The sequence below is a fragment of the Brevundimonas sp. genome (genome assembly GCF_046293315.1).
Lineage (GTDB): Bacteria > Pseudomonadota > Alphaproteobacteria > Caulobacterales > Caulobacteraceae > Brevundimonas.
Genome location: NZ_JBKBPF010000011.1, coordinates 55,152 through 105,156, shown reverse-complemented (window position 1 = coordinate 105,156; position 50,005 = coordinate 55,152). Strand labels below are relative to the sequence as shown.

General features: G+C 68.6%; 55 protein-coding genes, 1 tRNA gene and 1 pseudogene (1 of these 57 running past the window's edge). 30 read left to right on the top strand and 27 right to left on the bottom strand.

Annotated features, from left to right (window positions below; translation table 11 throughout):
- On the top strand, nt 1–627 hold a 627-nt coding region (locus ACK4SE_RS11270), incomplete at its 5' end, for a His/Gly/Thr/Pro-type tRNA ligase C-terminal domain-containing protein (protein WP_409692567.1).
- An 89-nt stretch (nt 628–716) separates the two neighbouring features.
- On the opposite strand, the gene ACK4SE_RS11265 is transcribed toward ACK4SE_RS11270, so the two are convergent.
- From ACK4SE_RS11265 to ACK4SE_RS11255, 3 genes are all read right to left on the bottom strand, one after another.
- On the bottom strand, nt 717–1,046 hold the full coding sequence (locus tag ACK4SE_RS11265; RefSeq protein ID WP_409692565.1) for a hypothetical protein: 330 nt from the start codon (nt 1,044–1,046) through the stop codon (nt 717–719).
- Between the two features lie 180 nt (nt 1,047–1,226).
- Nucleotides 1,227–2,141 (bottom strand): hydroxymethylglutaryl-CoA lyase, encoded by a 915-nt coding sequence (locus ACK4SE_RS11260; protein ID WP_409692562.1) that lies wholly within the window; start codon nt 2,139–2,141, stop codon nt 1,227–1,229.
- Entirely contained in the window at nt 2,138–4,033 is a 1,896-nt protein-coding gene (locus tag ACK4SE_RS11255; RefSeq protein WP_409692559.1) for an ArnT family glycosyltransferase, read from the bottom strand. The genes ACK4SE_RS11260 and ACK4SE_RS11255 overlap by 4 nt, the downstream gene beginning before the upstream one ends.
- Before the next feature lie 151 nt (nt 4,034–4,184).
- Between ACK4SE_RS11255 and ACK4SE_RS11250 the strand changes: the two genes are divergently transcribed.
- Nucleotides 4,185–4,616 (top strand): hypothetical protein, encoded by a 432-nt coding sequence (locus tag ACK4SE_RS11250; RefSeq protein ID WP_409692556.1) that lies wholly within the window; start codon nt 4,185–4,187, stop codon nt 4,614–4,616.
- A 143-nt stretch (nt 4,617–4,759) separates the two neighbouring features.
- Here ACK4SE_RS11250 and ACK4SE_RS11245 read toward each other — a convergent pair whose 3' ends face one another.
- From ACK4SE_RS11245 to trhA, 3 genes are all read right to left on the bottom strand, one after another.
- The gene (locus ACK4SE_RS11245; RefSeq protein WP_409692553.1) at nt 4,760–5,119 is read right to left on the bottom strand and encodes a hypothetical protein; all 360 of its coding nucleotides are present in this window, start codon (nt 5,117–5,119) and stop codon (nt 4,760–4,762) included.
- The gene (phaR, locus tag ACK4SE_RS11240) at nt 5,116–5,781 is read right to left on the bottom strand and encodes a polyhydroxyalkanoate synthesis repressor PhaR (RefSeq protein ID WP_409692549.1); all 666 of its coding nucleotides are present in this window, start codon (nt 5,779–5,781) and stop codon (nt 5,116–5,118) included. Before phaR ends, ACK4SE_RS11245 begins: the two co-directional genes overlap by 4 nt.
- A gap of 76 nt (nt 5,782–5,857) precedes the next feature.
- Complete coding sequence (gene trhA / locus ACK4SE_RS11235) at nt 5,858–6,556, bottom strand: PAQR family membrane homeostasis protein TrhA (protein ID WP_409692547.1); 699 nt, start codon at nt 6,554–6,556, stop codon at nt 5,858–5,860.
- Between the two features lie 155 nt (nt 6,557–6,711).
- On the opposite strand from trhA, the gene ACK4SE_RS11230 reads away from it, so the two are divergent.
- A complete protein-coding gene (locus ACK4SE_RS11230) occupies nt 6,712–7,887 on the top strand; it encodes an acetyl-CoA C-acetyltransferase (RefSeq protein WP_409692544.1) in 1,176 nt (391 codons plus the stop codon).
- Between the two features lie 3 nt (nt 7,888–7,890).
- Here the strand turns inward: ACK4SE_RS11230 and ACK4SE_RS11225 are convergent, their stop codons facing one another.
- Together ACK4SE_RS11225 and ACK4SE_RS11220 are read right to left on the bottom strand one after the other, a co-directional pair.
- A complete protein-coding gene (locus tag ACK4SE_RS11225) occupies nt 7,891–8,079 on the bottom strand; it encodes a hypothetical protein (RefSeq protein WP_409692542.1) in 189 nt (62 codons plus the stop codon).
- A gap of 131 nt (nt 8,080–8,210) precedes the next feature.
- Nucleotides 8,211–8,882 (bottom strand): OmpA family protein, encoded by a 672-nt coding sequence (locus ACK4SE_RS11220; protein WP_409692540.1) that lies wholly within the window; start codon nt 8,880–8,882, stop codon nt 8,211–8,213.
- Nucleotides 8,883–9,042: 160 nt separating this feature from the next.
- On the opposite strand from ACK4SE_RS11220, the gene ACK4SE_RS11215 reads away from it, so the two are divergent.
- Nucleotides 9,043–9,981, top strand: a complete 939-nt coding sequence (locus tag ACK4SE_RS11215) for an isopenicillin N synthase family dioxygenase (protein WP_409692538.1) — start codon at nt 9,043–9,045, stop codon at nt 9,979–9,981.
- Here ACK4SE_RS11215 and ACK4SE_RS11210 read toward each other — a convergent pair.
- Both ACK4SE_RS11210 and ACK4SE_RS11205 read right to left on the bottom strand, forming a co-directional pair.
- Nucleotides 9,978–10,736 (bottom strand): DUF502 domain-containing protein, encoded by a 759-nt coding sequence (locus tag ACK4SE_RS11210; RefSeq protein ID WP_409692536.1) that lies wholly within the window; start codon nt 10,734–10,736, stop codon nt 9,978–9,980. The two genes, ACK4SE_RS11215 and ACK4SE_RS11210, sit on opposite strands and share 4 nt — an antisense overlap.
- On the bottom strand, nt 10,736–10,966 hold the full coding sequence (locus ACK4SE_RS11205) for a DUF1674 domain-containing protein (protein WP_409692533.1): 231 nt from the start codon (nt 10,964–10,966) through the stop codon (nt 10,736–10,738). The genes ACK4SE_RS11210 and ACK4SE_RS11205 overlap by 1 nt, the downstream gene beginning before the upstream one ends.
- Nucleotides 10,967–11,058: 92 nt before the next feature.
- On the opposite strand from ACK4SE_RS11205, the gene htpX reads away from it, so the two are divergent.
- Nucleotides 11,059–11,991, top strand: a complete 933-nt coding sequence (gene htpX / locus ACK4SE_RS11200) for a zinc metalloprotease HtpX (RefSeq protein ID WP_409692531.1) — start codon at nt 11,059–11,061, stop codon at nt 11,989–11,991.
- A gap of 908 nt (nt 11,992–12,899) precedes the next feature.
- Here htpX and ACK4SE_RS11195 read toward each other — a convergent pair.
- Nucleotides 12,900–13,772 carry an isoaspartyl peptidase/L-asparaginase family protein gene (locus ACK4SE_RS11195; RefSeq protein WP_409692528.1) on the bottom strand — a complete coding sequence of 291 codons (873 nt, stop codon included), beginning with the start codon at nt 13,770–13,772 and terminating at the stop codon, nt 12,900–12,902.
- 106 nt (nt 13,773–13,878) lie between these two features.
- Here ACK4SE_RS11195 and ACK4SE_RS11190 point away from each other — a divergent pair, with 106 nt between their 5' ends.
- From ACK4SE_RS11190 to ACK4SE_RS11180, 3 genes are all read left to right on the top strand, one after another.
- Nucleotides 13,879–14,877, top strand: coding sequence for an NADPH:quinone oxidoreductase family protein (locus ACK4SE_RS11190; protein ID WP_409692525.1), 999 nt, complete (start codon nt 13,879–13,881; stop codon nt 14,875–14,877).
- A complete protein-coding gene (locus tag ACK4SE_RS11185; protein ID WP_409692523.1) occupies nt 14,874–15,620 on the top strand; it encodes a 2OG-Fe(II) oxygenase in 747 nt (248 codons plus the stop codon). The genes ACK4SE_RS11190 and ACK4SE_RS11185 overlap by 4 nt, the downstream gene beginning before the upstream one ends.
- 80 nt (nt 15,621–15,700) lie before the next feature.
- The gene (locus tag ACK4SE_RS11180) at nt 15,701–16,330 is read left to right on the top strand and encodes a 2OG-Fe(II) oxygenase (protein ID WP_409692520.1); all 630 of its coding nucleotides are present in this window, start codon (nt 15,701–15,703) and stop codon (nt 16,328–16,330) included.
- Here ACK4SE_RS11180 and ACK4SE_RS11175 read toward each other — a convergent pair.
- Entirely contained in the window at nt 16,327–16,755 is a 429-nt protein-coding gene (locus ACK4SE_RS11175) for a YkvA family protein (protein ID WP_409692517.1), read from the bottom strand. The genes ACK4SE_RS11180 and ACK4SE_RS11175 overlap by 4 nt on opposite strands.
- Nucleotides 16,756–16,809: 54 nt before the next feature.
- Here ACK4SE_RS11175 and ACK4SE_RS11170 point away from each other — a divergent pair, with 54 nt between their 5' ends.
- The 7 genes from ACK4SE_RS11170 (at nt 16,810) to lpdA (ending at nt 26,803) form a co-directional block, all read left to right on the top strand.
- Complete coding sequence (locus tag ACK4SE_RS11170; protein ID WP_409692514.1) at nt 16,810–17,592, top strand: SDR family oxidoreductase; 783 nt, start codon at nt 16,810–16,812, stop codon at nt 17,590–17,592.
- 167 nt (nt 17,593–17,759) lie between these two features.
- A tRNA-Gly gene (locus ACK4SE_RS11165) sits at nt 17,760–17,834 on the top strand.
- A gap of 134 nt (nt 17,835–17,968) precedes the next feature.
- The gene (locus ACK4SE_RS11160; protein ID WP_409692511.1) at nt 17,969–19,864 is read left to right on the top strand and encodes a fibronectin type III domain-containing protein; all 1,896 of its coding nucleotides are present in this window, start codon (nt 17,969–17,971) and stop codon (nt 19,862–19,864) included.
- A gap of 150 nt (nt 19,865–20,014) precedes the next feature.
- Nucleotides 20,015–22,837 carry a TonB-dependent receptor gene (locus tag ACK4SE_RS11155; protein ID WP_409692508.1) on the top strand — a complete coding sequence of 941 codons (2,823 nt, stop codon included), beginning with the start codon at nt 20,015–20,017 and terminating at the stop codon, nt 22,835–22,837.
- A gap of 115 nt (nt 22,838–22,952) precedes the next feature.
- Entirely contained in the window at nt 22,953–24,722 is a 1,770-nt protein-coding gene (locus ACK4SE_RS11150; protein ID WP_409692505.1) for an ATP-binding protein, read from the top strand.
- 71 nt (nt 24,723–24,793) lie between these two features.
- A complete protein-coding gene (locus ACK4SE_RS11145) occupies nt 24,794–25,264 on the top strand; it encodes a hypothetical protein (RefSeq protein ID WP_409692502.1) in 471 nt (156 codons plus the stop codon).
- Between the two features lie 117 nt (nt 25,265–25,381).
- Complete coding sequence (gene lpdA, locus ACK4SE_RS11140; protein WP_409692499.1) at nt 25,382–26,803, top strand: dihydrolipoyl dehydrogenase; 1,422 nt, start codon at nt 25,382–25,384, stop codon at nt 26,801–26,803.
- A 36-nt stretch (nt 26,804–26,839) separates the two neighbouring features.
- Here the strand turns inward: lpdA and ACK4SE_RS11135 are convergent, their stop codons facing one another.
- From ACK4SE_RS11135 to ACK4SE_RS11125, 3 genes are read right to left on the bottom strand one after another with little or no spacing between them, the layout of a single operon-like run.
- Nucleotides 26,840–27,064 (bottom strand): YdcH family protein, encoded by a 225-nt coding sequence (locus tag ACK4SE_RS11135; RefSeq protein ID WP_409692497.1) that lies wholly within the window; start codon nt 27,062–27,064, stop codon nt 26,840–26,842.
- Between the two features lie 36 nt (nt 27,065–27,100).
- Entirely contained in the window at nt 27,101–27,589 is a 489-nt protein-coding gene (locus ACK4SE_RS11130) for a TIGR02444 family protein (protein ID WP_409692494.1), read from the bottom strand.
- Nucleotides 27,586–28,197: a UbiX family flavin prenyltransferase gene (locus ACK4SE_RS11125; protein WP_409692491.1), complete on the bottom strand. Its 612-nt coding sequence runs from the start codon at nt 28,195–28,197 to the stop codon at nt 27,586–27,588. The genes ACK4SE_RS11130 and ACK4SE_RS11125 overlap by 4 nt, the downstream gene beginning before the upstream one ends.
- Before the next feature lie 116 nt (nt 28,198–28,313).
- On the opposite strand from ACK4SE_RS11125, the gene ACK4SE_RS11120 reads away from it, so the two are divergent.
- The gene (locus ACK4SE_RS11120; protein ID WP_409692488.1) at nt 28,314–28,487 is read left to right on the top strand and encodes a YdcH family protein; all 174 of its coding nucleotides are present in this window, start codon (nt 28,314–28,316) and stop codon (nt 28,485–28,487) included.
- Nucleotides 28,488–28,559: 72 nt separating this feature from the next.
- Here ACK4SE_RS11120 and ACK4SE_RS11115 read toward each other — a convergent pair whose 3' ends face one another.
- Together ACK4SE_RS11115 and timA are read right to left on the bottom strand one after the other, a co-directional pair.
- Nucleotides 28,560–29,552, bottom strand: a complete 993-nt coding sequence (locus tag ACK4SE_RS11115) for an MltA domain-containing protein (RefSeq protein WP_409692485.1) — start codon at nt 29,550–29,552, stop codon at nt 28,560–28,562.
- A 146-nt stretch (nt 29,553–29,698) separates the two neighbouring features.
- Nucleotides 29,699–30,301: a TIM44-related membrane protein TimA gene (gene timA / locus ACK4SE_RS11110; RefSeq protein WP_409692577.1), complete on the bottom strand. Its 603-nt coding sequence runs from the start codon at nt 30,299–30,301 to the stop codon at nt 29,699–29,701.
- 220 nt (nt 30,302–30,521) lie between these two features.
- Here timA and secB point away from each other — a divergent pair, with 220 nt between their 5' ends.
- The gene (gene secB / locus ACK4SE_RS11105; RefSeq protein WP_409692482.1) at nt 30,522–31,040 is read left to right on the top strand and encodes a protein-export chaperone SecB; all 519 of its coding nucleotides are present in this window, start codon (nt 30,522–30,524) and stop codon (nt 31,038–31,040) included.
- Between the two features lie 7 nt (nt 31,041–31,047).
- Here the strand turns inward: secB and dnaQ are convergent, their stop codons facing one another.
- Genes dnaQ through ACK4SE_RS11080 form a run of 5 tightly spaced genes read right to left on the bottom strand, consistent with a single transcriptional unit; the run spans nt 31,048 to nt 34,695 of the window.
- Complete coding sequence (dnaQ, locus tag ACK4SE_RS11100) at nt 31,048–31,764, bottom strand: DNA polymerase III subunit epsilon (RefSeq protein ID WP_409692479.1); 717 nt, start codon at nt 31,762–31,764, stop codon at nt 31,048–31,050.
- A 6-nt stretch (nt 31,765–31,770) separates the two neighbouring features.
- The gene (gene coaE / locus ACK4SE_RS11095) at nt 31,771–32,409 is read right to left on the bottom strand and encodes a dephospho-CoA kinase (protein ID WP_409692477.1); all 639 of its coding nucleotides are present in this window, start codon (nt 32,407–32,409) and stop codon (nt 31,771–31,773) included.
- Nucleotides 32,406–33,236, bottom strand: coding sequence for a shikimate dehydrogenase family protein (locus ACK4SE_RS11090; protein ID WP_409692474.1), 831 nt, complete (start codon nt 33,234–33,236; stop codon nt 32,406–32,408). Before ACK4SE_RS11090 ends, coaE begins: the two co-directional genes overlap by 4 nt.
- The gene (locus tag ACK4SE_RS11085) at nt 33,233–33,829 is read right to left on the bottom strand and encodes a Maf family protein (RefSeq protein WP_409692471.1); all 597 of its coding nucleotides are present in this window, start codon (nt 33,827–33,829) and stop codon (nt 33,233–33,235) included. The genes ACK4SE_RS11090 and ACK4SE_RS11085 overlap by 4 nt, the downstream gene beginning before the upstream one ends.
- The gene (locus ACK4SE_RS11080) at nt 33,826–34,695 is read right to left on the bottom strand and encodes a pyruvate, water dikinase regulatory protein (protein ID WP_409692469.1); all 870 of its coding nucleotides are present in this window, start codon (nt 34,693–34,695) and stop codon (nt 33,826–33,828) included. Before ACK4SE_RS11080 ends, ACK4SE_RS11085 begins: the two co-directional genes overlap by 4 nt.
- Before the next feature lie 446 nt (nt 34,696–35,141).
- Between ACK4SE_RS11080 and hemE the strand changes: the two genes are divergently transcribed.
- The 13 genes and pseudogenes from hemE (at nt 35,142) to ACK4SE_RS11015 (ending at nt 46,724) form a co-directional block, all read left to right on the top strand.
- Complete coding sequence (gene hemE, locus ACK4SE_RS11075) at nt 35,142–36,182, top strand: uroporphyrinogen decarboxylase (protein WP_409692466.1); 1,041 nt, start codon at nt 35,142–35,144, stop codon at nt 36,180–36,182.
- The gene (gene hemH, locus ACK4SE_RS11070) at nt 36,179–37,222 is read left to right on the top strand and encodes a ferrochelatase (protein WP_409692463.1); all 1,044 of its coding nucleotides are present in this window, start codon (nt 36,179–36,181) and stop codon (nt 37,220–37,222) included. The genes hemE and hemH overlap by 4 nt, the downstream gene beginning before the upstream one ends.
- Nucleotides 37,219–37,671, top strand: coding sequence for a CopD family protein (locus ACK4SE_RS11065; protein WP_409692460.1), 453 nt, complete (start codon nt 37,219–37,221; stop codon nt 37,669–37,671). The genes hemH and ACK4SE_RS11065 overlap by 4 nt, the downstream gene beginning before the upstream one ends.
- A 202-nt stretch (nt 37,672–37,873) precedes the next feature.
- Nucleotides 37,874–39,262, top strand: a complete 1,389-nt coding sequence (gene rho / locus ACK4SE_RS11060) for a transcription termination factor Rho (RefSeq protein WP_409692457.1) — start codon at nt 37,874–37,876, stop codon at nt 39,260–39,262.
- Nucleotides 39,263–39,344: 82 nt separating this feature from the next.
- Complete coding sequence (locus tag ACK4SE_RS11055) at nt 39,345–39,572, top strand: DUF6489 family protein (protein WP_409692454.1); 228 nt, start codon at nt 39,345–39,347, stop codon at nt 39,570–39,572.
- A gap of 85 nt (nt 39,573–39,657) precedes the next feature.
- A complete protein-coding gene (gene mnmE, locus ACK4SE_RS11050) occupies nt 39,658–40,971 on the top strand; it encodes a tRNA uridine-5-carboxymethylaminomethyl(34) synthesis GTPase MnmE (protein ID WP_409692452.1) in 1,314 nt (437 codons plus the stop codon).
- Between the two features lie 51 nt (nt 40,972–41,022).
- Complete coding sequence (gene mnmG, locus ACK4SE_RS11045; protein WP_409692449.1) at nt 41,023–42,957, top strand: tRNA uridine-5-carboxymethylaminomethyl(34) synthesis enzyme MnmG; 1,935 nt, start codon at nt 41,023–41,025, stop codon at nt 42,955–42,957.
- 50 nt (nt 42,958–43,007) lie between these two features.
- The gene (gene rsmG, locus ACK4SE_RS11040; protein ID WP_409692575.1) at nt 43,008–43,577 is read left to right on the top strand and encodes a 16S rRNA (guanine(527)-N(7))-methyltransferase RsmG; all 570 of its coding nucleotides are present in this window, start codon (nt 43,008–43,010) and stop codon (nt 43,575–43,577) included.
- Nucleotides 43,540–44,033, top strand: a pseudogene (locus ACK4SE_RS11035) (ParA family protein); the annotation flags it as partial. The gene rsmG and the pseudogene ACK4SE_RS11035, both read left to right, overlap by 38 nt.
- 9 nt (nt 44,034–44,042) lie before the next feature.
- Nucleotides 44,043–44,348 carry a ParA family protein gene (locus ACK4SE_RS11030; protein ID WP_409692572.1) on the top strand — a complete coding sequence of 102 codons (306 nt, stop codon included), beginning with the start codon at nt 44,043–44,045 and terminating at the stop codon, nt 44,346–44,348.
- Nucleotides 44,349–44,370: 22 nt separating this feature from the next.
- Nucleotides 44,371–45,240: a ParB/RepB/Spo0J family partition protein gene (locus ACK4SE_RS11025; protein WP_409692446.1), complete on the top strand. Its 870-nt coding sequence runs from the start codon at nt 44,371–44,373 to the stop codon at nt 45,238–45,240.
- A 7-nt stretch (nt 45,241–45,247) separates the two neighbouring features.
- Nucleotides 45,248–45,919, top strand: coding sequence for a class I SAM-dependent methyltransferase (locus ACK4SE_RS11020; protein ID WP_409692443.1), 672 nt, complete (start codon nt 45,248–45,250; stop codon nt 45,917–45,919).
- Between the two features lie 628 nt (nt 45,920–46,547).
- On the top strand, nt 46,548–46,724 hold the full coding sequence (locus ACK4SE_RS11015; protein WP_409692441.1) for a hypothetical protein: 177 nt from the start codon (nt 46,548–46,550) through the stop codon (nt 46,722–46,724).
- Here ACK4SE_RS11015 and holA read toward each other — a convergent pair.
- The 5 genes in view from holA to ACK4SE_RS10990 are tightly spaced (at most 57 nt apart) and all read right to left on the bottom strand, a layout consistent with a single transcriptional unit that may run on beyond the window.
- Nucleotides 46,721–47,773: a DNA polymerase III subunit delta gene (gene holA / locus ACK4SE_RS11010; protein WP_409692439.1), complete on the bottom strand. Its 1,053-nt coding sequence runs from the start codon at nt 47,771–47,773 to the stop codon at nt 46,721–46,723. The two genes, ACK4SE_RS11015 and holA, sit on opposite strands and share 4 nt — an antisense overlap.
- A 50-nt stretch (nt 47,774–47,823) precedes the next feature.
- On the bottom strand, nt 47,824–48,045 hold the full coding sequence (locus ACK4SE_RS11005) for a hypothetical protein (protein ID WP_409692437.1): 222 nt from the start codon (nt 48,043–48,045) through the stop codon (nt 47,824–47,826).
- Nucleotides 48,045–48,620, bottom strand: coding sequence for a peptide deformylase (gene def, locus ACK4SE_RS11000; RefSeq protein ID WP_409692435.1), 576 nt, complete (start codon nt 48,618–48,620; stop codon nt 48,045–48,047). The genes ACK4SE_RS11005 and def overlap by 1 nt, the downstream gene beginning before the upstream one ends.
- 57 nt (nt 48,621–48,677) lie before the next feature.
- Nucleotides 48,678–49,088, bottom strand: a complete 411-nt coding sequence (locus ACK4SE_RS10995; protein WP_409692432.1) for an acyl-CoA thioesterase — start codon at nt 49,086–49,088, stop codon at nt 48,678–48,680.
- Nucleotides 49,089–49,120: 32 nt separating this feature from the next.
- Nucleotides 49,121–50,005, bottom strand: partial view of a DNA recombination protein RmuC gene (locus ACK4SE_RS10990; RefSeq protein ID WP_409692429.1) — the 3' portion only. 348 nt of this gene lie beyond the right edge of the window; only the last 885 of its 1,233 coding nucleotides appear in the window; its start codon lies beyond the right edge, outside the window; the stop codon is at nt 49,121–49,123.

The following is a 50,005-nucleotide window of genomic DNA, read 5'->3' as shown; positions in this document are numbered from 1 at the left end:
GCCCTGATGGCCGAATCCGCCCGCGCGGCCGGCACGGAGCCGGTGGTGACCGAGGGCGACGGCGCCTTCTACGCGCCCAAGCTGGACTTCATCGTCAAGGACGCCATCGGCCGCGAATGGACCTGCGGCACCATCCAGCTGGACTATGTGCTGCCCGAACGGCTGGACGCCTCCTACATCGCCGAGGACGGCCAGAAGCACCGGCCGGTCATGCTGCACCGGGCGATCCTGGGGTCGTTCGAGCGCTTCATCGGCATCATGATCGAGAACTACGCCGGGTCCTTCCCCCTGTGGCTGGCGCCGGTGCAGGCGGTGGTGGCGACCATCACCTCCGACGCCGACGGCTATGCCCATGAGGTGGCCGCGAAGTTCAGGGCCGCCGGCCTGCGGGTCGAGACGGACCTGCGGAACGAGAAGGTCGGCTACAAGGTGCGCGAGCACTCCGTCGGCAAGGTGCCGGTCATCGCCGTGGTGGGCCGCACCGAGGCCGCCGAGGGCAAGGTGGCCCTGCGCCGCCTCGGCTCGCAGGCCCAGGAGATCCTGACGGTGGAGGAGGCCATCCGCGTCCTGGCCGACGAGGCCACCCCGCCGGATTTGAAGCGGGCCGGTCAGGTCGTGGACTCATAAGGGAGCAGGGCGGCGTGCCGAACAGCAGACGTCCCGAACGGCCGCAATGGGTTAAGCGACTGCGCTTCATCAGCGCGCGTCTCGCCGCCTCACAAGAACCCGTTCATCAGTTCAAACGCCCAGATGATCTCCACGACTATGCCATCCTCTTCCACAAGGCACACGGTGCCCGGCGGCCAACCCGAAGCATCGAACTTGTGGAGCGTGCGTGTCGCATCGAAACGTCGGTGAATGCACAAGCCGCCCGCTTCTGATGCGAACAGGCTATAGCCGTTCGATAGCAGCGTTTCATGTGCGTCGTCGTATGGATCGCCAATCGATACTCCGAAGCGGCTGCCCTCGGTGAGGACGGCTCTGAGCGGAATGGCATCCCTGAAGCTCAAAGCGGCAACGCCGATAGCGAGCAGGATGGCGATCACGCCGGTTATCTTGAACGCAGGCCTCATATTCCGCCCCGGAGTCGATCACCAAAGTCTGACGCAAGTCGCCATGCCACACCATCTGGAAGGCGATGTCAGCAACGGGTCGTGAGCACACAATGACTTACTGCTTGTGAGCCGACCCGTGGCATCGGCGATCTTATGTGCACACGCCTGGAATCAGCCCCTCGGGAATGGCCCCGCCCGGCTGAGGCTGGAGGGCGGCGCCTTGCCGAGGCGCTGGGCGACCCAGTGGGCCGTCTGGATCAGGGCGTCCAGATCATAGCCGGTCTCGAACCCGCCCCGGTGCAGCATGTGCACCAGATCCTCGGTGCCGATGTTGCCGGTGGCTCCCGGCGCGAAGGGACAGCCGCCGATGCCGCCCACCGAGGCGTCCAGAATATCCACCCCCGCCTCCACGCCCGCATAGGCGTTGGCGAGGCCGGTGTTGCGCGTATCGTGGAAGTGCAGCCGCAGCTTCGCGTCCGGCGCGGCCTTGCGCGCGGCCTCGACCTTCTTCGTCACGGCCCAGGGATCGCCCGCGCCGATGGTGTCGGCCAGGGCGATCTCGTCCACGCCCAGTTCGCCGATGCGGCCCACCAGATCGGCCACCTGATCCACCGACACCTCGCCGTCGAAGGGACAGCCCCAGACGCAGGAAATGGTCACCGACAGGGACGGCGCGGCGTCGCCCGGGGCGGCGTTGTGGCGACGGGCCACGATGTCGGCCAGCATGGCCGCCTGACCCTTCAGGTCCAGGCCCTGGTTCTTGAGGCCGAAGCCGTCGGTGGCGGCCACCGAGACATTGACCTCGTCCACCCGGGTGGCGATGGCGCGGTCATAGCCCCTGGCGTTCAGCACCAGACCGATGCGGCTGCGTCCGGCCTCGGGGCGCAGGTCGGCCATGACCTCTTCGGCCCCGGCCATCTGGGGCACGTATTTCGGATGGACGAAGCTGACCGCCTCGATGCGCCGCGCCCCGGCCGCCTCCAGCCGCCGCACGAACCCGGCGCGCACGGCGGGCTCCAGCACGGCGGCCTCGTTCTGGAGGCCGTCGCGGGGACCGACCTCGACGATCTGGATGAAGCGGCTCATTGGTCGGGATCGGCCTCAGGCTCTGGCTCGGGCGAGGCCACGGGCGTGTCAGGATCTTCAGCGGGCGTGGCCGTGTCGGTCGCGGGATCAGCGGCCGCCGCATCCGGATCAACCAGCGTCGGATCCTCGGTCAGGGGTTCGGCGTCGAGATCCAGCAGCGTCGGATCCGGATCCGCCTCGGGCCGCGCGGGTCTGCGCGCGGGGGCGGGCCGGGGCGCCGGGCGATAGAGGATCAGCTCGACCCGGTCGCCGTTGGCGTAGTTGACGCCCTCGACCCGCTCCTCGGCGCGGGCTTCGGCCCCCAGACGGTTGAGCGCGGCGCGGAAGTTCGCCTCCTGCCGCGCCTCGACCACCGCGGGACGGCCCGCGGCGATGGCGGCGGCGGCCCCGGCCTCATCGGTGATGCGGGCGGCCGGGCCGAACAGGAACAGCACGCTGGGCTGGTTGTAGCCGGTCACGGCCACCGGCCCGGGCAGGCGTCCTTCCACCGGATGCAGCCCCGTCTCGATCAGGGCGGCCTTCAGGCGCGGCGACACCCACAGGGGCTCCAGATTGCGCATCAGGCCGGCCAGACTGGCGTGGGCCAGGATGCCCAGCGCCAGCGAGATCAGCACCGCCGTCACCCCCATGCGGTGATACAGCAGGAACCCGCCGATGGCGGCGGCCGCGAGGGTCAGGCCGATGGTCGGCGTGGCCCAGGCCTGGGACGCCTCGCCGCCGAACTCCGACAGGGCGAAGAGGGTGGCGGCCAGCACATAGACCCCGCCCAGCACCGCCAGCGCGGTCCCGGCCCAGCGCGAGACCCGGCCCAGCGGGCGGATCAGGGCGGCCGCGGCCAGCCAGGTCACCGCGCCGTACAGCGGCAGGGTCTGGTGCCACATGGGATCGGGCGCCAGTTCGAACAGCAGCCAGGCCGGAACCAGCCAGGCCACGGCGAAGCGCACGCCCGGCTCGGCCCGGCGGGTCAGGCCGGTCACCAGGGCCGCGGGCAGCATCAGGGTGGCGGGGAACAGCAGCAGGGGCGCCAGCAGCAGGTGCCGCCCGGGCAGACCCCAGTCCGCCTCGCCGGAGAGGGTGCGCACGACGATGTTGTCGCTCAGGGCGTGGCGCCACACATCGCCGTCGGTGGAGACGGTGGCGGCGATGGCCCACGGGCCGAGGATGAGCGCCAGCAGGGGCAGGCCGCTCAGCCAGCCCAGACGCCCCATCCAGCCCCAGCGCCGGTCCATCAGACCGAGGGTGACCAGCGCCAGGCCGACGATCAGGGGGGCGGTCAGGCCGCCCACCAGAATCGCCACGCCCAGCGCGCCCCACACGATCAGTTTGAGGGGGCGGGGCAGGCGCGGGGGCGGGCCGCCGCTGGCCGACGCCTCCCCCTCGCCTTCGCGCGCCAGCACATACAAACGCGCCAGCGCCGCCATCATCAGGGTGATCAGTCCGGCCAGCAGGGCGTTGGCCTGGGCGACCCCCGCCATGGTGGACATCAGGAAAGTCCCGCCCAGAAGAGCGCCGGCGAGGAACCCGGCGCGGGTTCCGAACAGCGCCGTCGCGCCCCACGCGCAGGCCCAGGCCGCCAGCATGGCCCCCAGCAGGGACGGCAGCCGATAGGAGCGGATGTCGCGGTCCTGAACGTCGGAGATCAGGGCGGTCGACGCCGCCTGAAGCCAGTGCAGGCCTGCGGCCGGGCGAAGGTGGTCCTGTTCGTCGGCGCGGGCGTCGATCCAGTCGCCCCGGTCAAGCATGCGGGCGCTGACCTGGGCCGTGCGGGCCTCGGTGCGGTCCAGAACGGGCGTCATGATCAGGCCCGGCAGGCCCGCGATCAGGGCGATCAGGGCCGCCAGCGCCGGGCCGCGCCAGCCGAGGATCAGGCGGTCAAGGTCGGGTCGCTGCATCGTCGTTCCTGTATCACGCCCGCACCCGCCGTCTCCACAAATCCTTGCCGCGCGTCCTTGGCGAGGCCGTAGCGAAAGCGATCGAACGGCGGTATTAACCATTGTGAACGGGCGCGTCGCGCCTGATCCAGACCGAACCGAGGGGACGACCATGCTGATCGCCTTGCCGCTGCTGGCCATTCCGGTGCTGCTTTACACCCTGATTGTCATCTTCGGCATGGACGGGGGCTTCACCGCCGCCGGGGCCGACGCCGCGTTGAGAGATTCCCTGTTCACCATCCCCATGACCTCCGGCGCGATCTGGACCGTCGGACCGGGGGACCTGCTGATCCTGTTCTCGCTGGTTCTGCTGTTCTTCGAGCTGCTGAAGTCCACCTCCAGCCAGAAGATCGCGATCATCAATCACGCCCTGTCGATGATCCTGTTCGTGGTCTGCCTGATCGCGTTCCTGCTGCTGCGCGGCTTCGCGACCTCCACCTTCTTCCTGATCACGATCATGGTGCTGCTGGACGTGCTGGCCGGGTTCATCGTCACCATCATCAGCGCGCGCAAGGACTTCGACATCAGCACGGCCACGCGCTGACCGGCTCAGCCGAAGGCCAGGAACACCATGGCCACGGCGAGGACGTCAAAGGCGCGGGCGAAAAGGGCGGTCATGGTCGGCGGTCCCTGAAGGCGGATATCGCCGTTCAGGACTGCAAGGACCGGGCCAGTCGGCGGCGAAGATCAGACGTCGGTGCGGGTGGTCTTGCCGGGCTTCGGCCGACGGTCGCTGACGCCGGAGTATTCGGTCCCCAGATAGCTGCCGCGGGCGGCGTCCAGCACAGGCGGGCCGCCCCTCAATCCCTTCCGGCCTCCGGTCTGGCCGATCATCTGGGCCGCGAAAACCGAGGGCTGGACCGGATTCGGCGGTTTCGGCGCGGGCGCGGGCTCGTCGGCGGGCCCGGGTGGCTGGTCCGAGGGGACGAGGGCGCGGGCCGGGCGCGGCTCGCCCTCGCGCCGCTCGTCGCCCTGTCGGCGGTCGCCGGTGCGGCGCTGGGGGCCGCGCGGTTCGACCGGGCCGACCGGGCGCACGGGGGTGGTCATTTCCTGCCGGGCTCGTCGGAGCGGGCCCCGGCCAGACGGTCCAGCTGGGCGCGCATCTCCTCCATCTGGCGACGCATCTCGTTCAGGGTCGCGTCCCCGGCGGCGGCGGCGGGTTCAGCCTTTTCCGGCTCGACCTTGGGCGCGTAGGCCATGGGGGTGAACATCTTCATGGCCCGCTCGAACATGGCGATGTTCTGCTTCACCTGTTCGTCGAACATACCCACCCCCGGCGCGGCCCCGAAGGCGCGCGAGAACTGGGAGCGGAACTGCTCCTGCTGGCTGACGAAATTGTCCAGCGAGAGTTCCAGATAGCTGGGCAGGACGGACTGCATCTGGCCGCCGTAGAAGCCGATCAGCTGACGCAGGAACTGAACCGGCAGCAGGGCCTCGCCGCGGCTTTCCTCCTCGAAGATGATCTGGGTCAGGACCTGACGGGTCAGATCGTCGCTGGTCTTGGCGTCATAGACCACGAAGTCCGTCCCCTCGCGGACCATGCCGGCCAGATCCTCCAGCGTCACATAGGCGCTGGTCGAGGTGTTGTAGAGCCGCCGGTTGGCGTACTTCTTGATCACCACAGTATCGCCGCCGGCCTTGTCACTTCCGGTCTTGCCGGTCTGGGCCCTGCTGGATTTCTTGCCGACTTCCGGTTGGGTGTCCGCCACGCTGTCACCGTCTGTTGTTTTCAAACAGGCTATTATCCCGCAGCGCAGCGCCGGACGCCAGTGCGTTGCGAAAGGGTCAGCCGGGGGCCAGAACGACGCCAACCAGAATGGCCGCCCAGTGGGTCCCGGCGCCGGCCACCACGAAGCCGTGCCAGATGGCCCGGCGGAACTTCACCCGCTGGTTGATGAACACGAACACCCCGGCGGTGTAGATCAGCCCGCCGGCCACCAGCAGGCCAAGGGCGAGGGGGTGGACGGTCTCGATCATGGGTCTGAGCGCAAACACCGCCAGCCAGCCGAACAGCACATAGACCCCGCTCCAGAAGGCGTCGGAAATACGCGGCGCCAGCATCTTGGCGAACACCCCGGCCAGGGCGATGCCCCACACCAGCAGGGTGAAGCCGATGGACCAGGCGCCTTCGAACCGCAGCACGGTGAAGGGGGTGTAGCTGCCCGCGATCATCAGGAAGATGGCCGCCTCGTCCATGCGCCGCAGCACCGGGCGCGCGGCGCAGGGATGGGTCAGGTTGTAGACCGTCGAGCAGGTCAGCATGGCGATCAGGCACAGGGCGTAGACCGCCGTCGCCATCGCCGTTCCGGCGCCGCCGTAGATCGCAGACAGCACCGCCAGGATGACGCCGCCGACCGCCGCGAGGGCCAGTCCGACGATATGCACCCACTTGTCCGCCAGCCGCTCGGCGCGTGTGCGGTAATGCTCCGCCATGTCCTGCTCGTCGGGCGTGCAGACGTGCGTGGCGAGGCGGCGGAACAACATGACCATGACCTTTTGAAGCAGCGAGCGCGCCTATTGTTCCCACCCAGCATGGCCCCCTTATGGTGACGATCCGCTGAATCCACGGCTTTCAGGTGACGAAACGCCTCTGTTGAGGCAGAACCGCCACACCGAAATTCCTCCCGGAGTGAAATCCCATGTCCGACATCGTCATCGTCTCGGCCGCCCGCACCCCCGTCGGCTCCTTTCTGGGGGCCCTGTCCTCCCTGCCGGCCCACGAGCTGGGCGCCGTGGCCATCAAGGCGGCGCTGGAGCGGGCGGGCGTGAAGCCCGAAGAGGTGGACGAGGTGATCATGGGCCAGGTGCTGCAGGCCGGCGCCGGTCAGGGCCCGGCCCGTCAGGCGGCGGTGGCGGCGGGCGTGCCGGTGGAGTCACCCGCCTGGAGCCTGAACCAGCTGTGCGGCTCGGGCTTGCGCGCGGTGGCGCTGGGCCTGCAGCAGATCACGGCGGGCGACGCCAAGATTGTGGTGGCGGGCGGTCAGGAGAGCATGAGCCAGGCCCCCCACGCCGCCAATCTGCGCAACGGCCAGAAGATGGGCGACCTGTCGTTCACCGACACCATGATCAAGGACGGCCTGTGGGACGCCTTCAACGGCTATCACATGGGCCAGACCGCCGAGAACATCGCCGACAAATGGTCCATCGCCCGCGCCGACCAGGACGCCTTCGCCGTGGCCAGCCAGAACAAGGCCGAGGCCGCCCAGAAGGCCGGCAAATTCGATGACGAGATCGCCCCGGTGACGATCTCCACCCGCAAGGGGGACATCGTGGTCGACAAGGACGAGTACATCCGCCACGGCGCGACCCTCGAGGCCATGGAGAAGCTGCGTCCCGCCTTCGCCAAGGACGGGTCGGTCACCGCCGCCAACGCCTCGGGCCTGAACGACGGCGCCGCTGCGGTGGTGCTGATGACGGCGGATGAAGCGGCCAAGCGCGGCCTGAAGCCGCTGGCGCGCATCGCGTCCTGGGCCACGGCGGGTGTGGATCCGGCCATCATGGGCACGGGCCCGATCCCGGCGTCGAAGAAGGCGCTGGACTACGCCGGCTGGTCGGTGGCCGACCTGGACCTGATTGAATCCAACGAGGCCTTCGCCGCCCAGTCCCTGTGCGTGGTGAAGGAGCTGGGTCTGGATACGGCCAGGGTGAACGTGAACGGCGGCGCCATCGCCATCGGCCACCCCATCGGCGCCTCGGGCGCGCGGGTGCTGACCACCCTGCTGCACGAGATGAAGCGCTCGGGCGCGAACAAGGGTCTGGCCACCCTTTGCATCGGCGGCGGCATGGGCGTCGCCATGTGCGTGGAGGCGGTCTGACCGCTAGCGGTCGATCGAGGCCCGGACCAGGGGAGCAGCGCCCGGTTCTTCCAGCAAGGCGGGCAGCAAGGCGGGCAGAAGAGCGCCGCCTGCGCCGATGACCAGGGCGGCGACGACGACAGCGGAGACGACGGCCACGCCGGTCAGGCGCAGGCCCTCCCGGACATCGTCGTCATCGCTGTGGTGATCCATGCCGCCTCCCGGCTCGCCATGGGCGAACGCTGGAGTCAGAACAGCATGGGCGCGGCCTGCTTCGCAAGCGCAACCAAAGGAAAAGGCGGCGGTTTCCCGCCGCCTTCGCCATTTTTACGCGACTGCGTCGATCAGTTGGCGGTCAGCGGCCGGATCAGGATCTCGACCCGACGGTTCTGGCTGCGGCCGTCCACGGTGTCGTTGGACGCGATCGGATTGCGCGAGCTGGCGCCCGCCACATACAGACGCTCGCGCATCACGCCTTCGCCGATCAGAAACTGCGCCACCGAGGCGGCGCGGCGCTCCGACAGCGGCTGGTTGATCTGGTCGCCGCCGGTGGAGTCCGTGTGGCCGACGATGTCCACCACCGAGCGGTCATACTCGTTCATGACGCGGGCCACGTCGGCCAGCACCGGATAGAACCGCGCGTTGATGTCGGCGCTGTTGGTGGGGAAGGTCACGTCGCCGGGCATGCGCAGGACGAGGTTGTCGCCCTGACGGGCCACGCCGACGCCCGAGCCGGACAGTTCAGCTTCCATGGCGCGCTGCTGGCGGTCCATGTACTGGCCGATGGCCGCGCCGCCCAGGGCGCCCACGCCCGCGCCGATCAGGGCGTTCTTGCGGCCCTCTTCGGAGTTGTTGGTGTTGGTCAGATAGCCCAGCACGGCGCCGCCGAGCGCGCCGGCGATGGCGCCCGTGGCGGTGTTGTTGCGCGGCGCGTCGGTGCGGTACGCATCGGTGGTGGTGCAGGCGGCGGCCACGAGGGCCAGCGCGCTGACGCCGGCGATAATCTTGATGTTCATGGTGGAGATCCTTCCAGGGTTTCTATGACCCAGCCGCTGGAACGCCTGGCGAACGGCCAAGGTTCCGGTGCGGCCGCTTGAAGCGAGGCCATAACGACCTTTTGCCATCCGGATGATGAACGGCGTAAGACGGCCCCCGTTCACCTCCGCGAGGCCTCCCGTGACCGACAGCGCCATCATCCCCGTCTCCATGACCCGCTTCGATGCGGACTTTCAGGGCTTTTCCGACGATCTGGGGGCCTCCTTCGCCCGCTACGGCTTCGCCGTGGTGGCCGACCACGGCCTCGACGAGGCGGTGATCGGCGCGGCGCTGGATGACGCCAGGGCCTTCTTCGCCCTGCCCGACGCGGTCAAGCGCGCCTATCACCAGCCCGGCACGGGCGGCGCGCGCGGCTACACCCCCTTCGGCATCGAGGCGGCCAGGGACGCCGCGGCCGTGGACCTCAAGGAGTTCTGGCACGCCGGCCGCGAGCTGCCCGAGGGCCACCCCTATCGCAAATACATGCGCGACAACGTCTGGCCCGCCGAGGTCCCCGCCTTCCAGGCCCACGTCTATGGCATGTTCCAGGCGCTGGACGCGCTGGGCGGCAAGCTGCTGCGAGCCATCGCGCGCTACCTCGAGCTTCCCGACGATTTCTTCGCCGACAAGGTGGCGCTCGGCAATTCGGTGCTGCGCCTGCTGCACTATCCGCCGGTGCCGGCCGATGCGCCGGGCGTGCGGGCCGGGGCCCATGAGGACATCAATGTCATCACCCTGCTGCTGGGCGCCGAGGAAGCCGGCCTGCAGCTGCTGGACCGGGACGGCCAGTGGCTGTCGATCGCGCCGCCGCCGGGGGCCCTGGTGGTCAATATCGGCGACATGCTGCAGCGCCTGACCAACCACGTGCTGCCGTCCACCACCCACCGGGTGGTCAATCCGGCCCCCGAGCGGCGCGGCTTCTCGCGCTATTCGACCCCGTTCTTCCTGCATTTCGAGCCGGAATACGAAATCCGCACCCTCGACAGCTGCGTCTCGGCTGAAAACCCGGATCGCTACGCCGAAGGCATCACCGCCGAGGACTATCTGCTGCAGCGCCTGCGCGAGATCCGCCTGCTCTAGTTCGGGTTCGGGTCCGGCATGATCGGCGGCGGGGCGTCCGCCGCATCGGGGTGGCCGGTGGTGCGGTATTTCACCGCTTCGGGCGCGATGACCCCGGCCGAGACGATGAACTGGATGGCCTCGTTCAGGGTCCAGTCCAGCCACACCAGCCGATCCACCGGCACGATTTCCACATAGCCCGAGGTCGGGTTCGGCGTGGTGGGCACATAGACCGCCGCCAGCTCCTCGCCGGTGTCCGAGGCGCGGAAGCGCTGGGTGACCAGCCCCACGGTGCGCATCTCCGGCGAGGGAAACTCGATCAGCACCACCTTCTGGGCGCCCTCGGTGGGGGACTGGAAGCTGGAGATCAGCTGGCGCGCCGAGCCATAGACCACGCTGCCCACCGGGATGCGGGTGATGAAGTCCTCCACCATCTGGCCCACGACCCGCCCGATGACCCCCTTGGCCATCAGTCCGATCACGATCAGGGCCCCCAGCGCCACCACGATGTTCAACACCGTGGAGGTCACCGGATGCAGCAGGAAGCCTTCCAGCCCCGGCACGATCAGCAGCAGGGTGGCGGTGAACGGGCCGGTCATCAGCCCGCCCACGAAAGCGGCCACCTGCAGCACCAGCCACAGCACCCACAGGGTCAGCGCCAGCGGCGCCACGGCGATGGCGCCCACCACCAGCGCCTGCGACGCCCGCGCCGCCAGGCTCTTGACCCGCATCCGGGTCAGGCGAAGTTCCTCGTCGGTGAAAGCCCAGCGTTTCATCAGAAGTCCACCGCCAGACCCTTCTTCTCCCAGTCGCCGTAGCGCGTGGGCTCGGCCCCGCGCGGCCCGCCCTGTTCCGGCGGCAGCTCCAGCGGCGGCGCGGCGGCGCGGCGCGCGGCGGCCTCCTCCAGCGCCCGGCGCGCGGCGGGGCTCAGGGGCTTGTCCTGGGCCGCGTCCGGCAGGTCCGGGTTCAGCAGGACGGGGGTGTCATCGGCGGGCTGATCGGTCACGGGCGGGGCTCTTGAGGCGGGGGCGTTCCCGCTCCACATAGTATGCAACAGGGCCCGCGACAAAGCCCGCCCCATCATTCACACGGAAAACCATGAACCACATCAAGACCTTCATGCTGCTGGCCGCCATGACCGCCCTGTTCGTGGGGGTCGGCTGGCTGATCGGCGGGGCCACGGGCATGCTGATCGCCCTGGTCTTCGCGGTGGCGTTGAATTTCGTCAGCTACTGGAACGCCGACAAGATCGTGCTGAAGATGTACCGGGCCCAGCCGGTTGACGAGACCCACCCCGACCCGGTGGTGCGCAACTATGTGGCCGACACAAAGGCCATGGCGGCGAGCGCGGGCCTGCCCCTGCCCAACATCGTCATCATCCCCAATGACCAGCCCAACGCCTTCGCCACCGGCCGCAATCCCGACAACGCGGCGGTGGCGGCCACCACCGGCCTGCTGCGCATGCTGGACCGGGCCGAGATCCGCGGCGTCATGGCCCACGAGCTGGCCCATGTGAAGAACCGCGACACCCTGGTCATGACCGTGACGGCGACCATCGCCGGCGCCATTGCGGCTTTGGCCAATTTCGCCCTGTTCTTCGGCGGGCGCGACCGGCCGGGCGGGATCATCGGGACCATCGCCATCATGCTGCTCGCGCCCATGGCCGCCGCCCTGGTGCAGATGGCCATCAGCCGAACCCGCGAATACGGCGCGGACCGGGTCGGCGCCGAGATCGCGGGCGACCCCCAGTCTCTCGCCAGCGCCCTGGCGAAGATGGAGCGCTATGCCCGGGGCGAGCTGAACGTGGCGGCCGAGCGCAATCCGGCCACCGCCCACATGTTCATCATCAATCCCCTGAACGGAAAGGGCGCGGACAACCTTTTCTCCACCCACCCGGCCACCGCCAACCGCATCAAGGCCCTGAACGCCATGGGCGGCGGATCGCGCCCGGCCTTCTTCGCCGAGCCGGCAGCCCCTCGCGCCGGCGCCTTCGTGCCGGTGACGGGCGAGCGGCGCGGACCGTGGGGGTGAGGGGAGGCGAGCGGACGGTCACAAGGTCAGGCAGCGGGTGGTTTGCAGACGCTTGGCCGATGTCTCTATTGCCGCCTTTCGGGCGGCGGCACAGGGTTAGAGGACAGCACTTCATCGACGATTATCAGGTGGCGACTCATCCCCATATGGCCATAGCTGCCGGGATATGTCGCTCTGCGACCTATAAACTCTATTGCATAGGCTGGATGCCCATCACTGAGGAGTGGCTCAGGTCCGGTAGACTCCAGCCAGATGGCGTCTGGTGAATAGGTCCACACAGCAGGCGCTACTGTCGCGTTGGGCAGAAATGCCGAGCCTTCAAACTCGTTAAGCCAGATGCCGCGCATTCGCTCGGGCGGGTTGAAGCGAAAACATTCCTCGGAGCCGATGAACACATAAACATCACCGTAGGCGTCTGTCCTTTTACGATAACAGGGCTGGTAGAACCAGCCGGCGTAGCCAAGTTGTACGGCTGCCCTGTCCCATGGGTTCTTATACGGAGCCGACGAGCGGTCCGAACAGGCACATAGGCCCAGCAGCAAGAGCAGGGACAAGAGAGCGCGTGTCATGACCGGAAGAGCCTATGTGGAAGGATCGGAACGCGCCACCTAACTTCCGCAAAGGGTCGGGAGCGGCCGTTTCCGACGGACCACAGACATGGATCGCCGCCGCGTGGACCCCGTTAATCTAGCATTTTCCAGCGCCTGGGATGTGACCCTAACTCTCGGCTCACCCCGGCGAAGGCCGGGGTTCAGATCATAAGGCTCCAATGGGTGGACGTTCTGGCCCCCTCAAATCCTGACCGCCCAGCTACGCCATCTGGAGCCCGGCCTTCGCCGGGATGAGCGGGAGTGTGTGACTGCCTCCCGGCTCTTCGCTTCACTACGGCCGGGATGACAGAATGGCCTCTACCCGAACACCTCCACCCCGATCTCCCCGGACACATCCAGCCAGGCGCGCTTCATGCCCTGGCTGGTGAAGGGATCGGCGCGGTTGCCGTGGCGGTCCAGGGCGATCAGGCCTCCGTCGCCGCCCATGGCGCCGATCCGGTCGATGACGGCGCGGGCGGCGGAGGCCAGCGGCTGGTTCGCGGCCACCCGCCAGGCGGTCTGGGCGGCGGCGGCGGTGCGGATGAAATACTCGCCCTGGCCGGTGCAGGACACCGCCGCATGGTCGTCGGCCCAGGTCCCGGCGGCGGGGATGGGGGTGTCGCCGACGCGGCCGGGCATCTTGCCGAACACCCCGGCGGTGGAGGTGGCTGCGGCCAGCCGGCCGTTCACGTCCAGCACCACGCAGCCTACGGTCCCGTGGGCCAGGGCCCCCGGCGGATGGTTGTCGTCGCCCTGTCCGGCGCCGGTAAACCAGCCTTCCGGGTCATCCACCGGCTCCAGTCGCTGATCGCGGGCGAAGTCGGCGGCGCCCTGACCGGCCAGCATGACGTGGGGGGTCCCGGTCATCACCGCACGGGCGGCGCGGATGGGGTTGCGGAAGCCCTGCAGGGCGGCCACGGCCCCGGCCTTCTGGGTGGCGCCGTCCATCAGGCTGGCGTCCAGCTCATAGCGGCCGTCCAGATTGGGCGAGGCGCCGCGCCCGGCCACATACAGCCCGGAGTCCTCCAGCATCACCACGGCCTCAACCGCCACGTCCAGCGCCGGGGCGCCGTCCGCCAGCCGCGCGGCCATGGCCTCGACCACCGCGCGCATGTTGGCGATCTGCGGGTCGTAGTTTTCCGACCGGCGGGCGCCGGCGCCGCCGTGCAGAACCAGGGCTGGACGGGTCATGGGGGCATCTTCCTGAAGCGTTCGCCCTTTTCACGGGCCTTCGCGCTCATTAGCCTTCGAACAAGACGGGCGCCACCGCCCGGTCCCCAGCTTCACGAGGTTCGATTTGCGCGCGGTCCTGTCCCATGCCCCCGGCGGCCCCGAGACCCTGACGGTCGAGGAGGTCAACGACCCCACCCCCGGCAAGGGTCAGGTGGTGATCGAGGTGAAGGCGGTGGGGATCAATTTCCCCGACACCCTGATCATCGAGGACAAATACCAGTTCAGGCCCGAACGCCCCTTCTCTCCCGGCGCCGAGGTGGCCGGGGTGGTCGAGGCGGTGGGCGAGGGCGTCAAAAACGTGCGCAAGGGCGACCGGGTCATCGCCGTGCCCGGCTGGGGCGGTCTGGTGGAGCGCATCGCCGTGCCCGCCAGCCACGGCATCCCCATGCCGAAGGAGATGTCCTTCGAGGAGGGCGCCGCCCTCGTCATGACCTACGGCACCAGCTACTACGCGCTCAAGGACCGGGCCCGGCTGAAAGAGGGGGAAACCCTTCTGGTGCTGGGCGCCGCGGGCGGCGTGGGCGCGGCCGCCGTCGAGCTGGGCAAGGCCATGGGCGCGCGCGTCGTGGCCGCCGCCTCCACCGGCGACAAGGTGGAGTTCGCCCTGGAGCTGGGGGCCGACAACGGCCTGATCTACCCCACCGGCCCCATGGACAAGGCGGCGCAGAAGGAACTCTCCAGCGAGCTCAAGCTCGCCACCGGCCGCGACGGGGCGGACGTGGTGTTCGACGGCGTCGGCGGCGACTACGCCGAGCCGGCCCTGCGCGCCATGGACTGGGACGGGCGCTATCTGGTGGTGGGCTTCCCGGCGGGGATCCCGTCCCTGCCGCTGAACCTGACCCTTTTGAAGTCCGTGTCGATCATCGGCGTGTTCTGGGGCGCCCACGTGGCCCGCGAGCCGGAGATGCACGCCGCCAACATGGCCGACCTGATGCGCCTGTACGCCGAGGGCAAGATCCGGCCCCGCGTCTCGCGCACCTTCCCCCTGCACAAGGCGGGCGAGGCCATCCAGGCCCTGGGCGACCGTCAGGCGCTGGGCAAGATCGTGGTGACCGACGCATGAGCGGTCCCGTCGCCCCCGGTGAGATCACCATAGCGCCCGGCCTTGACCCCCTGCGGCTGCAGCCGATCTTCAGGCGCACCCGCCGGCTTCACATCCCGGACGTCCTGCCCGGCCAGACCGCCGCAGCGATCTGTCAGGCCCTGATCAGGGACACCCCGTGGAAGCGCTCGCTGTTTCTGGGGGACCGAGGCGTGGCGCTGGATTTCGACGAACTGGCCGCCATGCCCGCGGACGCCCGCGCCCGGCTGGATCAGGGACTGGCCCAGCGCGCCCGCGACGGCTTCCAGTACGCCTTCGACAGCTGGTCGGTGTCGGACGAGGTGGAGGCGGGTCGCCGCACAGGGCATCCGGCGGAGTCCTTCTATGATTTCCTGAACGCTCCGGCCTTCCTGCAGTGGGTGCGCGCCGTCACCGGAGACGACCGCCCGCGCTACTGCGACGCCCAATGCACGCGCTTCAACCCCGGCGACTACCTCAACGGCCATACGGACGAGGCCGAGGGCAAGAACCGTCTCTACGCCTATGTCATGAACCTGACGCCGAAGTGGACGGTGGACTGGGGCGGGGTGCTGCTCTTCATTGATCAGGACGGGCACGTGGCCGAGGGCTACACCCCGGCCTTCAACGCCCTCAACATCTTCGAGGTGCCCCAGCCCCACTCGGTCTCCATTGTGGCCCCCTTCGCCGGCACGTCCCGGCTGGCGATTACCGGCTGGATCCGGTCCGCAGGTCCCGACGCGTGACGACGCTGCGTCACCCGTTCGCGCCCCCGCAGGCAGCGCAGCAGCTGTCGGCTGCGGGACGGGTCCGGATCCCTGACGTTTTGACAGACGACAGCGCCCGCGCGCTGCATGCGGCCCTGACCGACGAGGCCCTGGTCTGGCGCCGCAGTCTGGACAATCCCGCCAATGTGGATGTGCCTGTGGCCATCTTCGAGAGCCAGCCCGCCGACGAACAGGCCCGTCTGATCGCCATGGTTCATGAGGGCGCGCGCGACGGCTTCCAGTATGTCTATGACCGCATCCGCATCGGCTACGGGGTCAGCACCGGCGAGGCGATGCCGGAGGCGCTCGCCGCCCTCTACACCCTGTTCAACAACGACCTCTGGCTCGACTTCGCCCGCACCCTCACCGGCGATGACCGCATCGCCCGTGTGGACGCCATGGCCACCCGCTTCGGGCCGGGGCAGTTCCTGAACGGGCACAACGACCAGCATGAGCAGGCCGGGCGGCTCTACGCCTACGTCCTGAACCTGTGCCCCCGCTGGCGCGCGGAATGGGGCGGGCTGCTGCTGTTCAAGGACGACCGGGGCGAGGTCGTCGAGGCCTTCACGCCCGGCTTCAATGTGCTGAACGTGTTCCGCGTACCCCAGACCCATGCGGTGTCCATGGTCACGCCCTTCGCCGGGGCGCCGCGCCTGTCGATCACCGGCTGGTGGCGCAGCCACGCCTAGGGCTGTCTGGCGTCAGCCCTGTCGTTGCGCAGGGCCTCCAGCGTCCGTTCGGCCGACTGGTAGTGGCGACCGCGGATGTGGGAGCCGACCAGAGCGATCATGGCGGCGATCACCGCCGCGTCGTCGGTGAAGCCGATGCCCACGAACACGTCGGGAATGACGTCCACCGGCATGACGAAATAGCCCAGCCCCGCCAGCATCATGGCCTTGGCGCGGAACGGCGTCTCGGGATCGCGCGCCGCGTGCCAGGCCGCCACCGCCTCCCGCGCGAAGGGGATGCGGGTGGCCGTGCGCCGGATCTTGGGCCAGAAGCCGCGCCGCACCCGTTCGGCGTTAACCTTGATGGTGGCGGGGACCAGCGCGCGCGAGGGCTCCAGCGCCTGCTCGGGCGTTTCAATTGAAGACGGTTTGGCGTTTGGCGTCATGGCGTCTAAATCCTCGGCCCAGCTCAGAGTTCAATCAATATAGGGACGAATGCCATGCAACTGGATGGTTCGATCGCGGCGGTGGTGACGGGCGGGGCCTCGGGCCTGGGCGAAGGCACAGCGCGGGCCCTGGCGGCCAGGGGCGTCAAGGTGGCCATCTTCGACCTGAACGAAGAGGCGGGCGAAAAGGTCGCGGCCGAGATCGGCGGGGTTTTCTGCAAGGTCAATGTGACCGACGACGCCTCGGTGGCCGCCGCCTTCGAGAAAGCCCGCGCCGCCCACGGCCAGGAGCGCCTGACCGTCAATTGCGCCGGCATCGCCACCGGCCAGAAGACCGTGTCGCGCAAGAAGGACACCGGCGAGATCCGCGCCCACGACATGGCCCAGTTCGAGAAGACGGTGACGGTCAACCTGTTCGGCACCTTCCGGGTGGCGTCCCAGTCGGCGGCCGGCATGGTCACCCTCGACCCCATGGACGACGGCGAGCGCGGCCTGATCGTCAACACGGCCAGCGTGGCGGCCCAGGACGGCCAGATCGGCCAGGCGGCCTATTCCGCCTCCAAGGGCGGCGTCTACGCCATGACCCTGCCCATGGCCCGCGACCTGATGAACGAGGGCGTGCGGGTCAACACCATCCTGCCGGGCATCATGTGGACGCCCATGATGGCGGGCATGGACCAGAAGGTTCAGGACGCCCTGGCTGCGATGATCCCCTTCCCCAAGCGTCTGGGCACCCCCGCCGACTATGCGGCGCTGGCCCTGCACCTGGCCGAGAACACCTACATCAATGGCGAATGCATCCGTCTGGACGGCGGAATCCGTCTGGCGCCCAGATAAGGGCGCTACCGTTCGCCGCGCGGCGGCTCGCTGCTTGAGCGCAGGGTTGGGCGCTGACGCTCGCGTCACAGACGCTCGCTGCTTGAGCGGGGGAGTCGGATTTTTCCGACGTTTCCCCTTGCGGCCCCCGCCCGCGCTCGGCTATAGGCCCGCCCTCGACTGAGAATGCGGGCGTAGCTCAGGGGTAGAGCATCACCTTGCCAAGGTGAGGGTCGGGCGTTCGAATCGCCTCGCCCGCTCCAGTCGAAACGCAAAGAGCCTCGTCTTCGGACGGGGCTTTTTTGTTTCGGCCTTGCAGGGGCCCGAAGGGAAGCCTGATCCGTTCCCGGCGCATTTCAGCCCTCCCGACACGCCCCTGTCATACACAGGCGTCACCATGCATCATCCCCTCACGATCGCTGCGCCGATGCGCCGCCTTGTCCAGGAACGCCGCATGATGTCGCGCAAGCTTCTTCTCGCCCTCGCCCTGTCGGCGGGTCTGGCCCTGTCGCAAACGCCAGCTCTGGCCTTTCAGCAAGCTGTGGTCGCGGCGCCGGCCTCGCCCCACGCCGCCCTTGAATCCGACGTCTCGAACATCCTGGATCGCATGGTGCGCGACATGGGGCCCGCCGAGCGTCTGGCCCTGACGCCCGACAGCGCCGCAGCCTTCCTCAACGCGGAGGAGCGCGAGCGCCTGTCCACCGGCTTCGCCCGCTTCACCGTCGATCGCCCGGCGCGCCTGTTCGTCGCCTTCGACAGCACCTATGGCGAGACGCCCTTCTGGCTCAGCGATCTGGGGTTCGAACGCCGGGCGGACCTCGACTTCATCGTCGATGTGGAGGATCCCTTCCATGTCTGGGAAAAGGCCGTGCCTGCCGGTGAGGTGAACCTCGGCGTGCCCAGCCTGTCGGGCGAGATGAAGCCCTATATCGTCTTCGCCGCGCCCGCCGGGGGTGAGGGGACGGTTGCAATCACCCCGCTGGTTCCGGGGGTCGATGTGCAGGCCGCCCGCGAGGCCGGCGAGCCCTATGTGGACGACAACGACTACTTCAACGCCCTGCCCGCCGAACTGGACGGCCTGCCCGTGCTGCGCAGCTTTGAGAGCTGGGAGTTCGTCTCGCGCATGGTGGGCTTCTTCCGCGCCACCGACTATCCGTCGTCGAGCGCCCCGGATCATCTGCAGCTGACCTTCCAGGGCGACCCCCGGACCGGCGTGACGGTGCAGTGGCGCACCGACGAGACGGTCGACGCCTCAATCCTGTGGTTCGCGCCGTCGGGTGACGACGCGGCGGGCCGGGTCCTGACGGCCGAGGCCGGCGCCCTGACCAGCCGCCAGATCGTCAACGACCCCGATATCCGCCTGCACCGGGTGCGGCTGGACGACCTGACTCCCGCCACGGACTACGAGTACGCCGTCAGCGCTGATGACGGTCAGACCTGGACCCAGCGCCGCCGCTTCCGCACCGCGGCCGAGGCGGGAGCCGAGCCCTACGCCTTCATCTATCTGGGCGATCCCCAGAACGGCCTGGACGAATGGGGCGACCTGATCCGTCAGTCGGACCGCCATTTTCCCGAGGCCCGCTTCTACATGATCGCCGGCGACCTCATCGACCACGGCACCGAGCGGGACAACTGGGACCAGTTTTTCCACGAAGGATCGACGGTGTTCGACCGTACGCCCGTGGTCCCGGCGCTGGGCAACCACGACAGCCACGGCGGCCACCCGACCCTGTACCTTCAGCAGTTCGCCCTGCCGGACAACGGCGCCGAAACCCTGGACCCGGGCCGCACCTACCATGTGACCTATCAGGACCTGCTGGTGGTGGTGATGGACTCCAACTACGACCTGGTGGAGCCGGAGCTTCAGGTGGAATGGCTGGACCGGGTGCTGGGCGAAAGCGACGCCCGCTGGAAGGTGGTGATCTACCACCATCCGTTCTACGCCTCGCGCCCGGGCCGGGATAACTATCCGTTGCGCGACGCCTGGGGCCCCATCTTCGACCGGCACAATGTGGACATCGCCTTCCAGGGCCATGACCACGCCTACATGCGCACCGTGCCCATGCGCGGCCACGAGCCGGTTGCCGAGGGCGAGCACGGCACGGTCTATCTGGTCGCGGTGTCGGGCACCAAGATGTACGAGCAGGAGCTGCCCGCCTTCGCCGCCTTCGGTACGGTCAACACCCGCACCTATCAGATCATTGAGGTGGATCCCGTCGCCGGAACCCTGGCGTACCGGGCCATCGACAGCGACGGCGGCGTCATCGACAGCTTCGATCTGTCCAAGGACTGAACTTCGGCTTGATCCGGATCGGCCCAGCCATCCGGATCGGGGTCACTGAAGCATTAAATCAACGTCATCAAAGGGTCGTCGTCCCTATGGCAATCGGTCCCGGATAAGCGGTGGCGGTCCTTTCGCCGCATGCATCGGGGGACCATCTTGATGAAATCTGCAATCCGTTTGCTGGGCGGCGTATCGGCGGCCGCACTTCTGGCCGGAGCTGCCCAGGCAGCCGACATCTCGGGCCGGGTCACCGAGGCGACCGGCGATATCGGCCTGGGGGGCGCCGTCGTCCGCGTTCTGGAGACCGGGCAATCAGCAGCCACGCGTCAGGACGGCTCCTTCCGGCTGAGCGGCATGCCCGCGGGCCGCTACACGGTATCGGCATCCTATCTGGGCGCCGACATCCAGACCCTCGAAGTCGTGCTGGTCTCGGACGCCGCCGAAGAGACGGCCAATTTCCGGCTCGGTGACAATGTCACCGTCGTGGACAACGTGCTGGTGGTGGGCCAGCGCGGTCAGCTCAACTCCGCCATCAACCGACAGCGCTCTGCCGACGGCGTCATCACCGTCATTTCCGCCGATGCGATCGGACAGATGCCGGATGAGAACGTGGCCGAGGCGGTGCGTCGCGCCGTCGGGGTCAATGTCATCAACGACCAGGGCGAAGGGCGCTTCATCTCCATTCGGGGCATCGACCCGAACCTGACCACCGGCAGCTTCAACGGCGTGCGTCTTCCGTCTCCCGAGGCCGAGGACCGGCAACTGCCGCTGGACGTGATCGACGCCGACATCCTGTCGGCCATCGTCATCTCCAAGACCCTGACCCCGGACATGGATGGGGATTCCATCGGCGGCAACGTCGAAATCGAGACCCTTTCAGGGCTGGACCAGGCCTCCATGGTTCTGCGGGCGCGTCTCGCCGGCATCCACACTGACCTGGCGAACGAGACCGGCTGGCGCGGCTCCCTGACCTACGCCGACCGCTTCGCCGACGGCCGGCTGGGCGTCGCGGCCTCGGTGTCGCACCAGCATCGTCCGTTCGCGTCCTCGAACATCGAAACCGGCGCGGAGTGGGAGGAGGACGGCGACCTGTTCTACCCCCTTGAGGTAGACTACCGCGACTATCGCCCGACCCGCACCCGCACCACCGCATCGCTGAACCTCGATTTCATGGCTGACGCCAACACCCGGTTGTACGCGCGCGGCCTCTATTCCGCCTTCGCCGATGAAGAACTGCGGATGTCCATGGCCGTGCCGTTCGAGGACGGCGAACTGGTCGGCGGCGATGACGGACGGGTTCTGTTCGCCGCCACCGGCGACGACGAGATCGAGATCGAACGCTCCCTGCGCCAGCGCAAGGAAACTCAGTACATCTATTCCATGGTGCTGGGCGGCGAGACGTTCCGCGGCCCCTGGACCATCGATGGTCAGCTGTCCTGGTCCTACGCCGAGGAGGATCAGCCCGATACGCTCTACACCACCATGGTCGCCGAGTTCGACTCGGGCCTGTTCGGCGTGGACGTCACCGATCCCCTCCGCCCCCGTCTGTTCCTGGGGGATGCCGCCACGGAGGCCGCCTTCAACACTGCGTCGAACTACGAGTTCGACGAATACGAACTGGCCAGCGGCCGTTCCCGCGACACCGAATGGACGGGTTCGGTGAACCTGCGCCGCGACAGCGCTCTGTGGGGCGGCAGCGGCTACACGCGCGGCGGGGTGAAGATTCGTCTGCGCGAAAAGGACTTCTCCGAGGACGTGCTGATCTGGGACGGAATCGACGGCCCGGATTTCACCCTGGATCAGGTCCAGGGCGACGTGGGCTATGACCTCGCGCCGTTCGGCCCGGGCATCGATCCGGCCCGCACCCTCGCCTTCTTCCGTGCGAACCGCGACCGGCTGGAGCTTGAAGAAATCGACTCCGTCATCGATTCCAACGTCGGCGACTACGAGCTGACCGAAGACATCTACGCCGGCTATCTGATGCAGAGCGTGGATGTGGGCACCATGCGCGCGATCTATGGCGTCCGGGTGGAACGCACCGACTTCTCCGCCGCCGGCAACCAGGTGTTCCTGGCCGAGGAAGGCGCGATCGTGGACGGCGTCGAGCTTGACGACGACACGGTGTTCGTCACGCCGTACACCGTCTCGCGCACCTATACGGACGTGCTCCCCAGCGTGAACCTGCGGTTCGACCTCGCCGAGAACCTGATCGGCCGGGCCGGCTACTATGCCTCCATCGTGCGGCCCAACCCCGACCAGACGGCGCCGCGTGTCGAGATCGAGCGCGATGACGAGAACGAAACCGTTGGCGTCGCGGGCAATCCGGATCTGGATCGGGCGCAGGCGCACAATCTGGACTTCGCCTTGGAGTGGTATCCCAACCGCGACTCGGTGTTGTCCGCCGGCATATTCTACAAGAGCATCAGCAACTTCATCGGCGCACAGACCTTGGAGAACGTCTCCTTCAATGGCGTTGACTTCGACGAGCTGGAGACCTTCGTCAATCTCGGCGACGCCACAATCCTCGGCCTGGAGCTGAACTATCAGCAGGCTCTGACCTTCCTGCCCGGACTGCTGTCCGGCCTGATCGTCGGCGCCAACTTCACCTATGTGGACTCCGAGATCGACCTGCCAGACGGCCGGACCATTGCCTTGCCGCGCCAGTCACGAAACGTCGCGAACCTGCTGCTGGGCTACGAGTACGGACCGCTCGATCTGCGCGCAGCCGTCAGCTACCGTGACAGCTACATCGACGGCATTGACGAGGGCGGGCCGGGCGTGGACCGCATCGTGACCGACCACACCCAGTTCGATTTCTCGGCCAAGTACAACTTCTCGCCCAGCGTTCAGGCCTTCGTTGAGTTCAAGAACATCAACAACGAACCCTATGTGGCCACGGTCCGCTCCGGCCGTCGTGTCGGCAACGCCCAGTATGAGACCTATGGCTGGACGGCCCTGTTCGGCTTCCAGTACCGCTACTGATCCCACCCTCCCCCTGAACAGGCCGGCCCTTAACGGGGCCGGCCTTTTTTCTGGTCAAGGAGGGGGGATTGGCGCCGCCCTTGCAAAGGTCGACCGAAACAAGGTTCGGTGACGCATGTTTCTAGAAGGCGAGGTCAACTGGGCTCTGGTGTTCGGCGTGGTGGCGGCGGCCTGCGCCGTCGTGGCCATTGCGGGACTGGTCGCCGCCGCACGCTGGGCCATGGCGTATCGAAATGCGACGACCCAGCTTGATCACGCCCTGATGAGCCACGAGGGCGCGGCCCGACGCCTGCGCGAGGTTCTGGACGCCATTCCGGTCGCCCTTGTCGAAACGGACCTGAGCGGCAAGTTCATCTTCGCCAACCGCGCCGCCCACCAGTTGCTGGGCCGCCGGGATGCCGAGCTGCTGGGCCTGCGCTTCCACTCGGCCACCTGGGGTATCACCTATCCCGACGGCCGCACCGTGCCCCCGGACCTTTTGCCCAGCGCCCGGGCCCTGCGCGGCCAGACGGTCAAAGGCTTCCAGCACATTATGGCCAACCCCTCCAGCCGCCGGAAGATGCTGGTCTCGGTCACGGCCATGCCGATTCTGAACCCCATGGGTGAGGTGATCGGCTCCACCGCCGCCATCGTCGAGACCGAAAGCCTGATCCAGCCCGAGCCGGCGCCCGCGCCTGAGCCCGTCGCCGCCCCGGTCGATCCCGGTCTGACCCGGCGGGTGTTCGACGCCGCCTCCAGCGCCCTCGTGGTTGTGGACGCCGACGGCCGCGTGCGCGAGGCCAACCTGGCGGCGCTGGAGCGCCACGGGCTGGATGCGCACGCCGTGGAGGGCCTGGACTTCGCCGATCTGTTTCTGGCGCTGGACGAGCGCACGGCGGGCCGCATGGCGCTCAAGGCCGCCCGCGCCGCCGATCCGGGCGCGGCCGAGCCGATCTTTGCGGCCTCGGGCCTGACCTGGCGCGTCCTGTCCCTGCCGGGCGACGACGGAGCCCTGCTGCTCGCCGGCGAGCGCACGCCGGAGCCGATGCTGGTGACACAGGCCGAGGATCTCGTCGAGGCCGAGGCTGACGACCCTGCCGGAGTCCTCCGCGCAGAGCTGGAGCTGGCCCGCGCCCGCCTGACCGCGCTGGAGCACCGCGCGGCCGGGGACCGGGAAGAGCTCACAGCCGCCCGGCGGCTGGAGACCGTGGGCCGCCTGACCGGAGGCGTCGCGCACGATTTCGCGGCCCTGCTGGGGGTCATGACCAGCGCCCTCGACATGCTGCTGAAGCAGGCGGACCAGCCCGACCGGGTGCGCCGTCTGGGCGGGGCGGCGCTGAACGCGGGCCGGCGGGGCGAGGCCCTGACCCGGCGTCTGGCCGCCTTCAGCCAGGGCGAGGACGCGGTCATCAACCGGCTGGACCTGACGGTGCTGCTGAAGGCCATGGAGCCGAGCCTGCGCCAGATGGCGGGAGAGGCCGTGGATCTGCTGATCGAGGCGCCGGACCGGCCCATGGAGGCGCTGATCGATCCGGCCGCCTTCGAAGGGGCCGTGAGGGCGCTTCTGGACAATGCGGTGCAGGCGCTGGACCGGCGGGGCTCCGTGGCCATCCGGCTGGACGAAACGCCCGACGGTGAATGGGCCCTGTCGGTGCGCGACAACGGGCCCGGCATGGACAGCGACGTTCTGGCCCGCGCCTCGGAGCCCTTCTTCACCACGCGGGACGGCGCCGCCGGACTGGGTCTGTCGCAGGCCTACGCTTTCGCGCGTCTGTCAGGCGGACGACTGTCCCTGGACAGCGCGCCGGGCGAGGGGACCGAAGCGGCCCTGATCCTGCCGCCCGCGCCGGAAACGCCCGCCGAACCGGCCCCTGCCGCCCCAGAGGCCGAGATTGCCGAATCCTGAACCGGGATTTCGCCGTTCTTTAAGCGGCCAGCTCCTGCTAGGCTGTGGCCAGAGGGAACAGGGAGGCGGTCATGAGAGTCCTGCGGTTCATTCTGGTCATTGTGGTGATCGGCTACGCGGGCTGGCTGGCCTGGCCGTTCCTCTCGCCCTTCCTTGAGGGCGCGGGCCCCGAGGCGGCGGCGTCGCGCTCCGGCGCCGTGGTGGCGCTGGATTCCGGCGGCGATATGCCCACAGCCGCCCTGTGGATCGGGGCGGTGGTCCTGTATCTGCTCAGCGCCCTTCTTCTGGGGGCGGGCAATCCCCGCGCGGTGGCAGCCTATTTCCTGGGCTTCATGGCCGACATCGTGTTGCGTCTGGCCATGAGCCCGAACCGGGGCGTCTCCGCTGACATCGCCGCCCGCTCGGCCGAGGCCGTCCCGGCGCCGGCGGGGCTGGACCCGCAATGGATCGTCATCGCGGCCCTGCTGCTGGTGGGCTTGCTGGTCATGGCGGCCAGCCGCCGGGTGCGCCGCAGCCGTCCGGTCGGACATCTGACGCCCTGACACCGGACCTGACGGCTTGCCCTCATGGCCGGTGAGGCCATATCAGGGGTGGAGACGGCCGCCTGTCCCGGGTTATGAGCGGGCGCGCGCCTCCCCGCCGCAACTCAAGGACTCCTCATGGCCGACGCCCCCCAATCCGCTCCGCAATATGACGTGGTCATCATCGGCGGCGGGCCCGGCGGCTACAACGCCGCCATCCGCGCGGGACAGCTGGGCCTCAAGGTCGCCTGCGTGGAGATGCGAGACACCCTGGGCGGAACCTGCCTGAACGTTGGCTGCATGCCCTCCAAAGCTCTGCTGCACGCCTCCGAGCTGTACGAGGTGGCCGGAACGGAATTCGCCGGGCTCGGCATCAAGGTGGGGAGCCGCGAGCTCGACCTGTCCCAGATGATGAAACAGAAGGACGACAGCGTCGGCCAGCTGACCAAGGGCATCGAGTTTCTCTTCAAGAAGAACAAGGTGGACTGGCTCAAGGGCCGGGGCCGCATCGCCGGAAAAGGTCAGGTCGAGGTCGAGGCCGCCGACGGTTCGAAGGCCACCGTGGCCGCGAAGAACATCATCATCGCCACCGGGTCCGAGCCCACCCCTTTGCCGGGCGTGGAGTTCGTGGCGAACAAGGTGGTCGATTCCACTGGCGCCCTGTCCCTGCCCGCCGTGCCGAAGAAGCTGATTGTCATCGGCGCCGGCGTGATCGGCCTGGAGCTCGGCTCCGTCTGGCGTCGTCTGGGCGCCGAGGTCGAGGTGGTGGAGTACCTGGACAAGATCGGCGCGGGCATGGACGCCGAGGTGGCCACGGCCTTCCAGCGCGGCCTGACCAAACAAGGCATGACCTTCCGCATGGGCACGAAAGTGACCGGCGCCAAGGTGGCCAAGGACGGTGTCGAGCTTACGGTCGAACCGGCGGCGGGCGGCAAGGCCGAGACCCTCAAGGGCGACGTGGTGCTGGTGGCCATCGGTCGTCGCCCCTACACGGCGGGTCTGGGGCTGGAGACCGTGGGCATCGAGACCGACAAGCGCGGCTTCATCGCCAACGACCACTTCAAGGCGGGTCAGGACGGCATCTGGGTCATCGGCGACGTGACCTACGGCCCCATGCTGGCCCACAAGGCCGAGGAAGACGCCGTGGCCGCCGTCGAGCTGATCGCCGGAAAGGCGGGCCATGTGGACTATAACCTGGTCCCCAGCGTCATCTACACCGGTCCGGAAGTGGCTTGGGTCGGCAAGACCGAGGAGCAGCTCAAGGACGCGGGTGTCGAGTTCAGGAAGGGCAAATTCCCCTTCGCCGCCAACAGCCGGGCCAAGATCAATCACGAGACCGAGGGCTTCGTGAAGGTGCTGGCCGATCCCAAGACTGACCGCGTGCTCGGCGTGCACATCTATGGGCCGCAGGCAGGCGAACTGATCGGCGCGGCCTGCATGACCATGGCCTTCGGCGGCGCCTCGGAAGACATCGCCCGCACCTCCTACGCCCACCCCACGCGCTCGGAGGCCCTCAAACAGGCCGCCATGGGCGTCGAGGGCTGGATCATGCAGGCCTGATCACAGCCCGCCCTGCGGGGCCCGCCATCTTGCCCGTCAGGCGATGATGTCGGGCAGGATGCGGCTCTCGATCTTCACAATCTCGTCGCGCACCGACAGCTTCTTGCGCTTCATGCGGGCGATGCGCAGCTGGTCGGGCACGGGCATGGCGCCCAGGGCCTCGATGGCGGCGTCAAGATCGGCATGCTCCTGACGCAGGGCCTTCACCCGGTCGCGCAGCTCGCGCTCTTCGGTGTCGGAAAGGTCTTCGTCGTCGTTCATGGGGCCCCCGTCCGCGCCATTATAACCGCGCCCGATTCAGGCCGGAAGCCGTTTAGCCAGAGCGTCCGCCAGATGGCCCAGCGCCGGCCGCGGGATCTGATCGCCCCATTCGCGGGCCACGCGTACCAGCAGTTCGACCGTGGCCGGCGCCTTGCCGCCCGGCGCCGGCGCCGGCGCCAACACCTCCAGCGCAAGCATCAGGCGGCGCTCAGCCTCCAGTTCGACGGCCTTGACCTGGGCCCGCACCGCCTCGCGGTCAGGATCGGCCATGTCCGGACGACGGGTCTTCAGGGCGCGGCGCAGCTCCCGCAGCGGAACCACCGCATGGTCGGCCCAGACCCGCGTGGTGTCGACGGCGCCCTCGATGGCGTCCTCGTCCGGCTTGCGGCCGGTCTCGGCCTGCCACGCGGCCCACAGCAGAAGGGGCACGACCTGGTCGTGCACATCCTGAAGATGCAGGCATTCCTCGGCCACGCCGTGCGCGGCATAGGCCGCCACGGCCCAGTCCCAGAATCCGTCGCTCATTCAGCGTCCGCCGCCATGCCCTGCCAGCGCCGCACCGGGGCCCAGTCCAGGCCGAACAGGTCCAGCACCCGGCCCACCGACTGGTCGATCATCTCCTCGATGGAGGCGGGGTTCGCATAGAGAGCGGGAAGGGGCGGGGCGATCACCGCCCCCATCTCCGCCAGGGCCGTCATGGTGCGCAGATGGCCCAGGTGCAGCGGCGTCTCGCGCACCATCAGCACCAGACGGCGCCGCTCCTTGAGGGTCACGTCGGCGGCGCGGGTCAGCAGGGTCGAGGTCACGCCGGTGGCGATCTCGCTCATGGTGCGCACCGAACAGGGAGCCACGACCATGCCCAGAGTGCGGAACGAGCCCGATGACACGGATGCCCCCACGTCGCCGATCTTGTGAACCACCGACGCCTTGTCGGTAAGCTCGGCGAGAGAAAGAGTCGTTTCCTGCGACAGGGTCATGGCCGCCGCGCGGCTGACCACAAGGTGGCTTTCCACGCCGAGATCGTTCAGGGCGTCCAGCGTCCGAACGCCGTAAGCCACGCCGGATGCTCCGGAAATTCCCACGATCAGGCGCGGACGCGCGCCGGATACGGCTCTGTTCACATCATCGGCCATATTGGGCGCCATGCTCCTCATGTCCCTGGCGACGACCCGTGTCACCGGAATGTGATTCCACAGGTCGCTGCGAGGGGCGTTGGATCGTTTGGTCCCTTAACATGGAGGCGCAAGCCATGGCCATTGACGCTCGCATTCGCGAACTGGGAAATCGTCACCGCAATCTGGATGAGACCATTCAGCAGGAAATGACCCGACCCGGCACGGACTCGCTGCGCGTCAGGGAGCTCAAACAGCAGAAGCTCCGACTGAAGGAAGAGATACGAACGCTCGAGGCGCGGTTGAACTAGCCGTGTCTCCGGACTGAAAGCGGAAAGGCCCTGCCGGGACCGGCAGGGCCTTTTTGATTCGGGATTCCCGGTCTAGCGCGGAATCAGCCGCCACATGCGCAAGGGGTGGCGCACGGTCCCGGCTTCTTCCCCCGCCACAGGACCGCGGCCCATGTAGAAGTCGGCGCGCACGCGACCGCGGATTGCGCTTCCGGTGTCCAGGGCGGTCATCAGGCCGAAATAGCTGTCGCGGGCGCCGATCAGCCCGGCGCCGTTGGCCGCGATCCAGACCGGCTCGCCATAGCGCCAGTGGGCCGGGTCCACGGCGATGGCGCGGCGCTCGGGCAGGGGAATTCCCGCCGCCCCCGCCGGGCCCTTGCCGTCGTCGGGCTCCAGCCGGAAGAAGATGTAGCGCGGATTCAGGCGCATGACCCGGTCGGCCTCCGGCCCCCGGTTTGCCGCCAGCCAGCGCCGGATGGCTTCACCGGAGGTGCCGTCACGGGGCAGCAGGCCCTCGTCGGCCATGGGCCGGGCGATGCCCAGGAATCTCAGTCCATTGTCGGCCGCGTAGGCGGCGCGCGCCGTCGATCCGTCGGGGAATGTCAGATAGCCCGAGCCCTGGATCTGCAGGAAGAACAGGTCCTCCGGCTTCAGCCAAGCCATGACCAGAGCGGGATCGTGGGACGTCTCGATGGCGGCCCGGTCGGGATAGTCGCGCACCGTCCCATTGGGCAGCCGCTGGCGATACAGGGCCCGTCCGTCGGCCCCCTGGGTCCGCGTCAGGTCGGGCGGGGGCGCCAGCAGGGGCGCCGAGAATTCCGCGTCCCGCACAGCGCGGGCTTCGTACTCAGGGGCGAAATAGGCGGTCAGCAGGCCCGTTTCATCGCCGCCTTCGGGACGAAATCGGGTCTCGAAAAACAATCGGGCGTTCTCGCCGGTGGCGCCGGGCGTGGCGGCCAGAAGCTTCGCGGCCTCGCACACGCTCCAGGCGCTGCGGTCGGCCCCGCAGCCCTCGGCGTAGCCGCGCAGGGCCGAGAGATGATCCTCCCCGACCCAGCCGGGCAGGGCGGCGAAGGCGGGGTCCACTGGCCCGGGCGTCCACGGCGCCGGCTGGCCGGGAACAGGCGGGGGCGCCGGCCCGGGCCCCGGTGCAGGCCCGGGTTGAGGCGATGGAGCGGTGGCGCACGCAGCCGCCGTGAGCGCCACACCCACCGCCAGGAGAACCCTCCGCATCAGGCGCTGGCCGCCTCAACCCGGCTCAGCACCCAATTCGGATCATTTGCGCCGATGGATCGCTCGAAGGTCCAGAGCTCGGCGGTGCGGCGCTCGTCCACGGTCTCCTCGCCGGAACCCGAGGTCGCCTTGCTGCGCAGCTCCGCCAGAAACAGCACCTTGGCCAGGGCGCGGTCGCCCTCCGCTGTGGCGGTTTCAAGATCCGCTCGAGGCGGATGGACGAACTCCACGCTGTCCTGTTCGCCGCGCGCCTCTCGCGTCGCAATGCCGCTTTCAAACGAGGCCATGACGCCAGGCGCCAGCAGGGGACGCAGGGCTTCACGATCGCCGGAGGCGTAGGCGCGCACGATGGTCTCATAGGCCTGCCGCGCTCCGTCCAGGAAGCGCGTCGGGTCGAACGAAGGGTCGCGCGCCTTGAGGCCGGCGGCCGCAGCGGCCGTGGCGGCGTCGACCGGCGTGTCGGGGCGCGGCTCCGGCTCCGGGGCGGCGGGGACGCCCGGAATCCTCGGCGGCTTCTTCACCCCGTCCTCGGGCTGGCGGCCCACCTTCTTGCCCAGCACGTTGTAAAGCTGGAACAGAACGAAGGCGGCGATGGCCGCCATCAGAAGGAGTTCGTACGGGAAAGAGGACACGGCTATGGCTTTCTCAACGGCTGCAGTCTGGGCTTAAGGTCTCATATGGGGGCGCGCAAGGCGGGCGCGAGCCCCGGGCCTTCGGCGACGAGGGCGTTGCGGGCCGCCGCCGCCGATGCTAGCAGCCCCGCGACCGCCTTTTTTTGGCGAAACCATGGCGTATGGCCTCAAACCGGAACTCTTCCAGCTCATGACCGACACCAACGAGAACGGCGCGTCCACTCCCGTACCGCAGGGCGCCCAGCCGCCGGCCGGCCCGCACTTCCGCGTCCTGACCCAGTTCATGCGGGATTTCTCGTTCGAGAACCCCAAGGCGCCGGAAAGCCTGCGCTTTGAGGGCAAGCCCCAGATCGACATGGGCGTCGAGATGAGCGCCCAGGGCCGGGCGGACGGTCTGTTCGAGGTGGACATCAAGCTATCGGTCAAGGCCACGTCCAAGGATCAGGCCATGTTCCAGATCGAGCTGGTCTATGGCGGCCTGTTCCAGATCGGCGGCGTCGAGGAAAAGGCGATCGAACAGATGCTGCTGATCGAGTGCCCGCGCTATCTGTTCCCGTTCGCGCGCCAGATCATCGCCACGGCCAGCGCCGACGGCGGCTTCTACCCGCCCTTCCTGCTGGAGCCGCTGGACTTCGCGGCCATCTACGCCGCCCGCAAAGCCCAGCAGAACGGCGCCCCGGCCATCCCGCCGGCCCAAGGCCAGGCCTGATTTTGAGTCAGGAGGCGGTTTCGGCCGCCTCCACCCCATAGCCGCGCCACAGGGACAGATCCTTCAACTGGCTCTGCAGGAAGGCGGCGTGCGCCGCCGCCTCCTGGGGCGAGACGCGCTCGGGCAGGAGCCGCGACCGTTGGCCGTGGCTGACGGCCTGAAAGCCCGCCACCGCAGGCCCCCGCGCAGCGCTGAGGTCCAGCACCCGCTCCTTGCCGCCCTTCAGCTCCAGATAGACCGAAGCCAGCAGCCGCGCATCGATGAGGGCGCCGTGCAGGGTGCGTTCCGCCAGCGAGATCTTGAAGCGTTTGCACAGGGCGTCCAGCGAATTGGCCATGCCGGGAAACCGCGCCTGGGCCAGACCCAGGGTGTCGATCCATCGCCCTTCGTCCACCAGAAGCCGGCCGCACAGGCTCAGCTCGTGATTGATGAAGGCGCGGTCGAAGGCGGCGTTGTGGGCGATCACCGGCGCGTCGCCGATGAATTCCAGCAGGTCGTCGGCCATCTCGGCGAATTTGGGGGCCCCGCGCACCTTGTCGTCGGTGATGCCGTGCACCCGGATGGCGTCCGGCGGGATCAGCCGCTCGGGATTGACCAGCCGGTGAAAGGTCCGCCCCGTGGGCAGCAGATCATCGATCTCGATGCAGCCCACCTCGATCAGCCGGTCTCCCGTCTTCGGGTCAAAGCCGGTGGTTTCGGTGTCGAGGACGATTTCGCGGGCCATAGCCCCTTATTGCGGCGTTTCGCCGTCTGAGGGAATCCCCCGACGGCCCGCCCAGCCGGGTTTCAGCACCGTATCCACAACCGCGCGCACCTGATCCCGGGCATGGTCCAGCCCCCTGTGGCTTTCAATGATGAAATCGGCCCGGGCGCGCTTGTCCGCGTCGGGCGTCTGGCGAGCCAGAATCTCGGCGAAGCGCTCCGGCGTCATGCCCGGCCGCGACAGCACCCGCTCCCGCTGAACCTCGGACGGGGCCGTGACCACCACCACCGCATCCACCTCGGCGTCGCCGCCGGTCTCCATCAGCAGGGGAATGTCCAGCACCAGCAGCCGCGCCCCCGCCGCCCGAGCCTCGGCCATCAGGTCGCCCCGGTGCTCGCGTACGAGAGGATGAACGATGGCCTCCAGACGGGCGTAGCCGTCCGGGTCCGCGCGCAGGGCCTCGGCCAGCCTGGCCCGGTCCACGCCGTCCGGCCCTGAAACCCCCGGAAAAGCCGCCTCCACCGCCGCAACCGCCGCCCCGCCCCAGGCATAAAGATCATGCACCGCCGCATCTGCGTCCCAGACCAGGGCGCCTTCCTCGGCGAACAGGGCTGCGGTGGTGGACTTGCCCATGCCGATGGAGCCGGTCAGACCCAGCACGATCACGGCTCAAGCCCCTGCAGATGCGCCAGCACCACCGCGCGGGGATCCAGGGTCGGCGGTGGCCGATCGAAAAGGAACGCGAACGACGGCCCCGCCTGTCCGGTCAGCATGCCCAGCCCATCCACCCCGGTCAGGCCCCGCGCGCGCGCCGCCATCAGGAACGGCGTCTCCAGCGGCTTGTAGGTCATGTCCAGCGCCGCCACGGCGTCCGCCGTGCGTCCGAAATCGAATTCCATGGGTCCGGCGACCGCATTGATCACCAGCCGCACCCCGGCGATCTCGCCCGGATCGTCTCCCGCGACCCGCACCCGGCCATCGAAGGTCTCCGCCAGCGCCTGCGCCCGCTCCCGCGTGCGGTTCAGGATCATCACCTCCGGCGCGCCCCCGGCCAGCAGGGCCGCCACCGACGCCCGCGCCGCGCCGCCCGCGCCCAGAAACAGCACCGGCCCCGCCGTCAGGTCGAAGTCGGGCGCCTGGTCTGCCAGCGCCTTGAGCAAGCCTTCTCCATCGGTGCTGTGCGCCCTCACCCGCCCGTCCCGGAACGCCAGGACATTGGCCGAGCCGCAGGCCCGCGCCGTGTCGCTGGCCTCGTCGGCGCAGGCCAGGGCCTGACCCTTGAACGGGGCGGTGACGTTAAGCCCGTGGATCATGCCGGCCCGGCCCGCCTCGATCAGCAGCTCAAAGGCCGCCTCGTCGGGCGGGGCGAAGGCGGCGTAGACCGCATCCATGCCCGCCGATTCAATCCACGCATTGTGGATCACGGGGCTGAGCGAATGGGCCACGGGCCGCCCCACGATCCCGGCCAGCAAGACCGCGCCTGTAATCGTCATGACGCCAGAACTCCCCGCGCCCGCAGTTCCGCCAGCACCGGCCACAGGGGCATGCCCAGCACGGTGAAATAGTCTCCGTCGATGCGCTCGAACAGCTGCGCGCCCAGACCTTCCAGCCGGTAACAGCCGACGCTGGACAGAATCGCCTCGCCCTCCGCCGCCAGATAGGCGTCCAGAAAGGCGTCGGAGAAGGCCCGCACCTGCATGCGCGCCGAATCCGCCGCGCTCCACACTGTCTCACCGCCCACCGCCAGCGCCGCAGCGGAATGCAGCACATGGCCTTTGCCGCGAAAGGCCCCCAACCGCACCCGCGCCTCGTCCAGACTGTCGGCCTTGTCGATCAGGCCGCCGTCCAGATCCAGCGTCTGGTCCGACCCCAGCACCAGCCCGGCATGGGCGCTCGACGCCGCCTCCGCCTTGGCCCGCGCCAGGGCCAGCGCCACGCCCGCCGGATCGGCGCCGCCGGCCAGCAGGTCGACCTTGAGCGCGCCCTCGTCCACATCGGCGGACGTGGCCTCATGCGGCACGCCCGCTCCGGTCAGCATGGCCCGCCGCGCCGCGCTCTTGGACGCCAGGATCAGGGTTCCGGTCATGACTGCGCCCCGCCCGCGTCGGGCTCGCCGGTCTTTGCCCGGCGTTCGTTCAGCAGATTGATGACCTGGGCGGCCGTCTCCTCGATTGAGCGGCGGGTCACGTCGATGGTGGGCCAGCCGCGCCGCTCGAACATGCGGCGGGCCCGCACCGTCTCGTCGCGCACCGACTCGTGGTCCACATAGGTGGAGCCGCGCACTTCCCCCAGGCCCTCCAGCCGGTTGCGCCGGATCTGCACCAGTCGATCCGGCGCCACAGTCAGACCTACAATCAACGGAGTCTTCAGACCGTCGAGCTTTTCCGGCGCCTCTTGCCCCGGAACCAGCGGCACATTGGCCGCCCGCACGCCCCGGTGGGCCAGATAGATGCAGGTGGGCGTCTTGGAGGTGCGGCTGACCCCCACCAGCACCACATCGGCGTTCTCAAGATCGTTCTGACTCTGTCCGTCGTCGTGGGCGATGGCGTAGTCCAGCGCCCCGATACGGTTGAAATAGTCCGTATCCAGCGCATGCTGGGCGCCCACCCGGGTCGAGATGGCGGCGCCCAGATAGCGCGACAGGGCCCCCACCAGCGGATCCAGCGCCCCGATCTGGGGCATGCCAAGACGCCGGCAGCCGTCCTCCAGCGCCGCGCGCAGTTCCCGGTCCACAATGGTGTGCAGCACCACGCCGGGCGAGGCGGCGATGGAGTCCAGCACCTTGTCCAGCTGCTTGTGGGAGCGCACCAGGGCGTAGATGTGCTCGATGGGAATGACCCCGTCGAAACGGGCCACCACAGCCTTGGCCATGGCGTTGAGGGTCTCGCCGGTGGAGTCCGAGACCAGGTGGACGTGGAAATAGGTGGCCAGACGGCCCGGCTTGGCGATCATCGGGGGGCGAACCTGTGGGCGGCGCCCCGGACGGCTGGGGACGGTTTCATGACTTTTCCATAGCCTCTCGGGCGGGCGGGCGCATCCTTCGGGATTACGGGGACGATCCCGCCGGTCGGGTGCATTCCATCCCAAGTGTGTGATCCGCGGCGCCCAGCGTGGGGACGGACGCCCGGGATGTGGACTTATCCCCTCCGCGCTGATTTCCCCGAAGGCTGACAGGCAAAGGGTCGGTAAGGTTTTGTTAACACTATCCCGCCGGATCATCCCCACGGCCGTCCCCGGTGGATGATCGGCGTCCCGCGGGGGAGCAACTTGGCGCCGTGGGCCAAGGACCCCGAAACTGTCCCCGTGGTCCCCCGCCCAAGACTCTACCCCCATCTCTCAAGACTCTAATTCATGAGTAAGGATTGAGTGGGACGGTCTGGCCCCGTAAACGGCTCGGCATGGCCAGTGTCGACCCCGTTTTCCTTCGCGCCCTTCGGGGTGAGACCCTCGAGCGGCCCCCGGTATGGTTCATGCGTCAGGCCGGGCGCTACCTGCCGGAGTACCGGGCCTTGCGGGCCCGGTCGCCCGACTTCATCGCCTTCTGTCTGAACCCCGAGATGGCCGCCGAGGTGACGCTGCAGCCCATGCGGCGGTTCGGCTTCGACGCGGCCATCGTCTTCGCAGACATTCTCCTGATCCCCCGCGCCCTCGGCCAGGAGGTCTGGTTCGAGGCCGGAGAGGGCCCCCGGCTGGGCGCCTTGCCCGATGTGGCGTCCATGCGCGATCTGGCCGCGGGGGCCGGAGATGCCCTGTCCGAGGTCGGCGAGACCCTGTCGCGGGTTCGTGAGGCCCTGGAGCCCGAGCGCGCCCTGATCGGCTTCGCCGGCGCCCCCTGGACCGTGGCCACCTACATGCTGGACGGCGAAGCGCGCACCATCGGCAAGGGTGAACGGGCCCAGGCGCGCACCTACGCCTATGCGGAACCCGGGAAGGTGGACGCTCTCCTGGACGTGCTGGTGGAATCCAGCGCCTGGTATCTGAAGATGCAGGCGGACGCCGGCGCCCAGGCCCTGAAGATCTTCGAGAGCTGGGCCGAGGGCCTGCCTGATGACCTGTTCGACCGCCTCGTCCTGAAGCCGCACCAGAAGCTGGTGGCTCGCCTTCGCGAATTGGGCGTCACCGTGCCCCTGATCGGCTTTCCGCGCGGCTCGGCGGCGCTGGCCGAGGGCTATGCGCGGGATGTGGATGTGCAGGCCGTGGCGCTGGACACCGCCTGCCCGCTGGCCGTGGGACGCCGGGTCCAGGCCATCAAGCCGATCCAGGGCGCACTGGACCCCCTCCTGCTCCGGGCGGGGGGTGCGGCGCTGGACCGCAGGGTGGATCAACTGATGGAAGCCTGGGGCCAGGGGCCGTGGCTCTTCAATCTGGGTCACGGCATCCTACCTGACGTGCCCATCGCCCATGTGGAGCAGGTGCTCCGACGGATCGGAGCCCAATGACCGACACAGCCTCGCCCCGCCGCATCGCCGTCGTCCTGATGAACCTCGGCGGCCCCGATGGTCCCGAGGCGGTCAGGCCGTTCCTGTTCAACCTGTTCAACGACCCGGCGATCATCGGCCTGCCCGGCATTGTCCGTACGCCGCTGGCGAAATTCATCTCCTCCAAACGCGAGGAGGAGGCCAAGGCCAACTATGCGATGATGGGCGGCGGCTCGCCCCTGCTGCCGGAAACAGAAAAACAGGCCGCGGCGCTGCGCGAGCGCCTGAAGCAGGACTGGCCCGGCGACGACGTCCAGGTCTTCATCGCCATGCGCTACTGGGATCCCCTGACGCCGGAAACGGCCGAAGCGGTGGCGGCCTTCGCCCCGGATCAGGTGGTGCTGCTGCCGCTCTATCCGCAGTTCTCGACCACCACCACCCAGTCGTCGCTGAAGGCTTGGCGCGAACACTATCGCGGGCCGGGCCGGATCAGCGCTGTCTGCTGCTACCCCGAGGCCACCGGCTGGATCGAGGCCCAGGCGGCCCTGATCACCGAACAGCTCGAGAAGGTCGGGGACCGCCCCGTGCGGGTGCTGTTCTCCGCCCACGGTATTCCCGAGACCCTGGTGCACGGGAAAGGCGATCCCTATCAGGAGCAGGTAGAGCGCACCGTCTTTGCGGTGGTCGAGCGTCTGGGCCTGCAGGACTGGACCATCTGCTATCAGAGCCGGGTCGGACCGCTGAAATGGCTGGGGCCGTCCACGCCGGACGCTATCGAACAGGCTGGACGTGACGGGGTCGGCGCGGTGGTGGTTCCCATCGCCTTTGTCTCCGAGCATGTGGAAACCCTCGTCGAGCTGGACGTGGAATACGGCCACCTGGCCGAGGAAAAGGGCGTAGCGCCCTATATCCGCGTTCCGGCCGTCGGCGTGGCGGGCGCGTTCATCGAGGCCCTTTCGGAAGCGGTCGGCTCGGCCGTGGACCGCACCGGCATCGCGCCCTACGGCACCGGCTGTCAGGGCGACTGGAAAGCCTGTCCCTGCCGCGGGATGGCGGCATGAACGCCTATGATCTGGCCCGGGGGCTACACATCCTGGCGGTGATCGCCTGGATGGCGGGCCTGCTCTACCTGCCGCGCCTGTACATCTACCACGTCAAGGCGACGCCGGGCGGGGAGATGGACCAGACGTTCCAGACGATGGAACGCAAGTTACTGAAACTGATCATGAATCCGGCCATGATCGCGGCCTGGGTCTTCGGCCTGTGGCTATTCTGGCTGCGCAGCGGCTCCGGCGCGGACTGGTCCTTCGCCCACCAGCCCTGGATGATCGCCAAGATCGTCGGCATCCTGGTTCTCACGGGCTGGCATCACCATCTGGGCGTGGCCCGAAAGCGCTTCGCAGCCGGGACCAACCAGCGGTCCGAGCGGTACTGGCGCATGACCAATGAACTGCCCTTCATCGCCGCCATCGTCATGGTCCTGTCCGTGACCCTGGAATGGGCCTTCTGACCCGTTCCGCTTGACCTTGCCGCCGGCCTGTGGTGTCGCTGGCGACGAGGCGCAGAAATGCGCTGCCCTTCTCTCAAGACGCCCCGACCGTCCCGCTTGATGCTCGGGTATTCGTCTTTTCCCTCCGGCCTTGCGGCCAGACATCGCCTTTTCCTCCCCCGCCCGCCCGGCCCCTGCCGCGCGGCCTCTTCGCGATACGCTCATGACCGACACCGAAAACCAGACTCCGGCTGACGACACCACGGTCGAGGATCAGACCGCCGACACCCCGTCCGACAGCGACGGAGAGTCCGAAAACGGCGATGACGAGCGCGGCGCCGGGCTCGGCGAGCGCATCTCGCTGGAGGAGCTGAAGGAGAAGTCCGCCGCCGACCTGGTCGCCTTCGCCGAGGGTCTGGAGATCGAGAACGCCTCGAACCTGCGCAAGCAGGACCTGCTGTTCGCCATCCTCAAGGTGCTGGCCGATGAGGAGGTGGAGATCTCCGCCGACGGCGTGCTGGAGGTTCTGCCCGACGGCTTCGGCTTCCTGCGCAGCCCCGACGCCAACTATCTGCCCGGCCCCGACGACATCTACGTCAGCCCGTCCCAGATCCGCCGGTTCGGCCTGCGGTCCGGCGACACGGTGCACGGCACGGTGCGGGGCCCCCGGGAGGGCGAGCGCTATTTCGCCCTGCTCAAGGTCGACACCATCAATTTCGAGGACCCGGAGACGGTCCGCACCAAGGTCAATTTCGACAACCTGACGCCGCTGTATCCCGACTCCCGTCTGAACATGGAGATCGAGGATCCGACGCTGAAGGATCGCTCGGGCCGGGTCATCGACATCGTCGCGCCGCTGGGCAAGGGACAGCGCTGCCTGATCGTGGCGCCGCCGCGGGTCGGCAAGACGGTGATGCTGCAGAATATCGCCAAGTCCATCGAGCAGAACCACCCCGAGGTCTATCTGATCGTCCTGCTGATCGATGAGCGCCCCGAGGAAGTCACCGACATGCAGCGCACGGTGAAGGGTGAGGTCGTCGCCTCCACCTTCGACGAACCGTCCACCCGTCACGTGGCCGTGGCCGAAATGGTCATCGAAAAGGCCAAGCGCCTGGTCGAGCACAAGCGCGACGTGGTCATCCTGCTGGACTCCGTCACCCGCCTGGGCCGTGCGTACAACGCCACCGTGCCGTCCTCGGGCAAGGTCCTGACCGGCGGTGTCGACGCCAACGCCCTGCAGCGGCCCAAGCGCTTCTTCGGCGCCGCGCGGAATGTGGAGGAGGGTGGCAGCCTGACCATCATCGCCACGGCCCTGATCGACACCGGCAGCCGCATGGACGAGGTGATCTTCGAAGAGTTCAAGGGCACCGGCAACTCCGAGATCGTGCTGGACCGCAAGGTCGCCGACAAGCGCATCTTCCCCGCCATCGACGTGCTGAAGTCCGGCACCCGCAAGGAAGACCTGATCGTGCCCAAGGATCAGCTGGCCAAGACCTATGTGCTGCGCCGCATCCTCAACCCCATGGGCCCCCAGGACGCCATCGAGTTCCTGCTGGACAAGCTGCGCCAGTCCAAGAACAACGGGGACTTCTTCCAGTCCATGAACACCTGATTTGGCCCTGCAGCCTCCCACCGCTTGGGAGGGAGCTGCTTGAGGGCCGTTTCATGTTTCACGTGAAACAAGGGAGCCTGCGATGAAGGTCAAGATCGAGATCGACTGCGAACCGGCCGAGGCCCGGGCCTTCCTTGGCCTGCCCAATGTGGAGCCGCTGAACGACCACATGGTGGCCGAGATGCAGCGCCGCATGGACGAGAACATCGCCGCCATGCAGCCCGACGAGCTGATGAAGACCTGGACCAGCTTCGGCCTCCAGGCCCAGGACCAGTTCCGCCGCCTCATGGAAAGCGCGACGAAGTCATGATTGGTCTCCTCCCCCTTTGGGGGAGGGGGACCGCGAAGCGGTGGAGGGGGCCTGTCCGCCGCACAGACTTTTCCTCACCCTGCCAATGACTGAAACCCTCTACGCCCTCGCCACCCCCCCCGGCCGCGGCGCCATCGCCGTGGTCCGGCTGTCGGGCCCCGCGACCGAGGCGACGCTGACAGCCCTCGGCGCCGGCGGCCTCGAACCCCGCCGGGCCTCGCTCCGCAGCCTGCGTGACGCTTCGGGCGAAGTGTTCGATCAGGCCCTGATCCTCTGGATGCCCGGCCCTGCCAGCTTCACCGGCGAGGACTGCGCCGAGCTGCACCTGCACGGCGGCCGCGCCGTGTTCGAGGCCTGCGCCCGGGCCCTGTCCGACCTGGGCCTGCGCCCCGCCGGGCCCGGGGAATTCTCGCGCCGCGCCTTCCAGAACGGCCGCATGGACCTGACCCAGGCGGAGGCGGTGGCCGACCTGGTGGACGCCGAATCCGACGCCCAGCGCCGCCAAGCGCTCGGCCAGTTGGGGGGCGCCCTGTCCGACCGCTACGCCGGGTTCCGCGCCTCCTTGCTGTCTATATTGGCCCTGCTCGAAGCCGAGATCGACTTCCCCGACGAGGAGGGTGTGCCCGGCGGGCTGTCGGACCGGGTCGGCCCCATGATCGCCGCCCTGTCCGCCGACATCGACGCGGCGCTGGGTCAGGCCCGGCGCGGCGAGCGCATCCGCGAGGGCTACCGCATCGTCCTGATCGGCGACACAAACGCGGGCAAGTCGACTCTCTTCAACCGGCTGGCAGGACGCGAGGCCGCCATCGTCACCCCGACCCCGGGCACCACCCGTGATGTGCTGGAGGCCCATCTGACCATCGGCGGCTACGCCGTCACCCTGATGGACACGGCCGGCCTGCGCGACACCGCCGACCCCATCGAGGCGGAGGGCGTGCGCCGGGCGCGGGCCCGGGCGGCCGAGGCCGAGCTGCGTCTCTGGGTCCGTGCGCCGGGCTTCGACGGCGCGGCCGTGGCGGATCTGGTGCAGCCGGGCGATCTGGCGGTGCTGAACAAGGCCGACCTTGACGTGCAGAGGCCGCCCGACGGCATGGCCCATCTGGCCATCAGCGCCGAACGGGGGGAGGGGCTGGACGCTCTGGAAGCCTGGCTGGCCCGCCGCATCGCCGACGACCTGTCCGGCGCCGACTTCCCCGCCGTGACCCGGGAACGCCACCGCATCCGGCTGGAGCTGGCCCGGGATCATCTGACGTCGGCCCGCACCGCCATGGCCATCGGCCCCGAGGTCGCGGCCGAAGATGTGCGGCAGGCGGCCAACGCCCTCGCGGAGATTGTCGGCGCGGTCGGGGTCGAGGACGTGCTGGGGGAGGTCTTCGCCAGCTTCTGCATCGGCAAATAGGTCTGTTTCACGTGAAACATCGCCAGCCTGCCCCCCGACCCTCGCGCAAGGATGACCGGGCGCCCATCTGATGCTATAGGCCCCGCCCCGAGTTCAGAGTTCCCGCCCGTGACCCAATCGCCCGAAAACAGAGTCTGGGACGTCATCGTCGTCGGCGGCGGCCATGCGGGCTGCGAGGCGGCGACGGCGGCTGCGCGCATGGGGGCGGCCACCTTGCTGCTGACCCACAAGCTCGACACCATCGGCGAGATGTCGTGCAACCCGGCCATCGGTGGTCTGGGCAAGGGCCATCTGGTGCGCGAGATCGACGCCCTGGACGGGGTCATGGGCCGTCTGGCCGACCGCTCGGGCATCCAGTTCCGCCTGCTCAACCGGTCCAAGGGCGCGGCCGTGCGCGGGCCGCGCGCCCAGATCGACCGCAAGCTCTATCGCGAGGCCATGCAGGCCGAGCTGGCCGGGACCCCGAACCTGACGACTGTCGCCGCAGCGGTGGAGGATCTGGTCATCGAGCACGGCCGCGTGGTCGGCGCTGTGGACGGTGACGGCCGGGTGTTCCGCGCCGCCGCCGTGGTCCTGACCACGGGCACCTTCCTGAACGGCGTCATCCACCGGGGCGATGAGCGCATCCCCGCCGGCCGCCACGGCGACCAGCCCGCCATCGGCCTGTCGCAGCGCCTCTACGGGCTCGACCTGAACATGGGCCGTCTCAAGACCGGCACCCCGGCGCGTCTGGATGGCCGCACCATCGCCTGGGACCGGCTGGAGATGCAGCAGGCCGACGAGACCCCCGTCCCGTTCTCCTTCCTCACGGACCGGATCACCGTTCCCCAGATCGCCTGCGGCATCACCGCCACCAATGCCCGCACCCACGCGATCATCGCCGCCAATCTGGGCCAGTCGGCCGTCTACGGCGGCCACCTGTCCGGCCGTGGCCCGCGCTATTGCCCGTCCATCGAGGACAAGGTGGTGCGCTTCGCCGACAAGGACAGCCATCAGGTCTTCCTCGAGCCTGAAGGGCTGGACGACCCCACGGTCTACCCCAACGGCATCTCCACCTCGGTGGCGCCGGAAACCCAGCTCGCCTTCCTGCGCACCATGGCCGGGCTCGAGGCCGTCGAGGTGATCCGCTACGGCTACGCCATCGAGTATGACTATATCGACCCTCGCGAGCTCGACCCGTCGCTGCAGATGAAGCGCCTGCCGGGTCTGTGGTGCGCGGGCCAGATCAACGGCACCACGGGCTATGAGGAGGCGGGTGCCCAGGGCCTGGTGGCCGGGCTGAACGCCGCGCGCGCCGCCTCGGGCGCCGACGCCGTCACCTTTGGTCGTGACGAAGCCTATATCGGCGTCATGATCGACGATCTGGTGACACGCGGTGTGACCGAGCCCTACCGCATGTTCACCAGCCGGGCCGAGTACAGATTGACTCTGAGGGCCGACAACGCCGATCAACGCTTGACCGGACGCGGCGTGGACCTGGGTCTGGTCGGCCCAGAACGCGCCGCCGCCTTCGCCGACAAGGCCCGCCTCCTGAAGGCTGCCGATGAGGTGGTCCGCACCACCATCTTCACCCCCAACGAAGCCCGGACCCTGGGCGTGGCTGTCAATGCCGACGGTCAGCGCCGGTCCATCCGCGACCTGCTGGCCTATCCGGGCGTGACCCTGGACAACTTCACCTCCGTCGTCCCCGCCATGGCCGACTGGCCCAAGGTGGTGGGTGAACAGGTGGTGATCGACGCGAGCTATGCCGGCTATATCGACCGCCAGCGGACCGAGGCTGAGTCCTTGCGTCGGGAAGAAGCCCTGATCCTGCCAGACGGGCTCGACTACGCCGCGATCGGCGCCCTGTCGAACGAGGTGCGCGAGAAGCTGGAGCGCGTCCGCCCCCGCACCCTCGGTCAGGCCGGCCGCATCGAGGGTATGACCCCCGGCGCCCTGACCGCCCTCTTGTTTCACGTGAAACAACGCCGGACCGTGGCGGCGTGAGCCTGACCGCCGCGCAGTTTCAGGCCCTCAGCGGCGCCACCGAGGCCCAGATGGCGGATCTGGAGCGCTTCCGCGTCCTGCTGACCGAGGCCAACGCGGTCATGAACCTGGTGGGGCCCTCCACCTTGCCGGATTACTGGGCCCGCCACGTGCTGGACAGCTGGCAGCTGCTGGCCCACGCCCCTGACGCCCTGACCTGGGCCGATCTGGGGGCAGGGGCGGGCCTTCCCGGCGTGGTTCTGGCCATCTTCCTGAAAGGGCGCCCGGGGGCCCATGCCCATCTGATCGACAGCCTTGGAAAACGCTGCCGCTTTCTGGAGCAGGTGACGGTCGAGCTGGCTATCCCCGCCACGGTCATCAACGGCCGGGCCGAGGAACAGGCCCTAACCGTTGATGTGGTCACCGCCCGCGCCGTCGCCCCCATGGACAAGCTGCTCGGTTATGCACAGCCCTTCATGGATCGCGGTGCACAAGGTCTGTTCCTCAAGGGAGAAAAGGCCCCCGACGAGTTGAAGTCGGCGCGCTTATCCTGGCATTTCAAGGCTCAGCTCCATCCGTCGCGTCTGACCGACGGGCGGGGCCATGTTGTTCAAGTCCGGGGATTGCGCCGTGCCCGCTGATCGTCACCAGACCCGCGTCCTCGCGGTCTCGAACCAGAAGGGCGGGGTGGGCAAGACCACCACGGCCATCAATCTGGGCACCGCCCTGGCCGCCATCGGCCAGCGCTGCCTGATCGTGGACATGGACCCCCAGGGCAACGCCTCCACCGGTCTGGGCGTGGGCCGCGAATCCCGCACCGTCACCATCTATGACGTGGTGGTGGATGGCCGTTCCATCGACGACGCGGCGGTGAAAACCGCCGTGCCGGGCCTGGATATCGTGCCCGCCGATGCGGACATGTCCGGGGTCGAGATCGAGCTCAGCCAGGCCGATCGCCGCGCCTATCGCCTGCGCGACGCCCTGCGGGCGCAGGGGGAGGGCGGCCATACCCGGTATGACTATGTGCTCATCGACTGCCCGCCGCGGACGCGGTGCTGGTGCCGCTGCAATGCGAATTCTTCGCTCTCGAGGGCCTGACCCAGCTGATGAAGACCATTGAGATGGTCCGCCAAAGCCTTAATCCGGCTCTGGAAATTCAGGGACTGGTGCTGACCATGTACGATCGGCGCAACAGCCTGTCGTCCCAGGTGGAGGCCGATGTGCGGGCCCATTTCGGCGACAAGGTCTATGACGCCGTGATCCCCCGCAACGTCCGGGTGTCCGAGGCGCCGTCCTTCGGCAAGCCGGCCCTGATCTATGACCTGAAGTGTGCGGGCAGCCAGGCGTACCTGCGTCTGGCGCGCGAACTGGTGGCCCGGGAGAAGTCCCGCCGCCAGGCCGTCGCTGCCTGATTAGTGTAACGGAATCAAACAAGTGGCTGAACGTCAAAGAGGATTGGGCCGGGGTCTGTCGGCCCTGATCGGGGACACCGCCGAGGCTGTGGCCGCCGATATCGAGGCGCGCGCCGGCGTGCGCGAGATTCCCATCGAGCAGCTGCACCCAAACCCGGACCAGCCCCGCACCCATTTCTCCGACGACGAGATCGCCGAACTGTCCGCCTCCATCCGCGACAAGGGCGTGCTCCAGCCCCTGCTGGTGCGCCCGGCCCCCGGCGGCGACGGCTGGCAGATCATCGCCGGCGAACGCCGCTGGCGCGCCTCCCAGAAGGCGGGCCTCAAGGCCATTCCCGTGCTGGTGCGCGAGCTTGACGACGGCCAGGTGCTGGAAATCGCCATCGTCGAGAACGTCCAGCGCGAGGACCTGAACCCGGTGGAGGAGGCGCGCGCCTACCGCACCCTGATGGAGCGCTTCAACCGCACCCAGGACGTGGTGGCCGGGGTGGTGGGCAAGAGCCGCAGCCATGTGGCCAACACCCTGCGCCTGCTGGCCCTGCCGGACCCGGTGCTGGACCATGTGCTGGCCGGGCGCCTGTCCGCCGGCCACGCCCGGGCCCTGATTACCGCGCCTGACGCCGAAACCCTCGCCGACACCATCATCAGGAGCGGCCTGTCGGTGCGCCAGACCGAGGCCCTGGCCCGTCAGGCGGTTGAAGGACCCAAAACGGCGAAGGCGAAGCCCGCCCTCGACCGCTCGGCCGACACCGTGGCCCTGGAACAGGATCTGGGCGACGCGCTCGGGCTCAAGGTCGAGGTCCGCGACAAGGGCGGAAAGGGCGAGCTGGTCATCCGCTACGGCGCCCTGGAACAGCTGGACGACCTCTGCCGCCGCCTGACGCGGAGCTGAGGTCATCGTGACCGATCCTTCGCAATCGGTCGTTGATCTCTACCATCGCCGGGCGGCCCAGTTCGACGCGGACCGGACCCGGACCCTGTTCGAGCGGCCGTGGCTGGAGGCGTTCACAGCCTTGTTGCCCGCTGGCGGCGAGGTGCTCGACATGGCCTGCGGCTCGGGCGAGCCGATCTCCGCCTATCTGATTGATAATGGGGCGAAAATCACCGGCGTCGATGCGGCGCCGGCCATGATCGACCTCTGTCGCCGGCGATTTCCTGACCATCGCTGGATGGTCGGCGACATGCGGGACTGGCATTCGGACGACGCTTTCGACGGCGTCGTCGTGTGGCACGGCCTGATCCATCTGACCGCCGATGACCAGCGCCAGACGATCCCGAGGCTGGCCGGCTGTCTGCGCCCTGGCGCGCCCCTTCTGTTCACAGCGGCGCCAGAGAGCGGCGAAACCGTCGGCGTCTGGCGCGGCGAACCCCTGTATCACGGGGGGCTGGATCCATCCGAGACCGACGCCCTTCTGACGGCGTCAGGTCTCAGGATCCTGCAGCGCCGCCTGTCCGATCCGGACTGCGGCGGCGCCAGCGTCTGGCTGGCGCGGCAATCGGAGGACGACAGGCGCTTCCCTTCTCCCCTTGAGGGAGAAGGTGTCATGCGCAGCATGACGGATGAGGGGTGAGACTCGATGCTCGGGGGGTGTCGCGCCTCACCACCCGGTTCCCACCCCGCTCATCCCGGCGAAGGCCGGGATCCAGATGCAAAGTCTCGTTCGCGCGGCCAGAGACAGGGTTGTTTGCGCAACCCACCCCAAACCCGGCCTTATGATCTGGATCCCGGCCTTCGCCGGGATGAGCGGAAAATAGGGGACGAACTCCGCCCGTATCCCCGCATTTTTCCGACCCAATCCCTGATCCCACAACGCCTGACGAAAAATCTTCGTCCATTTTTCCGACCGCGTTCGCGGGGGCCGTATGCTTCTCCCATCCCGTCGCACGGGAAGGGCGCTCGGCCGGCGACCTTGCGGCGACGGGCTGCGATCGAGCGGGACTAAGCGGCGGGGCGGATTACTCGCCGGGTCCAGGATGCGGAGCGCTGTCCGCACCTGCCCGTTCAGGGCCTAAACACCGGCTAGCGCCTAAGACGCGTGCCCACCGGGGGCTCTGGAACAACGATCGCGCGGGGCGTCAGCCTTCGTCGAAACGGTATTTGTCTATCCTTACACCGGGCGTCGGCCCGGCGCCCCGCTCCCTTCCCATCAACCCGCGCTGACGGGCGCTTCAGCCTGCCCGCTGATCAGGAACACCGCTATGGCCCGACCCCGACCGCCCCGCCCCGAACCTGTCGATCCGCTGGACCGCGAATTGGCCGAGGCGTGCGCTGAAGCCGAGGAGATCGAAAAGCGTGATTTTCTGGCGCTGATCCGGCGCGCTAACGCTGAATGGTGGGACGAACAGCCCCGCCAGCCCTGCGCTCCGCGTCGCTAGAGCCCCAGACGCCGGGCCCGGCCCGCCACCTCGAGCAGAAGGCGCTCGGCCAGCAGGGCGTCGGGGGAGCCGGCCGTCTTGCAGGCCTTCTCACATTCTAGCGCATTATCAAGGACTTGCGACAAATCCTCGTGCCGCCAGGAGCGCATCTGGCGCAGCATCTCGGCTTCCTGCTTCCAGAACACCCCCGCGGCCTTGGTCGCCTCCTTGGGCCCGGCGCCGTTGTCGGTGAGGGCGCGGATGCGGCGCAGGCGGTTCAGATGGCCGCTGACGGCGCGCACGGCGGCCACGGGGCTTTCGCCCTCCGCGAAAGCGCGACGGACATTCGCTTGCGCCTGGGCCGCCCGGCCGCCGAAGGCCTGCAGCGCCGCCTCGAACAGGGAGGCGTCCGGCTCCACCCCCAGATGCAACTCCAGTTCGTCCGGGCCCAGGGTCCGGTCGCTGCCCGGGCCGATGAACAGGGCCAGCCGCTCGATCTCCTGGCGCATCAGGCCGCGCTCGCGGGGCAGGCGGGCGGTGAACTGGGCCAGGGCGTCCGATGTCAGGCCCACCCGGTCTTTCGCCAGCGCCTCGCGCACCATGCGGGCCACGTCGCCCACCTCGTCCTCGTAGCAGGCGATGCTGACCGCCGCCCTGGCCGTCTCGGCGGCCTTGCGCAGCGCCGACTCGCGGCCCAGCGCCCCGGCCTCCACCACGAACATGGCGTCGGGGTTGAAGCCGCCGTCAGCGTGAATCTTGAGCGCGGCGGCCACGGCCTTGTCGGTCGACGCCTTGTCGGTGGACAGGCGCAGTCGCACCAGCCGCCGTCCGCCGGTCATGGACTGGGCCGACAGGGCGTCATCCAGCGCCGCGCCGTCGGCCTCCACATCGCTGTCGGTCAGCAGGCTGACGTCAAAGGGGTCGTTCAGGTCAGGCACGATCTTCAGGCACAGGGCCTGACCCCGCTCGCCGACGCCGCCCCGGTCCTTGCCGTGGATCACCACCGCCCGCACCGCCGGATCCGGCGACGCCAGGAACCGCTCGACCTCGGGGCGCTTGGCCAGAATCATTGGACCGGAATCATTGGAAAAAGATCATGCGGGACGCCCGGCCGAGCCGGTCAGTCCCAGCGGGTGAAGACGCCGCCGCCCTCGTCCCATTCGCCGCCGGCGTCAAAAGCGTCGTCGAAGTTGAGCAGCCGGTCCAGCACCACACCGGCGATCAGGCCCAGTCCCGCCACGGCGAGCAGGGTCGCGGCCGAGCCGATACCGATCTTCTGGGCCCCGGTCAGGGGCGTGCGGGCCTTGCGGACCGGTTTGCGGCGGGCGTTGGCGCGGGCCATCAGGCCGCCACCCGCTCGCGCATGATCTTCTTGACCCTGGTCATGGCCCGGTCCCGCCGCAGCCGCGACAGATGGTCGATGAACAGCACCCCGTTCAGGTGGTCGATCTCGTGCTGGATGCAGACGGCGTAAAGGCCGTCGGCTTCTTCCTCCACGGTCGCGCCCTCGCGGTTCAGATAGCGCAGCTTGATCCGCGCCGGGCGCTGGACCTCGTCGAAATACTCGGGGATCGACAGGCAGCCTTCCTCATAGGGCGCGGTTTCTTCCGACGCCCACAGGATCTCCGGATTGATGAAGAAGCGGGGGTTGGGCTTGCGCTCATCCTCGCTCTCCGGGGCCTCGCCGTCGTCGCCGCCGTCGCCCCCCCCGTCACCCAGATCCATGACCACCACGCGGCGGGTGTCGCCGATCTGCACGGCGGCCAGGCCGATGCCCGGCGCGTCGTACATGGTCTCCAGCATGTCATCCATCAGGGCGCGGACGTCATCGGTCACCGCCTCCACCGGGGTGCAGACAGTCTTGAGCACCGCCAGGTCAGCGGGATTGTTCACGGTCAGGATGCGACGAATGGCCATGACCCGCAGGTAGGCGCAAAGGCCCCTCCGGTCAAGAATTCCGACCCTTGCCCCGGGTCATGCCGGTTCGGGCAGGGGGCGGGGCTTGCGGTTCTCGTCGATGGCCACATAGGTGAACACGCCCTCGGTGACGCGCACCATCTCGTCAAGGCCGCGCCCCCGCTTCCACGCCTCGACCCGCACCCCGATGGAGGTGCGGCCGGTGCGGATCACCGTGGCGTAGATGCTGACCTCGTCGCCCACGGACACCGGCTGGTGAAACACCATGGAATCCACCGCCACGGTGGCGCAGCGGCCCCGCGCCAGATTGAAGGCGGGCGACGATCCGGCCAGGTCCATCTGGGCCAGCAGCCAGCCGCCGAAGATGTCGCCCTCGGGGTTGGTGTCGGCGGGCATGGCGATCATGCGGCCCACGGGCGGTTCGTCGGGCGGGCTCAGGGACAGGGCGGGGGAGGCTGCGTCGGTCATGGGCGCGGATTAGCCGCCGACGCGGGGCAAGTCTATTGCGTCTTCGCGCCGTCTGATGCGCTTTCGATCAGCTCGGGACGGCTCAGAATGCGGGTGGATTGCTCCACCGGGGCCAGTTCGGGCAGATCCTTGCCCTCGTGATCCACCTGCAGGTCCTCGAACCGGCGGGCCTGCACCATCACCTGGCTCTCCAGCGAGCCGACGAACTGGTTGTAGCGCTTCACGGCCCGGTCCAGATCGGCTCCCAGAGAGGAGGCGTATCCGCCCATGGTGGCCAGGCGCTTGTAGAGCTCCTTGCCCAGCCGGGCCACGTGCTCGGCGTTGGCGCTCTGCTCCTCGGCCCGCCAGCCGTAGGCCACGGCCTTGCACAGGGCGAACAGGGTGGTGGGGGTGACGATGACCACCCGCGAATCCATGGCCTGGGTCATGATGTCGGGCGCATGGTCCAGCGCCGAGGACAGGAAGGCGTCGCCGGGCACGAACAGGGCCACGAAATCGGGGCTGGGCTTGAACTGGTCCTGATAGGCCTTGGACGCCAGCTGCCGCACATGGGTCTTCAGGCTGGCGGCGATGCGCAGCGATCGGGCCTGGGCCCGGCTGTCCTCGTCGCCTTGCTCGTCGGCGTCGAAGGCCAGCGGCACCTTGGCGTCGATCACGAACATGCCGCCGCCGGGCAGACGAACGATGAAGTCCGGCCGCGACTGGCGGCCCTCGTCATCGGCCTGCGACGTCTGCTCCTGAAAATCGAAGCGGCCCGCCATGCCGGCGGCCTCCAGCACGTTGCGGCAGGTCTGCTCGCCCCAGCGGCCGCGCCGCCCGGTGTTGCCGCGCAGGGCCTCGGTCAGCTTGCGGGTCTCGTCCCGGGTGGCGGTGTGGGCGGTCATCAGCAGGGCCAGCTGCTCCTTGAGCCCGCCGGT

Coding starts and splice junctions, on each gene's coding strand:
- ACK4SE_RS11220 (WP_409692540.1), bottom strand. CDS start 8,882: ATGAACATCAAGATTATCGCCGGCGTCAGCGCGCTGGCCCTCGTGGCC.
- ACK4SE_RS11195 (WP_409692528.1), bottom strand. CDS start 13,772: ATGACCCGTCCAGCCCTGGTTCTGCACGGCGGCGCCGGCGCCCGCCGG.
- ACK4SE_RS11155 (WP_409692508.1), top strand. CDS start 20,015: ATGAAATCTGCAATCCGTTTGCTGGGCGGCGTATCGGCGGCCGCACTT.
- ACK4SE_RS11260 (WP_409692562.1), bottom strand. CDS start 2,141: ATGAGCCGCTTCATCCAGATCGTCGAGGTCGGTCCCCGCGACGGCCTC.
- htpX (WP_409692531.1), top strand. CDS start 11,059: ATGAACCACATCAAGACCTTCATGCTGCTGGCCGCCATGACCGCCCTG.
- ACK4SE_RS11085 (WP_409692471.1), bottom strand. CDS start 33,829: ATGACCGGAACCCTGATCCTGGCGTCCAAGAGCGCGGCGCGGCGGGCC.
- trhA (WP_409692547.1), bottom strand. CDS start 6,556: ATGTTGTTCCGCCGCCTCGCCACGCACGTCTGCACGCCCGACGAGCAG.
- hemE (WP_409692466.1), top strand. CDS start 35,142: ATGGCCAGTGTCGACCCCGTTTTCCTTCGCGCCCTTCGGGGTGAGACC.
- ACK4SE_RS11015 (WP_409692441.1), top strand. CDS start 46,548: ATGGCCCGACCCCGACCGCCCCGCCCCGAACCTGTCGATCCGCTGGAC.
- rho (WP_409692457.1), top strand. CDS start 37,874: ATGACCGACACCGAAAACCAGACTCCGGCTGACGACACCACGGTCGAG.
- ACK4SE_RS11245 (WP_409692553.1), bottom strand. CDS start 5,119: ATGACCACCCCCGTGCGCCCGGTCGGCCCGGTCGAACCGCGCGGCCCC.
- ACK4SE_RS11055 (WP_409692454.1), top strand. CDS start 39,345: ATGAAGGTCAAGATCGAGATCGACTGCGAACCGGCCGAGGCCCGGGCC.
- mnmG (WP_409692449.1), top strand. CDS start 41,023: ATGACCGGGCGCCCATCTGATGCTATAGGCCCCGCCCCGAGTTCAGAG.
- ACK4SE_RS11130 (WP_409692494.1), bottom strand. CDS start 27,589: ATGAGCGACGGATTCTGGGACTGGGCCGTGGCGGCCTATGCCGCGCAC.
- ACK4SE_RS11080 (WP_409692469.1), bottom strand. CDS start 34,695: ATGATCGCCAAGCCGGGCCGTCTGGCCACCTATTTCCACGTCCACCTG.
- ACK4SE_RS11225 (WP_409692542.1), bottom strand. CDS start 8,079: ATGGATCACCACAGCGATGACGACGATGTCCGGGAGGGCCTGCGCCTG.
- ACK4SE_RS11065 (WP_409692460.1), top strand. CDS start 37,219: ATGAACGCCTATGATCTGGCCCGGGGGCTACACATCCTGGCGGTGATC.
- ACK4SE_RS11135 (WP_409692497.1), bottom strand. CDS start 27,064: ATGAACGACGACGAAGACCTTTCCGACACCGAAGAGCGCGAGCTGCGC.
- rsmG (WP_409692575.1), top strand. CDS start 43,008: ATGGCGGATCTGGAGCGCTTCCGCGTCCTGCTGACCGAGGCCAACGCG.
- secB (WP_409692482.1), top strand. CDS start 30,522: ATGACCGACACCAACGAGAACGGCGCGTCCACTCCCGTACCGCAGGGC.
- ACK4SE_RS10995 (WP_409692432.1), bottom strand. CDS start 49,088: ATGACCGACGCAGCCTCCCCCGCCCTGTCCCTGAGCCCGCCCGACGAA.
- ACK4SE_RS11150 (WP_409692505.1), top strand. CDS start 22,953: ATGTTTCTAGAAGGCGAGGTCAACTGGGCTCTGGTGTTCGGCGTGGTG.
- def (WP_409692435.1), bottom strand. CDS start 48,620: ATGGCCATTCGTCGCATCCTGACCGTGAACAATCCCGCTGACCTGGCG.
- ACK4SE_RS11250 (WP_409692556.1), top strand. CDS start 4,185: ATGCTGATCGCCTTGCCGCTGCTGGCCATTCCGGTGCTGCTTTACACC.
- ACK4SE_RS11185 (WP_409692523.1), top strand. CDS start 14,874: ATGAGCGGTCCCGTCGCCCCCGGTGAGATCACCATAGCGCCCGGCCTT.
- ACK4SE_RS11160 (WP_409692511.1), top strand. CDS start 17,969: ATGCATCATCCCCTCACGATCGCTGCGCCGATGCGCCGCCTTGTCCAG.
- holA (WP_409692439.1), bottom strand. CDS start 47,773: ATGATTCTGGCCAAGCGCCCCGAGGTCGAGCGGTTCCTGGCGTCGCCG.
- ACK4SE_RS11230 (WP_409692544.1), top strand. CDS start 6,712: ATGTCCGACATCGTCATCGTCTCGGCCGCCCGCACCCCCGTCGGCTCC.
- timA (WP_409692577.1), bottom strand. CDS start 30,301: ATGGCGGCCATCGCCGCCTTCGTTCTGTTCCAGCTTTACAACGTGCTG.
- ACK4SE_RS11145 (WP_409692502.1), top strand. CDS start 24,794: ATGAGAGTCCTGCGGTTCATTCTGGTCATTGTGGTGATCGGCTACGCG.
- mnmE (WP_409692452.1), top strand. CDS start 39,658: ATGACTGAAACCCTCTACGCCCTCGCCACCCCCCCCGGCCGCGGCGCC.
- hemH (WP_409692463.1), top strand. CDS start 36,179: ATGACCGACACAGCCTCGCCCCGCCGCATCGCCGTCGTCCTGATGAAC.
- ACK4SE_RS11005 (WP_409692437.1), bottom strand. CDS start 48,045: ATGGCCCGCGCCAACGCCCGCCGCAAACCGGTCCGCAAGGCCCGCACG.
- ACK4SE_RS11255 (WP_409692559.1), bottom strand. CDS start 4,033: ATGCAGCGACCCGACCTTGACCGCCTGATCCTCGGCTGGCGCGGCCCG.
- ACK4SE_RS11210 (WP_409692536.1), bottom strand. CDS start 10,736: ATGAAACGCTGGGCTTTCACCGACGAGGAACTTCGCCTGACCCGGATG.
- ACK4SE_RS11125 (WP_409692491.1), bottom strand. CDS start 28,197: ATGGCCGATGATGTGAACAGAGCCGTATCCGGCGCGCGTCCGCGCCTG.
- lpdA (WP_409692499.1), top strand. CDS start 25,382: ATGGCCGACGCCCCCCAATCCGCTCCGCAATATGACGTGGTCATCATC.
- dnaQ (WP_409692479.1), bottom strand. CDS start 31,764: ATGGCCCGCGAAATCGTCCTCGACACCGAAACCACCGGCTTTGACCCG.
- ACK4SE_RS11090 (WP_409692474.1), bottom strand. CDS start 33,236: ATGACGATTACAGGCGCGGTCTTGCTGGCCGGGATCGTGGGGCGGCCC.
- ACK4SE_RS11120 (WP_409692488.1), top strand. CDS start 28,314: ATGGCCATTGACGCTCGCATTCGCGAACTGGGAAATCGTCACCGCAAT.
- ACK4SE_RS11030 (WP_409692572.1), top strand. CDS start 44,043: ATGAAGACCATTGAGATGGTCCGCCAAAGCCTTAATCCGGCTCTGGAA.
- ACK4SE_RS11170 (WP_409692514.1), top strand. CDS start 16,810: ATGCAACTGGATGGTTCGATCGCGGCGGTGGTGACGGGCGGGGCCTCG.
- ACK4SE_RS11175 (WP_409692517.1), bottom strand. CDS start 16,755: ATGACGCCAAACGCCAAACCGTCTTCAATTGAAACGCCCGAGCAGGCG.